The organism is Parasphingopyxis sp. CP4 (assembly GCF_013378055.1).
Classification (GTDB): domain Bacteria; phylum Pseudomonadota; class Alphaproteobacteria; order Sphingomonadales; family Sphingomonadaceae; genus Parasphingopyxis.
In genome coordinates this window covers 2,668,090-2,725,760 of the sequence record NZ_CP051130.1, presented here as the reverse complement: position 1 = coordinate 2,725,760, position 57,671 = coordinate 2,668,090, and the positions used below count along the sequence as shown (strand labels likewise).

Here is a 57,671-nt window from a genome sequence, read left to right as displayed (position 1 = left end):
GAAGAAAGCTTGGGCCACTTCACTCTTCCGCGCCCCTGCAACACAGGCCAGCCAGTCGAGCAAATGCAAGCGCGCACGCTGCCTATCGCTTTCGCCGACGGGTCGCGCTAATCTTTCTGAAAGTTGCGTCAGAAGCGGTTCGCTCATACAGCCACCGCTCTGGCCTGAAGCCGCAAAGGGAAAATTTCTTGTCCGACGCCGCTGCAAAACCCCGTTACGTCCAGCTTGCCGATTCGCTGCGCGCAGCCATTTTGAGCGGCGATCTGAGCGAAGAGGGGCAGTTCCCGACCGAAACCGAATTGTGCCGCGAACATGGCGTGAGCCGGTATACGGTGCGCGAAGCGCTGCGTCGCTTGGTTGCCGAAGGGCTTATCCAGCGCAAACGCGGATCGGGCACAGTGATACAGCCAGCGGCCGCGCGTGGCGGCACGCTGCACCAGCCGCTCTCCAATGTTGGTGAGCTGCTGCAATATGCGCGGGATACCCAATATGATTTCAAACCGGTCGGACTGACGGCCCTGCCGCGACGGATTGCCGACCATGTCAGCGGCGACACCGAGGGTGACTGGTACCAGTTCCAAGGTGTGCGGACCCGGCTGGGCGATCCCAAACCGATCGCGATCACCGATGCCTATGTCCATGGTGATTATGCGGAAGCCGCGGCCGAGATCCGATCTTCCCAGGTCACAATCTTCCGCCAGCTGGAAGAACTGGCCGGTGTGCGCGTTGCCTATGTGACGCAGGATATCCAGGCGGTCGGCGCGAGTGCCGACATCGCCAAGGGCCTTGGCATTTCGCGGCGTGCGCCGACTTTGCGGATCCTGCGCGCCTATCGTGACGCGAAGAACCGGATCTTCGAGATTTCGGCCAGCCACCATCCCGGTGATCGCTTCGCCTATTCGATGCATATCGACGCCGAAGGCTAGAACCGCACTCATCCCTGCTCATCCAGATCGGGCGCCGCACCCAGCGGCCGCGATGATGCGTGTTTAAAGCGGATCGCGGGCGCGATTTGATGGCTGCCATCTACCTCGACCAACATTTCGCGTTCGGCGACAAGATCGCTCTGCAAAGCCTCACTGAAATCGAGCACCGGTGAGAAAGCGACATCCTTGTCAGCAAACCATGCAATCCATTCGTCGCGGGTCTTGGCAAGAAATGCCTCGGCCAAAAAGGCGCGCAATTCGGCCTGGGGCTCCCCAGCCTCCGCTTCGCCGAGCGGGATCAGGTCAGTTCGGTCAAGCGCCGTCAGCAGGTTGGTGACGAATTTCATTTCGCGCGCGCCGAGCGCGACATGGCGACCATCCTTGGTTGCATAAACGTTATAGAAGGCCGCACCACCCAGCGAACGTTGGGATTGGGAGCGCGGCGGCGCGCCACCAGCAATCGATCCGCCAGCAATATGCGCGCACCAGGGCAGCATCGCTTCGAACATCGTCGCGTCGATATAGTCGCCCTGCCCGCTCTTCTCCCGACCGATCAGCGCCATCAGGATGGCCGAAAGCGCGGTAAGCCCGGCCGCCATATCGGCAGACGGCACGCCGGGCACCACGGGCGTTCCATCCGCACCATCATTGACGGAGAGAAAGCCGGTCAATGCCTGGACGGCAAGATCATGCGCCGGATGATGGGCCATCGCGCCCTCCTGCCCAAAGGCGGAGATCGAACAATAGATGATGCGCGGGTTGATCGCCGAAACGGCTTCATAGTCAAAGCCCAGGCGCTGCATCACACCGGGGCGAAAGCCTTCGACGAACACGTCCGCCGTGGCGATCAATTCGCGCAGCCGGGCGGTGCCGTCGTCATTTTTGAGATCGAGCACGATGCTCTTTTTGCCGCGGTTGAGATTGCGGAACCAGACGGACTGTCCCGCCTCTTCGGGCGCCATCTGCCGCGCCGGATCGCCGGCAGCCGGTTCGATCTTGATAACCTCGGCGCCCTGATCGGCCATCATCATTGTCGCCATCGGGCCCGGCAGGAACAGCGACAGGTCGATCACCGTGATGCCGTCCAGCTGCCCCATGGATTAAACGATGCCGCTTTGTTTGAGCTCAGCTACCGCATCGGCGTCATAACCGAGTTCGGCCAGGATATCCGCGCTATCCGCGCCGAGTAGTGGCCCGGCTTCAACCGGAAGCCGATCGCCATCCACCTTGATCGGGCTGGTCAGCACCTTGATTTGGTCGCGATCGGGATGGTCGACATGATCGATCATACCGGTTTCCTCGAGGAACGGATTATCCATCGCCTCTTCGAGCGAGTTAACCGGAGCAACCGGCATCTTGCCTTTGAGCAGATCGACCCAATGGGCGGTCGGTTGGGCGGTGAATACGCCCTCAAGCTCCGCCGTCAGCGCCTCGCGATTGTCGCGGCGACTGGCGGGTGTGTCGAACCGCTCATCCGATGCCAGGTCGGGCCGGCCGATTTCCTCGACCAGGATCGACCAGAATTTGGGAAGCTGCGCCATGACAAACATCCAGCCATCGGCGGTGCGGAACATCTGGCTCGGCGTGGCCGTGGGATGCGCGCCAAAGGGTGCGCGCGGCGTCACGTCATTCTCGTTCATATACCAGAGGCCGGGATAGCTCATTTGATGGGCTGCAGCTGATAGCAGATCGACATCGATATCGCGGCCAAACCCGGAGCGCTCGGCATCGGTCAATGCGGCGAGCAGGCCCACCGCCATCATCGTGCCGGTCATGAAATCGACCATCGACAATCCGAAGCGCACCGGCGGTCCATCCGGCTCTCCGGTCAGCGACAGGAAGCCCGCTTCGGCCTGCATCAGATAATCATAGCCCGGCCATTTGGCGCGCTCATTGTCGCGGCCATAGGCGGAGAGATGGGCGCAGACGAGCGCCGGGTTCACATCCTTTAGCGCGTCATAGGTGAGCCCCAGCCGCTCCGGCAGATCGCCGCGCAGATTATTGGCGACCGCATGCGCGTTGGCAGCGAGCTTGCGCAGTATCTCGCGCCCTTCCTCGCTCTGGAGGTTCAAGGTCAGCGAGCGTTTATTATAGTTAAATGTCTGAAAATAGAGACTTTCCGCTTCGCGCAGGAAATGCGGCCCAACGGCGCGCGCCGTGTCCCCGCCCTTGGGTGGTTCGATCTTGATGACCTCCGCGCCCAGCTGGGCGAGGAACATCGTGCCATAGGGACCGGCGCCATATTGTTCGGCGCTGAGGATCCGGTAACCGGCAAGGGGAAGAGGTCGATCGCTCACACCGGGTTCCGTTTGACCCATTGTTTGGAGATGATCATGCGCTGCATTTCATTGGTCCCCTCACCGATGCACATCAGGATCGAGTCGCGATAATAGCGCTCAATGTCATATTCCTTGGAATAGCCGTAACCGCCATGGATGCGCAGCGATTCTTCGGAATTTTTCACGGCCGCTTCGGACGCGAAATATTTCGCCATGCCTGCTTCCATGTCGCAGCGTTCGCCGCGATCATAGGCGCCCGCCGCCTCGATGGTCAGCAGCCGCGCCGCCTGGGCCCGGGTGACCATCTCGCCGAGCTTGAGCTGGATCGCCTGATGCTCGGCAATCGGCTTGCCCATCGTTTCGCGCACCTGCGCATATTCGGTCGCCAGTCGGAGCGATCCTTCGGCAAGGCCCACGCCGCGCGCCGCGACATTGATCCGGCCGAGTTCAAGACCTCCCGTGGCCTGGAAAAAGCCATGGCCTTCCACGCCGCCGATCAGATTGTCAGCCGGAATCCGGTAATTGTCGAAGATCAGCTCGGCACTGTCGATCGCCTTATAGCCGAGCTTGTCAAACTTGTGCCCGGTGGTGAAGCCTTCGCCCTTGGGCGCGATCATCAGGCTGATGCCCTTGTAGCGGGGGTCAATCTTGGTGTCAGTCTTCACCAGCAGCGCGAAGCAGGATCCGTGAATACCGTTGGAAATCCAGGTCTTTGTGCCGTTGATGACATAATCATCGCCGTCACGGACTGCCGTCGCCTTGATCGCCTGGAGATCGGTACCGGCATTGGGCTCGGTCAGCGCGAGGCCGCCACGAATCTCGCCGGTCGCGAATTTGGGCAGCCATTTCGCTTTTTGCTCAGCCGTGCCGAACCGTTCGACGGCCGCCGCCATGATCAGGTGCGAATTGAAGATACCGGTAAGCGCCATCCAATAGGAGGAGATCAGCGCGACGATTTTTGCGTAGGTAGTCGCCGGCAGGCCAAGCCCGCCATATTCCTCTCCGATCGTTGCACCGAACAGACCCATCTCGGCCATCTGGTCGACCAGTTCTTCCGGCCAGATATCGCCATGGTCATGCTTCATCACGACCGGGCGGACTTCACGATCGATCCATTTCTGGATGGAATCGAGCAACGCCGTTTCTTCGGACGGATCCATTGGCGGGCGGCTGGTATCGGGGGCGGTGGCCATCTCTAACGTCTCCTAATCGTCGGCATTGCCAAAGCCGCGCTTCCAGATGAGCATTGTCCGCTCGAAAGTGCAGGCCACATCGCCATGCTGGTTCTTGCCGATCGTCTTGACGGTCACGATCCCCTGTTCCGGGCGCGAGCTGGACTCGCGCTTATCGAGCACCTCGCTCTCCGCGTAGAGCGTATCGCCGGGGAACAGTGGATGGGTCAGCTTGATCTTGTCCCAGCCAAGATTGGCAACCGCCTTCTGGCTGGTATCCGAAACACTCATGCCAACCATCAGCGCTACCGTCAGCGGCGAGCAGACCAGCGGCTTTTTGAATTCCGTTTTTGAGGCGAATTCATAGTCGAAATGCGCGGGATGGGTGTTCATCGTCAGCAAGGTGAAATGCACATTGTCCGTGTCCGTAATCGTGCGACCCGGACGGTGCTCATAGATATGGCCGACTTCGAAATCCTCGAAATAGCGACCGAATGTCTCCCGAAACCGGCCCGGTGAGACTTCGACAACTCCGTCACGCATTATCTTTCCCCTTGATACCTAGCATTGCCTCGAACCGCTTGATCACCGGCGCTTCGAGCATTTTTCCATTATGGCGAATAACTTTCCCACCCGCTTCGGCAAACGCGGCCAGCGCCTCGCGCGCTTCGGCAAGCTCCGCTTCGCTGGGGCGCATGATCCGATTGATCGCATCGACCTGTTTGGGATGGATCGCCGCCTTGGCCGCAAAACCGAGAGCCTTGGCCCGGAGAACTTCCTCTGCAAGGCCTGCATCATCGTCGAGCAGGATGAAAGGTACATCGATCGCCGGCACCCGGCCCGATGCCGATGACATGACGAACGCGCTGCGTGCCGCCAGCAAAGGCTCCCAGGCAAGATCGGTTCCAAGCTCGGCCGAAAAATCACCCCCGCCAAACATCATCGCCGCAACGCCGGGGCTTGCCGCAATCGCGTCGCCGGCGCGCAGGCCTTTGACGGTTTCTATCAGCGGGACAAGGCCAGGCGCCCGATCGCCCAGCACGGCAGCGGCAATTTCTACCTCGGTCGCGCTTTCGACCATCGGAATGAAAACCAGCTGTGGCAGGATGGCCGCATCGCGCAGCGCGAGCAAGTCCCGCAAACCATCGGCTGTCTTGAGCCCATTGATGCGAATCGCGACGCCAGCCGGGTCCAGCGTTTCAAGGGAAGCGATGGCCGCATCGCGGGCGGCGTCTTTGCCGTCGGGTGCAACGGCATCTTCAAGGTCGATACAGATCAGGTCTGCGGCCGTTTCAGCCGCCTTGGCGAACCGATCCGGTCGCGATCCGGGTACGAATAATATCGAACTCAATCCGCCCATGACCTGTCAGTTCACTCCCTATCACACTTCTTGCCGTACAATTTGTCCGGACAAATTTAAAGTCAAGCGCCGATTGACGCATTACGAAACTATTTGCTTAGAAAACCGGCTTTACCACGCCCAGATAGGATGTCGCGATCAGCAGCAGATAAACGATCCAGACCCATATGCGGGTGCGATCCATGGTTGCGCGCAGCGGCAGCTCGGTCTCGTCGCTGGATCCTTCTTCAAGCAGCTTGCCGAGCTGGGCTCCGACCGGCTTGAAGGCGACATCGATCATGATCGCGGCTGCGAAGATGGCGCCGAACAGCACCGCTTTCCAGGCAATCCAAGACTGATCGAGCGGTGCGCCCGTCACCAGCGACTGGATACCGAGCCAGAGATAGAAAGCCGTCAGGCCGTATTTGAGCCAGTTTTCAATCGCCCGGTCGCGCGCCGCGCGCGGCGTCTGATCATGATTATGCGCATCCCAGACCAGCCAGAGCCAGAAGGCTCCAACCACCCAGCTGGCAATCAGCAACCATCCCGGCACTGCCCACCAGTTACCTGCAGCGAGCACAGACAATGAGATCGGTACCATTAGCGCCCATGCGCTGCGCGGGGTCATATCGACAATGACGAGCATCTTGAGGAGCGCGAGTCGCTGCTCCAGCGTATAGTTTTCGCGTTTGCGAAAATGCTGTCCGAGCAGAAAAACACCAACATCCGCGCCAAGCCACAAGACGAAAAGCAGCAGATGGATGTAAACAAGCGTTGGATACGCCAAAGTATCGAGCGACATAGAAACTCCCCTTGCACTCCGCTATGACTCGGGCCATTGACAAAGTCAAAATTTGTCCGGACAAATTATGCACGGCTTACAGGACAGAATTTGACTAGGGGAGAGGTTCAATGGGTTTGAAGAAATTGACACTGGCATGCGCGACAATGGCGCTTGCAGGAATGGGAATGGCTGCCGAAGCGCGCACGCTCGATCCCAATGTCCCGGAAGACGCGGTAGAAATATCCAAGCGTCTGCAATGTGGTGAAGCCGATGGCGAGCCAGCCGTCTATTACTGGTCGGGCCGCGGCTATTCACGGGTTCGCGGTGAACGCGACCGGCACGTTTTCAACCTTGAAGGCATGAATATCCGCCAATGCGTTAGCGTTACGGATCCAGAGCGCGGCACCGGTTATCGCCAGGTCAGCCGTGAAATCATGCTCTATACCGATCCGGAAACCGGCGAAGTGCTCCGCGAATGGGAGAATCCCTGGACCGGTGAAACCGTACCCGTAATGCATGTTGCCAATGATCCGGTGAACATGCGCGCCCCGAATTTTCCGGTGGGACGTGATGGATCGCCCTATTCGATTTCCACCTATCGCCAGATTGGCGATTGGGTGCTGATCCCGTTCGAAGTCCCGCTGTTCTACACCAACCCGCTGGGCGGCGATTATCAAGAATATGTCGGCAACATGTATCAGGCGATGGAGATTTTCGATTTCGCCGCACGCGCTGACGATATTCTCGATACAGACAATGCGACCGCCTATCCGACGGTAAGTTGGGTTCGTGTAGCAGCCTGGCTTCCCTGGATGCGGATGCGCAGCCGCGAAGGCCAGATGATCTTCAACGCGGTCGGTTCCAAACTGCGCGGCGGTTATGACGAACTGCCTGAAGTGCTGCGCAATGAGATCGAGGCGAACTATCCGGAATATACCGCACCGCCTCCGGGTGACGATGCGCGACCCAATGCGACCACCTGGACGGTCTTCCGCCAGATGATCGACGAAATGCGCGCGGCCGAAGGCGAAGACTCCCCGGCAGCCGGACATAGCGAATAATGGCTAGCGCCGCAGGGGCCGAGAGCGACAGCGAACGGAATGAATTCAGCCTCGGCTGGAAGACTTTGCTCGCGGGGGTTCTCGGCGTTGCCTGCGGCGCCTCGCCTATTCCCTATAATATCATCGGCTTCACCGCCGCGCCATTGGCGGCCGAGTTCGGCTGGAGCCAGACGCAGGCGGTGTTACCGATTACGATTTTCGGAGTGATTGCATCCTTCCTGGCGCCTGTGTTCGGCGCCATGGCAGATCGGTTCGGTGTGCGTCCGGTGGCCCTTTGGTCACTATTCGCCTTTGCCCTCGCCTTTGCGGCGATATCGCTGACGCCAACCGCAAACGACCCGTCAACGCTCTATATCTATTACGGCTTTTGGGTTGTTGTCGGCTTCGTAGGCATCGGATCGACGCCGGTGACCTGGAGCCGCGCAATCAATCTGTGGTTCTTCAAGCATCGCGGGCTAGCGCTCGGAATCTTGCTGATGGGAACTAGCCTAGCCGCTATGGTCGTGCCGCAGGTCGCGGTCTGGGCGATCACGAATTTCGGCTGGCGAGAAATGTTCTTAATCATGGGAGCGTTTCCGATAGCCGCGCTGATCATTAGTTTCTTCTTGTTCCGCGAACCGCGACCCGATGAACGACCCAAGGCCATTGAGAGCGCAACCGGAAAGTTGACCGGTGTGACCCTCGGCATGGCACTCAGAGACTATCGGTTCTGGATCATCTGGCTGTCGATCGCGCTGATTGCCACATCGTTCGGCGGTGCTTTTATCAATATGCCGCGCATGCTCGGTTTGCGTGATATCGATACGCAGACCCAGGCAACGGTCATGGGGATACTTGGCATTGGCATCTTTGCCGGACGGCTGATTACAGGCGCGCTGCTCGATCGCTTCTGGCAAGGTTTTGTGGCCTTCCCGCTGCTCTGCCTGCCGGCCATTTCAGCCTGGATCTTGCTCGGTGAAAATATCACATTCCCGCTGGCCGCAGCTGCCGGTTTCCTGCTCGGCTTTGCCGCTGGCGCCGAAAGCGACCTGATCGCCTATCTCACCGGACGCTATTTCGGGATGGCGCATTATGGCAAGATATATGGCATGCTCTATATGCCGTTCGGTCTGTTCTCGGCTTCGTCGCCGCTGATATACGCCCAGGTGTTTGATCGCACGGGAAGCTTCGATCCGATTTTGACGGTTGCGATCGGAGGCTTTGTTGTCGGTGGTGGATTACTGCTCTTGCTCGGACGATACCCGACAGAATTTCCAGAACCCGAGCCCGAAAATGCGCAGGAGGCGCTCGCCTGATGGCTAGCCTGGCAGACAATGACAGTGGAGTGCTTGCCGATTTGGCGGCAAGCGGGGCGCAGATTCTCAGCGATGCCGAAAGCCTCGAATTCCATGCGCATGATCTGTACGCGCGCGGCGCGGATCTGCTGGCCGTTGTGGTGCCAAACAATAAGGACCAGCTGGCCGCCGCCGTTGCAGCCGCAACATCGCGCGATATAGCCGTCATCCCGCGCGGCGGCGGCATGAGCTATACCGGCGGCTATACGCCGACCCAAAGCGGCGCAGTGCTGTGTGATCTCAAAAAGATGGACCGGATCCTCGAGATCAATGCCGAGGATATGACGGTTACCGTCGAACCCGGTTGCACCTGGGCGGCACTGCATGAGGCCCTGCAACCGCAAGGCTTGCGCACCGCATTTTGGGGCACTCTATCCGGACTGAAAGCGACGGTTGGCGGCGGGATGAGCCAGAACGGCGTTTTCTGGGGCTCGGGCCGCTATGGCACGGCTGTCCAAAGCTGTGTCGCGTTGGAGGTCGTGTTGGCCGATGGCACAATCATGCGTACCGGCAGCGATTTTTCGCGGCCCTATGGCCCCGACCTGACAGGGCTGTTCCTCGCCGATACCGGCGCGCTCGGCATGAAGGCAGCGATCACCTTGCGGCTGGTGCGCGATGCCGAAGCCCATGGCTATGCGAGCTTCATCTTCGACACGCGCGAAGGTGTCCTCGGCGCGATGGCGGCGATCGAGCGGGCGGGCGTTGCGACCGAATGTTTTGGGTTCGATCCCAATCTCAATGCGATCCGCATGCAGCGCGACAGCATGACATCCGATGTCAAAGCGCTGGGCAATATGATGAAGAAGCAGGGCAGCGTGCTGAAAGCGCTGAAAGAGGGCGCCAAGGTGGTGACCGCCGGCCGGAACTTCCTGAAGGATGCAAAATTCTCGCTCCATATATTGAGCGAGGGCCGCATCCAGTCGGCCGCCGACGCCGATATCGAACAGGCGACCGCCCTGGCTGTCGAGCATGGTGGCCGCGAGACCGAAAACACGATTCCCAAGATCATCCGCGCCAATCCCTTTGGTCCGCTTAACTCCGTGCTTGGTCCGGGCGGCGAACGCTGGGCCCCGGTCCATGGCCTGGTCCCGCATTCCCGGGCGCAGGCCTGTTATGCCGCGATCGAAGCCTTGTTCGAAACGCATAGCGCGGAGATGGAACGGCTTGGCATTTTTACCGGGACGCTGATTGCCGCGGTGGGCGGAGCCGGGACGCTGATCGAGCCGTGCCTTTACTGGCCCGACGCGTCGAACCCGGCGCACGAATATACGATGGACGCCGATCATTTCGCGAAGCTGCCGGTGCTCGATGAGAATCCGGAGGCCTGGGAGCTCGCCAAGGCACTCAAGGCCGCGCTGGTCGATCTGTTCCATGACCATGGCGCGGTGCATTTCCAGATCGGCCGCACCTATCGCTATCGGGACAGCCTGGATCCGGCGGCCGAAGCGCTGCTGCTCGCGGTGAAAAAGCAGGTCGATCCGCGTGGTTTGATGAACCCGGGATCGCTCGGACTGGAATGATTGAGCATGTATTTGGACCGGCGGCAGATCATGGCAGCGATGCTCGCGAGCATGCTGCCCTTGCCCAATGCCGGCCTTATGGCGCAGGAAGACAGCATGGCTGATACACCGCTTTACTCCGCCCTCGGCCTGCAGCTCGCTGCCCGCTCGGTCGAGGCAGCGCCCGATCGCGAGACGGCACGCGCGCAGATGATGGCGATGATCGGCGAAATCGAAACCAAATTGCGCTCGGCCAGCATCTTTATCGAGCAATATGGCGGCCATCCGGTGCGGCTCGCCGTGCTCCCCGAATATGTGCTGACCAGCTATCCGGGCCGGATCTCGATCCCCGATTTTGCCGACAAGGCGGCGCTGGAAATTGGCGGGCCGGAATATGAAGCGCTGGGCGGTGTTGCCGAGCGGCTCAACATGTTCATCGCCGGCAATGCCTATGAAGCCGATGATCATTTCCCGGATTTCTACTTTCAGACCAGCTTTGTGATCGCGCCCTCGGGCGAGGTCGTGCTGCGCTATCGCCGGTTGAATTCGATGTTCGCGCCCACCCCGCATGATGTCTGGTCGCGCTATCTCGATATCTATGGCCTGGACGGCGTGTTCCCGGTGGCACGGACCGAGATCGGCAATCTCGCAGCGGTGGCCTCGGAAGAAATCCTCTATCCTGAAATCGCCCGCGCCCATGCCTTGCGCGGTGCGGAAGTCTTTGTGCATAGCTCCTCGGAAATCGGGTCACCGCTCGATACGCCCAAGGACATCGCCAAACAGGCGCGGGCTTTCGAAAATATGGCCTATGTTGTGTCCGCCAATACCGCGGGCATCGAAGGCAGCTCGCTGCCGCTTGCCTCGGCCGATGGCAATTCGCAGGTGGTGGACTGGAAGGGCCGGGTGGTGGCCGAATCCAATTCCGGCGAAACCTTCACCGCCTTCGCCACTGTCGATATCGAAGCGCTGCGCGAAGGTCGGCGCACGCCGAGCATGACCAACTTCCTCGCCCGCCAGCGCCTGGAGCTGTTTGCGCCCATTTATGGTGGCACGGAAATCCATGCTGCGAACGGCATGATGGACGGCGATACCCCGCAGGTTCCGGACCGGGATTACTTCCGGCGGACCCAGGAAGCAGTGATTGAAAGGATGATCGCAGCCGGCTTGATCTAGATCATGGTTTGGAAATTTGTCCGGACTAATTATACTGATCCAAGACTCACGATATCGGACCGCTTTGGAGAGACAGGATGAGCAAGATCGACGTCGCCCCGCCCTATACCGCCGTTGCCCGGCACGCCATGTTTCCCGAGCCGAAACATGATGAAGCCGCTCGGTTCGATTTTCTGGCAAATCTCAACAAGTTCCTTGCCGGATCGCTCGGCCCGGGCAACAAGCTTGCCTATGACAAGCGGGTGCTGCCCGCCTTTGTAAAGGAGCATGGCCGCGAGCCCAAGGACCGGTTCGAGATTCGCCACGCGATGAACGCCGATCCGTTTCACAGCTTCTGGTCCGCACTGAAACGCAATTCGATGGAGATGCGCCAGCAAAATGGCCGGGCGATGGTGCTGCGTCAGCTCGACGCACTCGACGCCAAGGCCGATGAGCTCAACGCGGACAAGGATACGCTCGAACTCCATCCGGAAATCGAAGTGCCGCGCTATCAGGCAGCGGTCGATATTCACTGCATGCCCGGCAGCTATCATGGCGAAGAACGCCCCGGCGATGTTTCGGCCGGTGCCAATTATGATTGCGGTCTCTTTGCCACGACCGGCGGTGCACTCGGCTCGCTCAGCGATGGCGGCGGCCAGGCAGTGGCCGAATGGGCGCAAAAGGAACGGCCCGGCTGGCAGCCGAAACGGATCCTCGATATCGGATCGACCATCGGCCACAACGCGCTGCCGATTGCGCTCGCCTATCCCGATGCCGAAGTGATTGCGATCGATACAGCCGCGCCATCCTTGCGCTATGGCCATGCCCGCGCCCAGGCGCTCGGCGTCACCAATATCCGCTTCATCCAGGCCAATGCCGAAGATCTTTCGCGCTGGGAGGATGGCCATTTCGATTGGGTGCAGACAACCATGTTCCTGCACGAGTTGAGCGGCAAGGCGCTGCCCAGGATCATCACGGAAGGCTATCGCGTTCTCGCCGATGACGGGCTGATGATGCATGTCGAACAGCCGCAATATTCCGATGATATGCCGCTTTATGAGCAATTTATCCGCGATTGGGATGCGTTCAACAACAACGAGCCCTTCTGGTCTGCGATGCATGCGCTTGATCTCAAGGCCGTGATGGAGACGGCTGGCTTTGACCGGGACGAACTGTTCACGATTGGCGTCCGCGCCGTCGTGGATAGCGATATCTTCCCCGAAGCGCCGACCGGCGAGGTCGAAGATCATGGCCGCGCTGCGGTGTGGAATGCCTATGGCGCCTGGAAAAATGCCGAAGCCATGCAGGAGGCCGCAGAATGACCGAAGACATGGACTGGATGACCCGGGCCAATCTCAAGGCCAAGGGCAAACGCCCCGATTTCCTCGGCGATGCCGAAGAAGAGAAAATGCTCTCCATGCTGATGGCGGTGATCGGCGAAGTATCCGTGCTGCGCGAGCGGCTCGATACGGTCGAGCGGCTATTGGATGCGAACGGCACGATCAGCCGCGCCGATATCGAAGCCTATGAGCCCGATCGCGAGGCTGGGCAGGAACGCGGCGAACTGATCCGCGAATATATCGCGCGCGTCATGCGCGGCCCGCACCAGGCGCTGCAAGCGCTTGAGGACTTTGAACCACCTGTACAGGATGTCGTGGACGAGCTACGCGACAGTTAATGGACCTCAACAATAAAAGCATATTGATCACCGGCTCTACCGACGGAATCGGACGGGAACTGGCGAACCAGCTGAAAGCAACCGGCGCGAATGTGATCATTTGCGGGCGGAGTGCAGAAAAATGCGCCGCGGCCGAACAGGATGGCTTTCGCACGATCCAATGTGATCTTGGCACAGCGGAGGGATGTGACGCGCTAGTTGCGAGCTATGGTGACGCGACACTCGACATCCTGATCAACAATGCCGGGACCCAAGTCGACGCGCAGATAGGGGCTGATGCGCCGCTCGACGCCCTCGAACAGGAAATGTTCCTCAATTATCATGTTCCGGTTCGCCTGATCGCTGGCTTCATGCCGAAGCTGGAAGCGGCTCGCGAAGCAATGATCGTCAATGTGACATCAGGCCTCGCTCTCGCGCCAAAGGCATCGTCTCCGGGTTATTGCGCGTCCAAGGCCGGCTTGCGGAGTTTCACGAAATCGCTCCGCTATCAGCTCGATGGCAAAGATATTCATGTCGTCGAAGCGCTGCCGCCGATGGTCGACACCGCGATGACAGCGGGCCGCGGAACCGCCCGCATGAAGATATCACCGCAAGACTGCGCTGCCGAAATCGTCTCAGGCATGCGCAGCAATCGGGCCAATATCTTTATCGGCAAGACCAAGCTTCTAAAGCGCGTTCAGCGCCTATCGCCGGGTCTCGCCGATCGCATCATGAGCAAGATGTAAGCAGCGCCCTAAAAGGGTTTGACCGCTCCCAGGAAACACACGCTCGCAATCGTGATCCAGTATATATAGGCCGAGATCCGCGCCTGGCCGATCTCACGGGCCAACGCCGCTTCTTCGGCTGCATCGGGACCTTCGGCAAGCTTGCGGAAGCGACTCGTCCAGCGGCGCATGACAAGCCGCAGGAACAAGCCGATGCACAGCGCAAAAGCGTAGAGCGCCATCTTGGCCGGATACCAGTGATTGCCGGCGCTGGTCTCGATCGGACCCGAACCGTCAAAGGCCATGAAGGACACGACAAACAATGCGCCTATCAGCGGATAGCGCAGCAGCTCTTCTGCCTTGGTTACCTTGATACCGATATCGGTCTCGCGCTTGAGGAAGGCCGTCCAGGTCATCGCCAGCCAAATCGCAAAGAACAGCCACATCCACCAGACACCCGCACCATCAAGCATCGGCACAAAGCCATAGATCTTGCCCATATGCAGGCCGAGCGGCAGCAGCAGCACAATGCCGGTGCGCGCAAGGATGTCGATGCGATAGGCGGTTTCCATATGCCGCCGCCGTTCTTCAAGGGACAGCGCCGGATTGGTGACATGATAGCTGGTCTGGAAGACCCCCCATTCACCGCCCAACCAATAGACCATGGCCAGGATATGCACCCAGCGCAGGATGCTCAGCTCATTGGCTATTAGAAATTCCATTACGCCCCTCCTATGATTGCTCCTAATTTGTCCGGACAAATTTCACTTGGCAAGTCCAAAATGCACGGGCATGGTCAAAAACGACCAAATAAGGGAGTCGTCATGCAGCATCGAACGGTCAGCGGGAAGATCAGCTACACCTCGACCAAACCGGAATGGGAAGGTCGCGAACGTGGCCGTGAATGGTTTACCTTCACCCATCATGGCGACGGCTCGACCATCATGCGCGCGCGCTGCGAAATCGAAGAACCCGAACCGACCGTATTGCGCGACATCATCTATCATCTCGACGCCGACAACCGACCGACGGACCTGCATGTCCATCTCACTCTGGGCGACGACTATCTCGGCTCCGGCTGGCTGCATGCCGACTGGGAAAATGAGGTCATTGATTGCGAGAGCTTCGGCCCGTCGATCGGCCGTCTCTCTCAGCGCATGCCGATGGGCGGTGCGATTGATGGCTTTGGTACGCATCCAGTGGTCGGCGATGGCTTCCTGACCCAGTGCATGGATCTCGCCAAAGGACCGCACAAGCGGATGATCCGCGTCTTTGTTCCCTCACCCGATCATCGCGGTGCGACGCCGCCGCTGATTTCGGAAGTGAATATCGGCATGGAATATGTCGGCGAAGAGACCGTAACCGTGGCCGCGGGCACCTTCGATTGTCGCCATTATCGCTATTATGACGATGGCCCCGGCATGGGCGGCACCCAACATCCTGATTTCGACATGTGGATCACCGCCGACGAGGATTCGCTGCTCGTGAAGGGCAGCATCGATGGCTATATGATGAATCGGTACGAGCTCGTAGAACTGGATCGTTTCTAGCCGCAGGTGCGCATTTGAAAATCCTCATCATCGGTGCCGGACTGGGCGGACTGACAGCGGCGATAGCCCTGTGTCAGCGCGGTTTCGGGGTCGAAGTGCATGAGGCAGCCTCGAAAATCGAACAAACCGGCGCCGGCCTGACCTTGGGCCTTGGCGCGCAACATGTGTTTCGCGCGCTCGACATTCAGGAGAAAGTGGCAGGACGCGCCTGCCCTGCCGGCACCCTGCCTTTCCTCCATTATCGGACCGCCCGGGTGCTGATGGGCGCACATGACCATGGCGATGGGAAGCCTGACGACGGGGTCGCCAATATCGTCCGCCACATCTATCGCGCCGACCTCCAGGACATATTGATCGCCAAAGCCGAAGCCCTGGGTGCAGAAATTGTAACCGATCATAGGCTGACGCGCTGTGAGCAAGATGACAATTCGGTCACCGCCTATTTTGCCAATGGCGATACGGCCGAGGGCGATGTGCTGGTGGGTTGCGATGGCGTCCGCTCTGCCGTGCGCGAACAATTATGGCCGGGCGACGAACCGCGTTTCACCGATCACGTCGCCTATCGCTTCCTCGTGCCAATGGCCCAGGCGGCGCCCTATATGGAGCTGGGTCGCAGCGCGATCTTCATCGGACCCAAACGCACTTTCAATCGCTACACCATGTCGGGAGGCGAGGTGGTGAACTGTGCCGGCCTTGCCGAAACTACAGAGCGGATTGAAGAAGGCTGGTCGATCGCGGCGACACAGGATGAAGTGCGCGCAAGCTTTGCCGACTGGCACCCGGATGTCATGGGGCTGATCGACCAGGCGACATCAATCATCAAATGGGGCCTGTATGATCGGGCACCCTTATCGCAATGGGCGCAGGGCCGTGTCACATTGATGGGTGATGCCGCGCACGCCATGTTGCCCTTTCTCGGCATGGGCGCGGCGATGGCCATCGAAGACGGCTATGCGCTCGCCAAAGCCTTTGAATTGGAAGACGAAATACCCGATGCGCTGGCGCGCTATGAGGCCGTCCGCAAGCCACGTACCGAGCTGCTCCACGACATGTCGATCCGCCAGGGCCAAATGACCCAGGCGATTGATCCCGACACGTTCAAGCCCGCCGGCGCGCCGGTGAACAATCGCGAGATGATGGATTATAATCCGGTGACCGCGGAAATGTGACGGGCCTATTCCGGCTCTGGTAGATGGCCGGTCTTCACATAGATGAGACAGCCTTCGTCTGAGAAGGGGTGATGTTCCGACAGGTGCGGATTGCGCAGCCAGGTCCCAGCTGGATAGTCGCCATGCTCATCCTGGAACACGCCTTCGAGCACGAGAATCTCCTCGCCGCCCCAATGGCGATGGCCAGAAAATCGCGTACCGGGTTCCCAACGGACCAGCGCCACCGACTCGGTGCCGAACTCATGGAGCGGCAAGACGGTGAGCCCCTTGGCGGGGCCGGACAGGAATTGCGCGGTGCGAGTATCGATGGAAAATTGAGCGCTGTCCTTGGCTGCGAATTGATGGAGCTTCACGAAGATTGTGCAGCCATCATCGCTGTGCGGCGTATGGCGCGAGCCGATCGGATTGCGAACATAGGTTCCCGCCGGATAGTCGCCCGTCTCATCGGAGAAGACACCATCGATGACGAAGAATTCTTCGCCGCCGCCATGTTCATGCTCCGAGAAATAGGATTGCGGCGCATAGCGGACGAGCGATGTCGCCCGCGCCACCTCTTCGCCGATCCGATCGAGCATCTGGCGCTCGACACCGGGCATGGGCGAAGCCACCCAGTCTATATCACCGGGCCTGACGACCGCGCGTTCGGTGAAATCGGCATTGATTCGCATGACAGTCCTTCCAGTTCTGCTGATAGCAGATATTATCGTTGCCACCCTACTAGTTGGCAGGCATGGTTAACAAATGATGGAATTTCAGGCGCAATCATCTGATCCGCGCCAATAAAAGGCTTAACGCATCGTCGAACAAAGTGACGTCTTTGGCGGCCCGGGCGACCAGCTGTCCGCCTTCCATCTGGGCAAGGCAGGCGGCCGCTTCACGGACCGGATCGCCAATGGATTCGATTGAAACATCGTCGCGGCCGAGCGCGAACAGCGTTTCGAGCCAGGCCAGGCTCTCGGCATGGAATTGACGGATTTCCAGGCCAACCGGGGCCGGGATACTGTCCGGCGCCACGCCAAATGCAACGCAGAGACAGGTTTTGTCGCCCTGCGACAGGGCGTCGCGATAAAGTTGCACATAGGCCCTCAAGCGATCGCCAGCGCGATCATAGCGCGTGCCGATATGGGCAAGCCGCTCAAAGAAATCGGCCCGGTAGCGCTGGATGAGCGCGAGTGCGAGATCGCCCTTGGTCGGGAAATGATGATGGATGCTGGCCTTGCGTATGCCGACCGCCTTGGCGAGATCTGCATAGCTGAACCCGTCAAACCCGCGGGCCCGGCCCACCTGTTCAGCCGCATCGAGAAGAGAAGTGCGCGTATCCATGCTCCCTACCTAGTGATAGGTAGCTTAGAGTCAAGGGTCGTCCGAAAATCCGGTCGGTACTTTTATTGGTCCGGTTCGCGGATCGGCGCGAAAACCCGATCGATAAAGGATTTGAGTTTCGCTTCGCGCGCATCGGGATCAACGTCCGTGCCCTCGAGCGCCATCAGCCGCTCTTCCTGCACCCACATCTCCTGGGCAAGGTTCATGACAACAGCGACAAAGCGATCCATGCCGGGTTCGGTAAAGAATCGCGGCTTGCCGTCCGGTCCGTAAATGCTGTCCGGCGCGTCTTCCGGTTTGATTGGCGGTGTCTTTGGATCCTCCGGCTGCGTGTCGCTCATCGTTTCCAGGCTCCAAAGCCAAACCACATCACGCCCTCGGCCAGTCGGCCAGTGGTTTCCTGGCCCACCGCTTCGCCCTCTTCGGCGGCGATCGTTTCGGCGACGGCCTGTTCGCCATAGATACCGATGCTCGGCACAACGAACTGGATATAGTCATCGGCGGCAAAGCCCGCGCGTTCGCATAGCTCCGGCGGACTCTCGTCGCGATAGCCTTTGTAGAATGGCTCGGAGTTATAATAGCTGTCCCAATCGAGATAGAAGCCATCAAACGCATCCATCTGGTCGTTCGGCGGCAGCTCCATATGCAGCAGCAATCCACCGGGACGCAGCACGCGATAGGCTTCTGCAAAGGCCTCCGCGCGGGTCTTCTTAGACAGCTCATGCAGGAACATGGATGACCAGACGAGATCGAAGCTCTCGTCCGGATAATCGAGCGCATCGGCGGACATCTGGGCGAAATGCACGTCCTGACCCTGCATCTTTGCGCGCGCCGAGGCATAGCGCAGGCCACCGGGCGCCGCGTCGATCGCATCGAGCCGGGCATCGGGATAGGCCTGTTTCCAGGGCAGGGTATTATGACCAATCGTGCAGCCCGTATCGAGGATCCGCTCGGGTTTGAAATCCGGATATTTGCCCTGGACATAGCGCGCCATGGACAGCCCGATATCGTCGAGATTGGCGCCCATCAGTCCCATCGAAAAGACCGCCAGCCCCTGGTCATAGACCGCACCAGCCTCAAGCGAATCGGCACCACGCGTATAGGATCCCGGCATCAGATGGACGTCGATCGCATCGACATTGCGCGGCACATCAAGCTCTGCATTGAGCGACAGCGAACCCGGCGCATCGGCAACCTTGGCGGCTTCTGCTTCCATCCGGTCGAGATCGCGATCGACGATATCGGCAACGCTGGCCCAGACCATTTTCTGCGCCTGGACCCGCATCGCGCTGTATATGTTGAACGCCGGATCGCCGCGCAGCGCGAGATGCGCTTCCCGGCTGGTCTCGGGTGAGCGGCCATGTTCGCGGCGGAAAGCCGGCTCGGCACGTTTGTCATAGCCGGCGCGCATATCGGCGGCGAGATCATTGAGGATGAGGCTGCGAATACCGGAAACGAACCGGCCGCGCGCGGCTTCCTCGACAGTCAGATCCGGTTTCATCGGATGTTGCAGGGTCGGGGTCATCAATTGTCCTCCTCATGAGCGTCCGGCGCAGCCGCTACGCTTGGGCAGGCCGGGTAGAATAATGCGTCCAGGGTCCGCGGGGTCCGGATCAGCCAGGTTGCGCCGGTGGTTGTCGTCGAGTCCGGCCCGCTGTGCAAGATGCCAGCGGGTCGATAGAAATAACCGCCAGGCTGATAGGCGAAATCGCGGCGGCCGCTCGGCAGGCATTCGGCAAGCCGATAATCGCCATTGAGCAGATAGCCCTCCTCGGCCGTCGTATGGATTTCCCAGGGCACCGACACCCCAGCAGCAAGCCGCACCAGATGGGTGCGCGCGCCGGTTTCAGGATCAGTGAACAGGCGCCGGATCATCAACGGTGCTTCGGCGCCCGCCTCGAGCGCTACGGTCCCGGTCGTCCATTCGGTATCGACGGCACGCACGATCAAGGGCTCTGGCTGCGGGCTCGCATCCGCGCCTTCGGGAAAGCGAAACATCAAAAGCCGCGTCCCCGCGTCGATCTCCACATCACCCAGCACATGGCCCGCCCCGATCCGCGCATAATCGCCGGTCGCGATCCGATCGCCGCTGAAATTCGTCCCGCCGCGAATGACATAGAATTCCGTGAGCGCGGGCGCTGCACCGATCGAGACCGTTCGCGCATCACCGGTGCTGATCCGCCAGGCCTCGCCGGTCTCCGCATCGCGGCGGAGCAAAGCCGCATCGGGCCAGCCGCTGCCAGGATCACCGCGTTCCGCCGTTTCCGCATCGCCGCCCAGAACAACGCCAGGCGGGTCATTATAGGTCACGCGCTCGGGAACATCCGCGCCTTCGAACCGTACCAGATAGTCTGCCTCACCCACCTTGCCGACCATGTCCGACCGGATCGGGATTTCAGGATAAACAGTGACGAAATAATCCCCGGCGCTCGGATTCTGGCGCAGCGGGAGAATATCATTTTGATAGACATCGCTGTTCCAGAACGCCTCGGCATTGGCGAGGCAGGGAAAGCGGACAATCAGTGTCGCATAGCCCACCGGCGCTTCACCCTCAAAAGTCGCAACCGCGCGCGGTGAGTTGATATAATAGCCGCCAAGCCGCTCATATATCTGCGATTCTGCAATCGCCTGACCATAGGCCATCATCCGTTCGCGATCATGGGTCGGCCCCGCCACCACCATATAGACCGGCGTGTCGCAAACCGGGCTAGCAGCCTGGAGCATCCCGGCCAGAAGGACGGCGGAGAAACCCATCAATCGACCGTTTCACCCTGTTCAAGACTGGCAGGGACTTCATCGCCCTCGCGCAGCAGCTGGTTGATCTCGATTGCATTGCCGTCCGGATCGAAGATGTTGCAACCGATCACGCGGATGGGCGGCGCACCATTGCGACCGGGATATTCCTGCAGCCGGGCAGGCGCAGTCATCGAAACGCCGGGCACCTCAAGCGCCGCCGCGCAACGCGCGATGGCATCATCGGTATTCATCACCATTACATGATCGCCGATAGCAAGCCGGGTGGGATAAGGCCCGGGATCGGGCAGCGCCGGATCGAGCCATTGCAGGAAGCCAACCCAGCCGATCCACGGATCGTTGGCGCTCGCCAACACCAGTCGCGCCCGTGCGCCCGGCTCACCCGCGGGGAGAGCAACACCCGACATATTCACTTCGGTATCGTAGTTGATCTGGAAACCAAACACGTCGCGATAGAGCGCGAGTGAGGTCTCGATATCGCGAACGATCAGGCTGACCCGCCGAAAATCCGTCGGCCGGGCTTCTTCCGGTGCTTCAACACCGGGCGATGCCTGTTGGGCGATCGCGGGCCCGGCAAAGGCCAGGCCGCAGGCCGCCATGGCCAGGCTCAATTTTGGCAATACACGCATCATATTCCTCCCTCGGAAAAATCGGCAATCGTGGCGGGGTCTGCATTCTGGCGGATCAGCGCCTGTTTGCGGAAAAAGCGGAGCAAGCCGCTCTCGCCCATGCGGGACGGACCCATGCCGGACAGTTTGAAGCTCGTATTTTCTGCGTCCCAGACCATTGAGGTCATTGATCCATCATTGATCGAAATCGCCCCGGCTTCGAGCTGGACACCCACGGCCTCTGCTTCTGCTGCGCTGCCGGCAAGCACCGCAGCCGACAGGCCATATTCGCTGTGATTTGCCGCCGCGATTGCATCTTCGACCGAATCAAAGGCCATGACCGGCAGCACCGGTCCGAAGGTTTCTTCGCGCACGACCGCCATATCGTCTGTCGCATCGGCAATGATCGTCGGGCGCAGATATTTCCCGCCGCCACGCGTTTCGATTTCCCCGCCAGTCAGGACGCGCGCGCCCGCATCGCGCGCCGCATTTATATGCTGCGCTACCTTGTCTGCCTGAGGCGGGAAGATGAACGGGCCGATCTGGCCAGACTCGATATCGGGATAGTTGAGTTCAACCGTTTCAGCTTCGCGAACCAGGGCCTCGAGAAACGGTTCGTAGATTTCACGGGCGACATAGATACGCTCAATCGACTGACAGGCCTGGCCAGTGGCCACCACGCTTGATCGCAGGGCCGTCTTCGCCGCGCGTTCCGGATCGGCGCTCGCCAGGATCAGCATCGGATCCTTGCCGCCAAGCTCAAGATTGGCCGGGATGAAGGCTTGGGCTGCGGCTTCCGCAACCTTGCGGCCCGTGGCCACCGAACCGGTGAAGCAGACATAATCGACATTGGCGATCAACGCCTTGCCGGTCTCCGCATCGCCTTCGATAAAGGCTAATACCGCCACAAGCTCCGGTACTTGGCCAATCGTCTCGCGAAGCGGTTCGATGAAGCGCGGCGTCACCTCAGACGGTTTAACAAGCGCCGCACAGCCGGCAGCAAGCGCGGGAATCGCATCAATTGTCGACAGCACGATCGGAAAATTCCAGGGCGCGATGGCGCCGAACAATGGAAAGGGAACGAGCCGGGTAGAGTTGGTTACGGTCGGATTGGCGCTTGGCACGTCAACCAGGCTGTGCTGGGCGATCAGATGTGGTGCGATCTCGGCCCAACGGCGCAAGGACCGGGGCAAGCCATCCACTTCAACCGCTGCGATCATCGACCGGCCTGTATCGGCCCGCAAGGCTTCAAACAGTGGTTGGCGATGCGCTTCGACGGCGTCGGCCCAACGGCACAAAATAACCCCACGCTCTTCAGGCGTCAGCGCCGCCCAGGCCGGTTGCGCCGCGCGCAACGCCTGTGCCCGTGCGGCGACGGCATCGGGGCCCAGCGGCGAAATTTCATAGTCATATTCGCCAGTTCGCGGATTACGGACCTTCACGCCTGTTCCTTCCACTGATCAAGAATTGCATCGCCGCGGGTGATCCAGGCGCCCGGCTGTTCGGCAAGCCAGCGGGCCAACGCGTCGAATGCGTGCATCCGATAGGGCAGGCCCATAATATAAGGCGTCAGATGCAGCGGCAGCATGCGGCCGCCATGGTCTGCGGCCTCGCGAGACAACCAGTCATAGGCATCGCGGATCTGCTGGACATAACTGTCCGCCGATTGCTGCTGCACATTGACGATCTGGCGATCGGAAAGCTCATGATTGAGCGGGATATTGACGATCTCACCGGCATCGGTGGCAAAATGATAGGGCAGTTCGTCATTCACCCAGTCGCACATATAATCGAGACCAGCCTCGGCAAGCAGCTTGGCGGTATTGAAGCTTTGCGACCGGGCAATCGATAGCCAACCGCGCGGGCGCGTGCCGCTGACGCGTTCTAAAGTTTCCACCGATTGCGCGATCAACGTCCGCTCTTCCTCCGCCGGCATTCCGCTGGCGATGGTGCCGTTCATATCGGTCGAATGGGCAATCAATTCGTGACCCCCGGCAACAATGGCTTCGATAATTTCCGGATAGCGTTCAGCAATCGCGCTGTTGGCGGCGACCGAGATTTTCGCACCTATGGCTTCAAATGCATCGAGGAGGCGATACAGGCCGACACGGCTGCCATATTCGCGCGACGTATAGTGGCGATAATCGGGATAGGCGGTCTGCATATGGCCGGGCGCGCGAAACGGATCGTCCTCTGGCGTAATCGGAAACCACTCCAGGCTGATCACCGGCCAGATCGCGACCGTTTTTCCATCCGGCCAGACGATCGGATCGCGCGTATCGAAACGGCTATAGGGATAATGGTCATGATCCATGCCGCGCCGGCGGCTGGGATATTCGAGATAGCTGGGATCGAGGGTCATGATGGGACTCCTCGACGGAACAGCTGAGAATTTGCAGTCGTCATTGCGAGGAGGCCCGAACTTGTTTCGGAGCGACGCGGCAATCCAGCGTGGCGCGAACGGCCCTGGATTGCTTCGCTACGCTCGCAAAGACGCGGTCTTGATTTTGAAACGCTAATCATCGCCCTGCTCCCGAAACGCATCGACTATTTCCCCGGCCCGGGCGATCCAGGCACGCCCGTCATTGGCGATATGTTTCAACACCTCTTCGAATGGCCCGATCCGGTGCGGCTGACCGATCAGATAGCTGTGCAACGGTATGCACATCACTGTGCCTGATTCCTCGCCTTCCGTGGCGAGCCTTTCAAACTGTCGGATCAACGTATCCGCATAGTCCCGCGGGCTCATATTATAGATGAAAAAGCCATAATGATCATTGACTTCAAGGCTGTAGGGGATGGCGGTCAGCTGCCCTTTGGCAACCGCAACATCGGTCGGCTGGTCATCATGATAAAGGTCGCAGGTATAATCGAGACCATATTCGGCAATCAGATCGAGCGTACGCGGCGTATGGGTGAGCGCCGGGGCAAGCCATCCGCGGATCTGCTGCCCGGTTGCGCGCTTTACCGTCTCGATTGAGTCCTCGATGATCGCGCGTTCTTGCGCCTCGTCCATGCCGTAGCTGTAGCGTGTGTTGTAAATCCCATGGCTGAAAAACTCCCAGCCGCGCGCATTGGCATCTTCGACGACCTCGGGGATGTGATCGCAGAGCGCGACTGACAGGCTGACCGAACCGGGAAAGCCATATTTGCTCATCACATCGGCCATCCGCCAATGCGAGACGCGATTGGCATGATCGCGATGGCTGTAGCCGACGACATCGGGATGCGGCTTGGGCCAGCTCTTGCGATGCGGATTGGCCGGCGGATCGAGTTCGTAAAATTCAAGATTGGGCGCGACCCAGACGGCACATGTCTTGCCTTCGGGCCAGCGAATCTTCGGTCGCCCGCGCCAGGCCTTGAACTCATACAGGCCGGGATCTGCTTCGCCCTCCCGCACTAGCGCGCCTCCAGCCAGTCGATCACCGCCTGAACCGGTTCGACATCCGCATATTTGAGCTGGAGATCGGTGAGGTTGGCGAAATGATAGCTTTCATGCTTGTCCGCACAGGTCTCTATCGGGACGATCGTGCGATAGCCATGCGACAGCGAATCGACAGCGGTTGCGCGGACACAACCAGAGGTCGACCCGCCGGTGACAACCACCGTGTCGATCTTGTGCCAGGTCAGATAGCTGGCGAGGGGTGTCTCAAAAAAGGCACTCGGCATGCGTTTGGTATAGGTCATGTCGTCGGAATCGATCTCGCAGCGCGGATCGAATTCATGCCGCTCGCTATCATATTTGATGTTCTGCAAACTGTCTTCGGTATCGGTTCGGGTTCCCCAGATGCCCGCATCGCCGGCGTCCGCCTTATAGGCCACACGCGACCAGATTACCGGCATGTCCTTGGCCCGGGCAAGCGCAGAAATCCGGTTCACATAGGCAATCTGGTCCGGATCCGTAACATAAGACGTCTTGAAACTTTCAAGGTCCGTATAGGCGCGCTGGATGTCGACATTGACGATCGCGAGCTTCTCGCCAAAGCCGAATTTCTTGCGCGCAGGATTGGCCATCACCGCCTCGAAAATCTCGCGCGCCGTCTTGCCGTCGCTGACCATTTTGGTGCCCATCAGATCGGCCATCTCGTCTCCTTTTCTCCTCCGGCGTATAGTGCGCAGAAAGAAAAGACTTGTCGAGACAAATTTGTCCGGACAAATTAGGAGATGATGACCATCACTCGCCATTTCATTCGCATCGGCAATCGCACGGTGCATTATCGCAAGGCAGGATCCGGACCGATCCTGCTGATGATCCACCAATCTCCGCGCAGCTCGGCTGAATATGAGGCGCTCATGGAGACATGGTCGCCGCATTTCACCTGTATAGCGCCCGACACGCCAGGGTTTGGCCAGTCCGATCCGCTGCCGGGCAATCCAGACATCAATGATTTCGCGGCTGCCGTGCATGATCTGCTCGATGCGCTCGGGATTGATCACTGCGCCGCCTATGGGTTTCATTCGGGTGCGATCATCCTGATGACGGCGGTGAAGCAACAGCCCGATCGCTTCAGCCGGGTTGCCATGGGCGGTTATGCCGTCTGGACGCCAGCGGAAATGGAGCTGTTTGGCGATGCCTATCTCCCGCCCTTTCATCCGAGTGATTATGGCGAGCATCTGACCTGGCTATGGAACCGGATCCTCGAGCAAAGCTGGTTCTTCCCCTGGTTCGCGACCGATGAAGCGCATCGGCTATCGGTGGCTCATGCGGATCCGGTACGCGTTAACGCTGTCGTCCGCGAGATGCTCGACGCCGGGAACGCCTATCAGGCGGGCTATGGCGCGGTGCTCCGTGCGCCGCGGGATATTCCGCCGGCTGATGCAGCGATGCCGCCGTGCCTGATCACCGCCTATGATGGCGATCCGTTGCAGGAGCATATCGATCGGTTGGGCGAGATGCCGACAGGCTGGTCGGCCCGCAAGGTCGAGACGCCGGCCGATCACCAGCAAGCGAGCCTCGATCATTTGCGGAACGGCGATCATGCACCGGCACCCGAGTTGCCCGAAGCACCAGATCGCGGCTTTGTCGCGATTGCCCATGGCGGCTTTGACGGCCTGATACATTGGCGCGGCGATCCGGGTGCGGACGCGCTGATCCTGCATGCGCCGGGGCGGGCCAGTGCTGCACAAGCGGACAGCGGGACCCTGCATATCGATCTTCCGGGCCATGGCCTCTCTGATGACTGGACCGGCGATGCACCCACCGACTGGCAAAGGTGGCAGGCGGTGATCGGTGCGATCGCGGACTCGTTCAGCGCCGCAACCATTGATGGTCCCAGCGCCCCAACAGGCGATCCAGCCCAGCTCTATCCGGATCTGACGCCGGACCGGTTCGGCGCCTATCTGACGACCGCCTGGCAGGTCGTGCGCGCGCGGCATTTCTACGAGCCCTGGTACGCCGCCGATGCGGACCATGCGCGTGCCTTCGATCCTGGCGATCTGGCGCCTGAAAAGCTCGCCATCGAGCATCTTGAGCTGCTCCAGGCCCGCGCCGCACGCGCTTGGCATGAAGCTCTGCTCGATCGCCACAAGGGAGCAGCATCCTGAGCGCAGCGACCAGCCTTTTCGATAAATTATGGGACAGCCACGCGGTTGCCGACCTTCCGGGCGGCGCGCAGCTGATCGCGATCGACCGGGTCTTCCTGCACGAGCGGACCGGCCCTGCCGCGCTCAACGCGCTGGCCGAAGCCGGGCGGACCGTCGCGGACCCGGCCCGCGTCTTTGCGGTCGCCGATCATATTGTTGATACCCGTCCCGGCCGCGGCGACCAGACCCTGATGCCCGGCGGACAGATATTTATCACCGAGTTGCGTGCCGCTGCCGAGGCGGCCGGCATCACTCTGTTCGATGTAACGGATCCCGATCAGGGGATCGTTCATGTCATCTCGCCCGAGCTGGGCATCGTCCTGCCCGGGTGCACGTTGATCGCGCCAGACAGCCATACCTGCACCCAGGGGGCCTTTGGCGCTCTCGCCTGGGGCATCGGATCGTCCGAAGCCGAGCATGCAATGGCGACCGGCACATTACGTCTCGACAAGCCCAAATCGATGCGCGTGACATTTGATGGCGCGCTGCCGCCAGGGGTGACGCCCAAGGATATGATCCTCGCGCTGATCGCGGTCCATGGCGCGGCCGGCGGCAAGGGCCATGCGGTAGAATTTGCCGGCGAAGCGGTACGCGCCCTGTCGATGGAAGGCCGGATGACGCTGTGCAACATGGTGACCGAATTTTCCGCGATGAGCGGCTTCATCGCCCCCGATGAGAAGACCTATGCCTGGCTGGAGGATCGCCGATATGCGCCGACCGGCAAACAATGGGATACGGCACTCACACATTGGCAGGCTCTCGCAAGCGACCCCGGCGCGCATTTCGATGCGGAAATCCGGATCGATGCCGCAATGATCGCACCGATGGTCAGCTGGGGCACCAGCCCGGAAGCGAGCGTCACCATCGATGGCCAAGTTCCCGACGATGCCGAGCCGCGTCCACTGTCTTATATGGCCCTGAAACCCGGCCAGCCGCTGAAGGGCCTTGCAATCGATGCCGCCTTTATCGGCAGTTGCACCAATAGCCGCCTCTCCGACCTCCGCCGCGCCTCGGCGATGCTCAAGGGCAAACATATTGCCGAGGGAATCACGGCAATCTGCGTGCCCGGCTCGAGCCATGTCAAACGCGCCGCGGAGGCCGAGGGCATTGACCGGCTGTTCACCGACGCCGGCTTTGAGTGGCGCGAGAGCGGCTGTTCAATGTGCTTCTATTCCGGCGGCGAAAGCTTTGGCGAGGGCGCGCGCGTCATCTCCTCGACCAATCGCAATTTCGAAAGCCGCCAAGGGCCCAATGTCAAAACCCATATTGCCAGCCCCGAAACCGTGGTGGCCAGCGCATTGGCAGGCGCCATTGCCGACCCAAGGGAGGCACAGTGATGCACGGCATTACAATGAATCCGTTCGCCCTGAGCCTGTCGAAGGGCTGTACTTCTTCAAAGCGGTCAGCAGAAGAAACTGCAGGGCTTCGACAGGCTCAGCCCAAACGGTTTCTTGAGCGGAAAGACTCCCATGGCTGAACCGCTCACCATATTCACCGCCCTGCCCGCACCGTTTCTCCGCGACAATGTGGATACAGACCAGATCATTCCGTCGCGCGAGATGAAGAGCACAGGCAAGACCGGCCTCGCCGACGGCCTGTTTGCCGGACATCGCTACACAAAGATTGGCGGACGCGATCCGGATCCTGATTTTGTCCTCAATAAACCCGCTTATTCCGGCAGCCAGGTCTTGCTGTCGGGTCGCAATTTCGGTTGCGGATCGAGCCGTGAACATGCGGTTTGGGCCCTCGCCGAATATGGCATTCGAGCGATTATCGCGGAGAGCTTTGCGCCCATTTTCGCCGGCAATGCCGTGCGGAACGGCGTGTTGCCGCTCGCGCTCGACCGTGCCGCCATAGATGAGATCGCCGCTGCCAACTCGCCCGTTACCATCGACCTGCCCGCCCAGACCGTGATGCTGGATGATGATCACCGCTGGGATTTCACCATTGCCGAGGAAGCCAGGGCGATGCTGACCGAGGGGCTGGACGCCATCGACCTGACACTCAAAAACACCGATAGCATTGCCGCGTGGCAACAGGCGGACCGCCAGGCGCGACCCTGGATATATTTGGGAGACCCCACATGACCGGCCATATCCATATCTCAGAAGTCGGCCCGCGAGACGGGCTCCAAAGCATCGATCGGGTCATGCCGCTCGACGCCAAGAAAGCCTGGATCGAAGCCGAAGCCGCAGCAGGCGTGTCCGAGATTGAGGTGGGCAGTTTCGTGCCGCCATCATTGCTGCCGCAAATGGCGGATACCGCCGAACTGGTCGCCTTTGCCAAGACACTCCCGAACCTCGATGTCGTTGCCCTGATCCCCAATCTCAAAGGCGCAGAACGGGCGATCGAAGCCGGCGTCGACAAAATGTCGATCCCCTTCTCGATGTCCGAAACACACAGCATCAACAATGTGCGCAAGGATCACCCGGCCATGCTGGCCGAGATCCGCGCAATTGCAGAGCTTGTCGCAGCCCAGCCGGACGGCGCGCGCCCGCATTTTGAAGTCGGTCTGTCGACGGCCTTTGGCTGCACCATCGAGGGCCCCGTGGCCGAAGACCAGGTCGTGCGCCTTGCCGAAGCGTCCATGGAAGCAGGGGTCGCCGAAGTCGGCCTTTCCGACACGACCGGCTATGCCAATCCCGAACAGGTGCGACGCCTTGTTCGCAAGGTGAAAGATGCGGTTGGCGCGGACAAGCTCAACACACTCCACCTGCACAATACCCGCGGTCTTGGCCTCGCCAATGTGGTGGCCGGGCTTGAGGAAGGGATCACGACATTCGATGCCTCGCTCGGCGGATTGGGCGGTTGCCCATTCGCGCCGGGCGCGTCTGGCAATATCGTGACCGAAGATCTTGTCTTCATGCTCGAAGCGATGGATCTCGAAACCGGGATCGACCTTCCCAAGCTGCTCACGGTGCGCGAGATCGTCGCCGCCGCCTTACCAGGCGAACCTCTCTACGGATTTACACCGGATGCGGGATTACCGCTTGGCTTTGAGGAGGCGGCATAATGGGTGATGGACCGCTTTCGGGCCTCAAGGTCGTTGAATTCACGCATATGGTGATGGGACCGGCAGCCGGCGCAATGCTCGCCGAACTCGGCGCGGAGGTTGTTCGCGTCGAACCGATCGGAGGCGATAGGACCCGGCGCCTGCTCGGGTCAGGCGGCGGCTATTTCCCCATGTATAATCGCCACAAGCAAAGCCTGTGCCTCAATCTCAAGGACCCGCAGGGGCTCGAGGCCGCGCAAAAGCTGGTCGAGAGCGCTGATATCCTGATCGAGAATTACCGTCCCGGAGCAATGGAAAAACTGGGCCTTGGCTATGACGCGCTCGCCGAAACCAATCCGCGCCTCATTTACTGCTCGGAAAAAGGCTTTCTGCCCGGCCCCTATGAAAACCGCACCGCACTGGACGAAGTTGCCCAGATGATGGGCGGGCTTGCTTATATGACCGGCCCGCCCGGCAAGCCGTTGCGCGCCGGAGCCAGCGTGATCGATGTAACCGGCGGCATGTTTGGCGTTATCGCGATCCTCGCCGCGGTTGAAGAACGCCATCGGTCTGGGCGCGGCCAGAAAGTGCAGGCGTCCTTGTTCGAGACGACAGTTTATCTGGTCGGCCAGCATATGGCGCAAAAGGCGGTGACCGGCCAGGCGGCTGCGCCCATGCCCGCACGGGTGTCCGCCTGGGCCATCTATGATGTGTTCGAAACGGCCGATGAGCCGGTTTTTGTCGGCGTGGTGACCGACGCGCTGTGGGAGAAATTCTGCGCGCTGTTTGGATTGGACGATCTGTGGGCGCGCGAGGAACTGCGTGAGAATAATTCCCGTGTCGAAGCCCGAGACGAGATCATGCCCGAGATCCGAGCACTGATGAAGACATTTACCAGCGCCGAGCTGATCGCAAAGCTCGACGGCACCGGCCTCCCCTTTGCGCCCATCGGCAAGCCGGAGGAATTGTTCGACGATCCGCATCTGGCCGCCAGTGGCGGGTTGCAGGATGTCACACTGACCGATGGTCGCACGGTCCAGCTACCGGTCTTGCCGATCGACATGAACGGCTCGCGCACTGGCGGGCCTGACCAGCTTCCCGAACCGGGCGACCAAAGCGATCAGGTTTTGTCCGGCCTGGGCTATTCGGAAAGCGACATCGCGGCGCTGAAAGAAGCCGGCGCCGTCGCCTGATCTCCACTATAACGGCACGGCGGTATCGAATTTGATGCGCTCCATCGCAAAGCTGGCGCTCACATCGCTCATTGGCGCGGTGGCGATGAGCTTGCGGTAGACGCGATCATAATCGCCGACGTCGCGGACCAGCAGCTTGACGAAATAGTCGACATCGCCGGCCATACGATACAGCTCGACGACTTCGGGTAGAGCCCGGGCGGCCTTGGCGAAGGATTCAAGCCAGCCTTCGCTGTGATCATTGGTCTTGATCGCGACGAACACCGTGACATTAAGCCCGACTGCCTCCGGATCGACCAGCGCCACCCGGCGGGCGATCACGCCATCGCCTTCCAACCGCTTCACGCGCCGCCAGACATTATTGACCGATAACGACAAATGCTCGGCAATCGTCTCAAGCGAGCGCGTTGCATCCTCTTGCAACAGGCCCAGTATCTGGCGATCGGTATCATCAATATTTTTCATATTAGTGGCTATTATCAGAATATTTTGCACCATATAAGCCCAAAAAGCTGAAATTTTGGCGATGATTTCTCAGTTTCGACTGTTTAGCTTTGACAGTCCGTAGGAGAGATATTCGTGCTTACTGAACCCGTGTTGGCGCATCGTCAGCCACACGCATCCTCGACGATGCAACCGTGCTGCGCGCCATTGCGAGAGCTGGTTGGCCAGACCCCATTGATCGCCATTCATTTGCGCTTTCGCGGCGATCAGGCGACCGTCTATGCCAAGGCCGAGTTTCTCAATCTGACCGGATCGATCAAGGATAGGATGGCGCATGGCATCCTGTCGCGCGCGAAGGAACGCGGCGAATTGCAGCCTGGCCAGCCGATTGTCGAAGCAACCAGCGGCAATGCCGGTATTGCCCTTGCGGCCCTGGGTCGAGCGCTCGGCCATCCGGTCACAATCTTCATGCCGGACTGGATGAGCGCCGAGCGACGCGCGCTGCTTGCCGGGCATGGCGCGGAACTGAAACTGGTTTCGAAGGACGAAGGCGGCTTTCTCGGTGCGATCGCCCGGGCCGAAGCCATGGCAAAGCGCGAGGGCGCCTTCTTGTCGCGACAGTTTGAGAATGACGATAACTGGCGCGCGCATGCCGATGGCACCATGCCAGAGCTATACGCGCAGATGGCGAGTATTGGCGTGAACCCCGCCGCTTTTGTTGCCGGCGTGGGCACGGGTGGAACCGTGATGGGCGCCGCGCGCTATTGTGCGACCAACGGCCATGACATTGCCGTCCACCCTGTGGAGCCGGCTGAATCGCCGACCCTGTCGACCGGTCACAAGGTCGGTCATCATCGCATTCAGGGTGTCTCCGACGAGTTCATCCCCGATATTGTGAAGCTGGACGAGCTTGCGCCGGTGCTTGCCGTTGCGGATGGCGATGCAATACTGATGGCCCAGCAATTGGCCAATCGGCTTGGCCTTGGCGTCGGGATATCGAGTGGGGCCAATCTGCTCGCTGCACTGCAGGTGATTGCCGAACGCGGTGCGGATTGCCCGGTTGCGACCATATTGTGCGACAATAATGCGCGCTATCTGTCGACAGATCTTGCTCGGAACGAACCGGTCCGTTCCGATTATCTCACGCCAGATACCGAACTGCTCGGAATCGACGTAATCCGGTGTCCAGCGGGTTTCGCTGACCACAACCAAGCCTAACATTACCACAACAGATGCGTTGCACTTGCGCCACAGTTTGAGATTTCACTGTATCAAAATTAAAATTTGTCTGGACAAATTTACTGTAGACTTGGACTGATCAGTCCGGGAGTTTTGGGAGGGAATAATGATTTCACGTAACAAGGGTTTTTTGCTGGCCACAACGGCCGGCATTGCCGCAATCGCTTTGCCGGGCGCGGCCAGCGCGCAGACAAGCGGCGACGCACTCGCTTCGTCCTCCGGCAATGCGCCGATCATCGTGACTGCACGGCGGCGCAATGAAGCGCTGCAGAACGCGCCGGTTTCGGTTGCTGTGGCGACAGCGGAGACGATCGAGCAGCTCAACCTGCAGGATCTGACCGACATCGCCAATACGACGGCCGGTCTGAGCTTCGACAACGAGTTCGGGCGCGATTCCAACCGTCCGGTCATTCGCGGCCAAGCCAATATCCTTGGCGATTCCGGCGTCGCGACCTTTATCGACGGCATCTACATCACCGGTTCGATCTCCGACTATAATGTCGACGATATCGAACGGCTCGAAGTCGTCAAAGGCCCGCAATCAGCGCTCTATGGACGCAACACCTATTCGGGGGCGATCAACATCGTCACCCGCTCGCCGAGCGATGAGTTCGGCGGCCGTATCAGCTTCGATGCGTCCGAAGATGATCGCTATGAGCTGACCGCAAACATCGAAGGCGGCCTTGCCGACGGCCTGACCGCTGGGGCGCAGGTCCGCTGGTATGATTTCGGCGGCGAGCATCGCAATCCGGTCACCGGCGTCACCTTCGGCCAGGAAGAATCGCTCACCTTCTCCGGCGTCATTGCCTATGAGCCGACCGGCAGCCCGGTACGGGTGCGCCTGCGTGGCTATTATTCGGAAGTCGATGACGGCCAGGCCGCACTCTTCTCGCAAGATGCCACCCAGAATAACTGCATCTTCGATAATGGTACGCTCTATGGCGGTGCAGGCCGCTATTTCTGCGGCACGCTGCAACCCGGCGTGATCACCGCGGATCCGAGCATCCAATTTGCTGCCGGCAATCGGGCAGGCACCTTTATCGATACGCTCAATCTCTCGGCCCGGATCGAAATCGATCTGAGCGAAGAGATGACTCTGACATCGCTCACCGGCTTTAACGATCGCGACACATTGTTCCGTTCGGATGCCGATTACGCAGCGGGCGCATTCCAGACAGCAGTCTTCACGCCCGGTGGTTTCCCGTTTGCGGGCTTCCCCTTCCCCCCATTCCAATATGGCTATGTCGGGGCAACGGTGGACTTCAGCTTTGAAGGCCTGACCGATACGACAGATATCAGCCAGGAATTGCGGCTCGCTTATGAAGGCGATGGCTTCCGCTTCCTGCTTGGTGGTTATTATTTCGATCAGAGCGAAGACACGCAGGATGTTCGCCAGGTCCCGGCCAATGCCGGTGCTCAGGCTGGAGCCAGTTTCGGCGCAGCCTTTGGACAACAGCTTGCTCTATGTGCGGCAAATCCAATCTGCGGGAGCATTGTTCCGTTCTTTGGTCCGTCGACCCCCAACTCACGGGACATGACGGAAACCGATATCCGCAACCTCGCCATTTTCGGTTCGGTCGGCATCGACATCACCGACAATCTCGAGCTGACGGTCGAAGGTCGCTACGCGTCTGAGCGGATCAACTTCAGCGCCGTAGAACAGGATGAAGGCGGACCGATCCTTAATCAGTCCATGGCGCGGGCTACTTTTGACAGCTTCGATCCGCGGATCACCCTGAGCTATCAGATGACGCCGGACAATCTCTTCTACGCCGTGTTCGCCACGGGTACGAAGCCGGGCGGTTTCAATGGCATCACCGCCATTGCCGCTGGTGTTCCAACCTATGAGCAGGAAGATGCTGTTTCGTATGAAATCGGTTCAAAGAACCAGTTCGGTGATCTCACGCTGAACTTTGCCGCCTTCTTGAACGAGATAGACGGTTATCAGCTGACCCAGAATGTACAGGCGGCCAACAATACGGTCTCGGCCATCACCAATGCCGGTGATGCGCGGATCATGGGCTTTGAAATTGAAGCGCAGGTTCGTCCGAACCCGAACTGGACCTTCACGGCCAACTATACGTTGCTTGATCCGGAATTCACGAGCGGGTTTGATCAGAATGAAGGTCTGCTCAACGATATCCGCGATGATGGTCTGAACAATTGCTCGACGGGATTGCAGTTCATCACCCAGCCTTGCGGCTCGGGCAACGCGCTCTTCGGATCGATTGCCGGACGGCAGATTCCGCGTACCTCACGCCACACGATGTTTGCCGATATTGATTATCGTACGGACATTGGCAGCGGCGGTTGGGAATTCTTCGCTGGTGCGAATATCAGCCATCGCAGCCGCGTCTTCTCTCAGGTGCATAACCTGATCAACAATGGAGACACGACATTGGTGAATGCCCGGATCGGCGTTCAGAACGACAATTATCGGGTCCACTTCTACGTCAACAACCTGACGAACGAAGACAGCTCACCGCTGGTTCTGCGCTATGCAGATGCCGATAACAGCTTCCGTCGGAGCTTTGTTGGTTCGCTGCGCCGCAGCCGTCACTTCGGTGTTGCGGTAAGCGCCGGCTTCTAAAGCCAAGCGAACAATTTCGTCACGCAGTTACGGCGGCCTCCAAAAGGAGTGCCGCCGTTTCTCGTGGTGCGGTGATCATCGCATCATGCCCAGTCGCGAGTGCCCGATAGTGCCAGGTTGGATCCGCTTCGGTTTCCGCGGCATGCCACGGAAAGCTGCTATTTGGCAGAACCGGATCGGTGCAGTGAATATAGCTACGCGCCAACCCGTCCGATCCTCCATTTTCGAGCGCGATGGGGTCGAGCCAGGTCTTGAGCGGATGAGGTGTCAGCCGTTCTGCGACCCAGCCATAGCTGGGGTGATCAGCCGGAATTCCCAACAGCTCTGGCGGGAACGCGTTCATTGCGGCCCCGTCAGGCGCCAGCCTGCGCAGCGCCGCTTCGGTTTGCTCGATCACGGCGACGGGCCGGTCCGGCCCCTGCGTGATCATCGATTGACCGTGCGTCGGCCGCGCAGCGTCGAGATAGACGATATGCGAAATGCGATCGCGCATGGCATCGACAACACCGGTGATCACCATGCCGCCATAGCTATGGCCGACCAGCACAAAATTCGACAAATCCTCGAACCGGATCACCGCGAGGATATCTTCGATATGGGTCGCCAGACCGATTTCCGGCGACATGAGATGCGCCCGTTCGCCAAGCCCGGACAATGTGGGTGTAATAACCCGGTGGCCCGCACCCTCAAGAACGGCGCGGACGTCGCGCCAACACCACCCGCCGTGCCAAGCGCCATGGACCAACAGAAATGTCGTCCGCGGCTCTCTTGCGCTCGCGACCTGATCCTGCCCAAGCGCTTGTACCGAAATACCCAGCGCGGATGTAGCGGCCGCTGCACCAAGCACCTTACGACGCGAGAGTGATAATCGATCATGCATGGACATCTGTGCTGCCCCTCGTTCTCAGCTGCTCCTAATTGCGTGCCGATACCTCCCGCACCGCGCGTTCGGCAGATTCAAGTGCGCCCTCAATACCCCGCGCGCGGACGGCAGTATGCTCGCCTGCAAAGGTCAGTCGGCCATGCGGCTGCGACACGGCATCGGCGAAAGCGCTAATCTGACCGGGAGCCCAACAGGCATAGGCACCACCGGCATAAGGATCATTGCCCCAGCTGACATAGGCAACGGGTCGCAATGCTCCGCGCGCTGCCGGCCGTACGTGTTCAATTTCGGCCTGGATCAGCGCCATAGCATCGGATTGCGGCATGCGATCCAGAAGTTCGGCCGCGCGACCCGTGATGAAGCTTTGCATCATCGTGATTTCCGTTCCGCCGCCACCCCGCAGCGCGAAGATTCGGCCGGCATAGCTGTCACTCCAGATCGAGGGCGGTAGGCCATCCTCCTCCCAATAACGCCGCTCCGGCACGAAATAGGCACGTACAACCCGATTATACGGTAAACTGCGAATGCCGCGCTGCTGCAATCGCGGCGGGGCCGGGTCGATATCAACCGTTCGCAACGCACTCGTTGGTAGAGTGATCACGCAATCGCGCCCGCGATAGGTGGATCCGTCCATTGTCCTCACAACGACACCGTCCGCATCGCTCTCGATATGGCGAGCGGCCCTGCCGTAACGCACCCTGTCTCCCAACGCTGCAGCCATCGCATTGGGAACTCTCTGATTGCCGCCATCTACCGTCAGGAGCCGACCGCCGGGCGCGGCAATAGCTTTCATGATCTGAAACCACATCAACGTCGACTGGCTATAGGCCGAGGCACCATATCCAGGATTGATCCCGAAACCGAGACGTAGCTGTTCGCTCGTCCAGCCAAGATGTTCGGAGACGGGCTTATCCCATTCGGCAAAGTCGGGATCGCGCCAGCTGGCGATTTCGGGCAGCGGATTATCGCGGCCCATTGCCGCAAATGGCAGGGCCCATGGCGGCAAGTTGGCAAGCGGGCCATCAAAGGGATTGAGCGGGTGACCGGCCCATTGATCCGGCAATACGGACTGGCCGCGCATGGCGACATATAACTCGGGCGCGCCATCCCGCTGCATTGGGGAATCTTCCATCAACGGAATCTCAAACCGCTCGGCCAAACCCACAAACCGGCGATAGTTGGAGCTCAATTGGGTGCCGCCGGCTTCGGGAATGCCTGGCAGATCGAACAAGGTTTGCACCCGACCACCAGCACGCTCCTTGGCCTCAAGCACGATCACAGATGCACCCGCATCAGCCAGCTGCAGCGCGGCATGAAGACCCGCGAGACCGGCGCCAAGGACTATCACATCGGCAGCTTCATTCGCTCGTGCATGCGATGTGTTAAGCAGCAGCGCGGTGGCTCCGCTGGCTTTCAGAAAACCCCGTCGCGATAATCCAACCATGGCTTTGCTCCCACTGCCTGATTGCGTATGGGAGAGGATAGCCGCAGAAATTTGTCCGGACAACTCTTATGCCCAGAAACCCAGACACAGCGGGCTCACATAGGGAACCGACATAAGAGAAGGGACAGCCGCGCCACGGGAAAACGGCGCTGCCATCCCTTCAATATAATTCGCTCCCCGAAGGAAACGGACCTAGAAGTCGTAGCGGGCCCGAACCATCCAAGTACCTGGCGCATTGTAGTAAGTCGTATTGGCCAGGGTTGAGGAGTTATAATCTTCGCTGAAGCAATTGGTGCAAGTCAGCGAAACTTGCAGTCCCTCTTCAACTTCGGCCAGCGTAATTCCGGCATTCACCACAACATAGCCGTCATTATACGAACCAATCACATATTGGCCGTTGCCCGTCGTGTTGAACATGCCCGGACCTGATTGGTAAATCGTCACATTGCTGGTGCCGGATTCATAGGATGAGCGGAAGGCCGCATTCACCGTTGGTGTCAGTGTCCAATTGTCACCCAGCGGCATTTCATAGCTGATGCCGCCGGCAATGGACCAGTCCGGTGTACGCACTGGATCGGCAATGCTTCCGTCCGGTGTGACGATACCGGCGCCGCATGCTGGCGAGGTCATGCCACCTGCCAGTGCCGCAAGACACGTCGCTTGCTGGGACGCCACCGAGCTCACACCGAACTGATCGACAGCCGGCGCGTTGCGATCAATACTATACTGATCGTCCTGCCAACCAAGGCTTGCAAAGATGTTGAGTCCATCCGCTGGTGCCAGCGTCAGTTCCGCTTCGATGCCGTAATTCTCATAATCGGCAAAGTTACGCGTGATGAAGGCGATTGTGCCATTTCCGCGGACAAAGGCAGACGGCGTCTGCAATCCGCTCGTATCGGCATAGTAGGCCGTCACGTTCAGGCGAGCCATATTGTCCCAAAACTCACTGCGAACGCCCGCTTCATAGCTCCAGGTCGTCTCCGGACCGAAAGGCAACAGTTCCGAGCCTGACGTACCGCGAGCATTCCAGCCGCCCGACTTGAACCCGCGGGTCGCCGAGATGAAGAACAACAGATCGTCATTTGGTTCATAGCTCAACGCAAAACGCGGGGTGAAGATGCTCACCGATTGCTCATCGGGAATCGTTGCGCCGTTAGTCGCGACCAGGTTGAAGTTACTGAGACAGCCGGGAGCCGCCTGGTCGCCATTACACACCGGGCGATTATCGCGGATCTGGAAGGTCTTTTCCTCATCCGTCCAGCGGAGACCGGCGGTGAAGGTGAACTCATCGGTGAAGTTCACGTCAGCCTGTGCGTAGAGCGCAAAGGCTTCCGCATCATTGTCGATCACACGATCGGCGAGCAGGAACGGGAAGCCGACGGCACCGAACAGATCGGCAAAGTCAGTGCGGGTTTCCTCATAGAAATAATAGCCGCCCGCCACATAGTCGACCAAGCCATCGCCAAATGACCCGTTGAAGCGCACTTCCTGGGTAATCTGCGTGTTTTCCTGATCATTGAAGATATTGAAACCACCGAAGGGCGAGCCGATCACCGCTGGGAATGGATTGCCCGCGTTCGGCCCGAACCGACCATCGAAAAAGTCGAGATTGAACTGCTGGACCAGGCTCTGATAGCCGGTGATGAACGCAACCGAGAGGTTATCACCAAGCTCGAGCTCAAGGTTTGACGTAACCAAATCCATATCCGAGCGACTGCCCAGGCCGTAATTTGCCTTGCGTCCCGATATACCGGGAACCGGGCCGGCGCTGGTTTCAGATGCCCCGGTTGTTGCAAAACGCGTGCTGCAACTTGCCGGTGTTGCTGGATCAATAGAACGACACGGGAAATTCAGCATATTTTCGCCGTCATTGTTGATCCGCGCATAGGCGATGTTCCATTCGGCAATGTCGGCCGCCAGGCGGAACGCAATGCGCGCGCCATAACCATCATTATCGTTCAACGTTTCGCCGGTCGTAATGTTCTGCACATAGCCATCATCGTCCTGATAATAGCCGCTGACCTTGAAACCTGCCGTGTCGCTGACCGGGATATCCATCGAGCCGCGGACCATGATCCGATCGAAGCGGCCATAACCGATTTCGGCAAAGCCACCGAACTCATCGCCCGGCTCACGCAATACGATGCTGATCGCACCACCGGTCGTGTTGCGGCCGAACAGGGTTCCCTGAGGCCCACGCAACACTTCGACACGCTCGACATCGAACAGGCTCAGATTGTTGCCGTTCTGACGCGCCATATAAACCTGGTCGACATAGGTGCCGATCGGCGGATCGAAGGTAGCGATCGACTCGGTGTTGCCGATACCGCGCAGGAAGTAGGCATTGGCTGCGCCAAGCCCGGTATTGTTCTGCGCAATCAGGTTGGGAATGAACTCACCCAGCTCAAGCGTGTTTCCAATACCGCGCGATGCGAGTTCGTCTGGGGAAAAGGAGGAAATCGCGATCGGAATGTCCTGGACATTTTCCTCACGCCGCTGCGCGGTCACCACAATCGTGCCGAGGCCGCTTTGACCGGCGACCGGTGTGTCGCCTTCCGCTTGCGCATGGGCCGGAGCCGATGCGAGAGCCGCGGCAAGCGCCGCCCCTGACAATGTAAGTTTAAAACCCGTGCTAGTGGCGACCATTTTGTTTCTCCCTAAACCCAATCGCTATCTGACTATGACAATATCTCGACCCACTCAAGATTTGTCCGGACAAATTAATCATTATATAAATAGTGTGGCCAAGCAACCACGCATGGGCGCGTGATGGCCAACAACTCGTAAATTGCTTGCTACAACTGATGGTAGTCTATGCTGCTGCCTTCGCGATCCCGGGCCGCAAACTATCGGTAACCTCCAACAGATCATGAATCAGGGCCTGCGCAGCTGGCTGCAGGGCCGAGCTCCGCCGGGTGACCAGCATACCGATGCGTTCGGAAGGAAATTCTGTGCGGTGGAGCGTATGGAACTGGCCAGCCATGGTTTCGTTGATCACCAGTTCGCTAGACAATAGCGCAATACAATCACTCTGGGCGATCATCGCCTTGGCAATACCGACCGAATCCATATCGATCGTATTGGTCGGCGGTTCGACACCGGCTGCCAGAAAGGTCGAGCAGATCTTCCGCCACCGGCCACCCAACGTACCCGAGGTTGCCCAGGTCTGCTGAGACAGATCGGCAAGCGTTACATCGGAACGACCAGCAAGCGGATGATCATGGCGCATGACGATCAGATCCGCGTCGTGAAACAAGGGTTGGCTTTCCAGCAGAGGATCGATCTCAAAGTTCGGTAATGGGCAGCTGGACACGAATTCGACTTCGCCGTTCAACAAGCGCTCGAACAATATGTCGGACGATCCGGTCGACAGGCTAACCTTGATATTCGGACGGCGCCGGCGATAGCGGAGTAATGTCTGCGGCGCGATCCGCGAAACGAAGGACCAGCCGATCCCGGCCCGGACATAGCCGTCTTCCACCCCGCGAAGAGCGCTGAGCTCAGCCGCCGCCAGCCGTGCTTCGGAAAGAATAACCTTGGCGCGCCGCGCCAGGGAATGCGCGAAGATTGTTGGTGCCGGACCATAGGGTCCGCGCTCGAACAGCTCGACGCCAAGCTGTTCCTCTAGCTTTTTCACACTCTTCGAGATCGCCTGCTGCGTAACACCGTTATCCGTGGCGGCCCGGCCGAAATGACGCAAATCATAAACGGCCAGGAAATGCTGCAATTTTCGTGGATCCATCGATGGTTTGATAAATCGACTGCGAAGGTGACTGTCCTTCATATCTCTCTCCTGGCTGGGCGCCCTATACCATTGGTTGTTGGAATCGATCAATTTGGCTGTGGTAAATATGTGGTGATTCACACAAGGGAGACCCAATGGGCATTCCGAGCAACAATAAGGCGATCCTGGCCGATTCAATGCCTGCAATGGTCAAACATGCCGGTGTCTGGGAAGGCACCTATCGCCACGTAGACACCAACGGTACCGAGATTGATTACCATGATGCGCGGATAGTCTGCGAATTCCCGTCGTCCGGTGACATCGCCTATGTCCAGCACAACCTGTTCCGCTGGGCCGATGGCCAGGAGCAACGCGCCATGCTTCCCGGCGTCTATCGCGATGGGAAACTATGGTGGGACATGCCGACCTTCCATGGCTATGCCTGGGAAACGGAAGACGAAATCCTGATGCTCAACCTCACGCGCCGCGACGAACCCGGCGCCAATTTCGTCGAGATTATCGTAATGGGCGATATTGGCGATCGCCGCTCACGCACCTGGCATTGGTTCAAGAATGGCGCGCTCTACAAACGCACATTGTGTGAAGAGTCACGGGTGTCGACGGCTGTGCACCCAGATGACCCCGCCTTCACACCGGGAACCGGTTTGCACGCCTGAACGTGCCGCCTGGGTCAAAAATGACAGATTCCCGCTAATCCGCAGGACTAAATTTTCGAAATTTGCCCGAGATCAATGCATTCTGCGACTCGCCCGATATCGTGTGTCCATTGGTGATAGAAACTCATGAGACGGAGGTAATTATGCTCAATTTTCTTCCCAGCGATGATACGGTGATTGCCGTGCAAGTCAGTGGCCATGTCTCCCACAAGGAGATGAATGCGCTAATGGAAAAGCTCGAATATGCAGTCGAGAATAACGACGAGACGCATTTCTATTGCGAGATCGCCGATTATGAAGGCTTCGAGACGGACGGCTTTACGCTGATCATGTCGCGCGGCTGGCAATTGGTTGGCAAGCGCGAGAAGCTCGGTCGGATTGCTGTGGTGACCGATACGAGTTGGCTCCGCTGGGCCGCCCGTATCGAAAGTGCTCTGCTGCCCGGCATTTCATACGAAACCTTCACGATGGACGAGCGCGACCAGGCGCTCGCCTGGGCCAAGGGCGAGACGGAGCTGCCGCATCGCGCTGCCTTCAGCATCATCGAAACCAATAATCCCGACGTGCTGGGATTTGAGCTCAGTGGCAAGATATCGGCGGCTGAAATGGACGCCCTATCCGAGCATTTCAACGAGATGCTGGAAAATGACCAACCCAAGCGGCTTTTGGGACGGTTCAAAAATTATGCTGGCTTCTCTCCTGCCGGAATCGTCGACGAGGATTTTTGGGCGATGAAGCGGGGCATGATCCGCACGCTCAACCGCTATGCCGTCGTCGGTGCGCCGCCTTGGATGGCGACGATGATCGAAGCGCTCGATCCACTGTTCCGGGTCGAGATTCGTGCCTTTGATGCGGACAAGGAAGCTGAAGCCTGGGAATGGTTGGAAGCCGAACCCGCTGCGGAGCATGGCCTGGCGGCATAAAGCAATATTGGTGATCGGCCGCCTCTCGTCTAAGACCTGCCCATGGCAGACAAAGATGACAGCGCGGCCGCACTGATTGAGCGTGCCCGCAAAGCAGCAACCAGGGCCTATGCGCCCTATTCCGGTTTTTCCGTTGGCTGTGCGATCGAAGCCGAGGATGGCAGCATCGCCACTGGCAGCAATATGGAAAATGCCTGCTATCGGCTCGGAACCTGTGCGGAGATTTCCGCGCTGACTTCCGCGCAACAGGCATTTGGGCTTAGCAAGATCCGCCGCATCGCCGTGGCCGGTGGCCATCTGGGTGACGATGGAATGCTAGTCGGCGCCCAGGCCGTGACACCCTGTGGTGGCTGTCGCCAGGCAATTGCCGAGGCCAGTGATCTCGCTGATCATGATATCCAAGTGATCAGTGCATCAGGCGATGGTGAGACGGTTTCAACCACGACGATCGCAGCGCTTCTGCCCGCCAGCTTTGGACCGAAAAATCTTAAAGATGCAGACGGCTAGCGCCGGCTAGACCAGATTGATCTCGCGCAGGCGTTCCAGCAGATAATCATGCGAGCTGAGCGGCTCGGGATAGCGATTGGGCTTGCCCTCGCCAATGCAGCTCGGCAGCGTTTCAATCATGTAATCAGGCTTGAAATGCAGAAAAAACGGCATGGAGTAGCGCGAAAAGCGGCGCCTTTCGGGTGCCGGGTTGACCACCCGATGCGTTGTCGAAGGCAGCACATGATTGGTCAGCCGCTGCAACATATCGCCGATATTGACCGCCAACTCGCCCTCGCGCGGTTTAACGGGCAACCATTCACCATTGGCATCAAGCAGTTCGAGACCTGCTTCTTCGGCGCCCAGCAATAATGTGATGGTGTTGATGTCCTCATGGGCTGCAGCACGGACACCCGGCGCATCGGCCGGCACAGGCGGATAGTGAATGAGCCGCATCACCGAGTTGCCATCTTCCACAGTATCGTCGAAGAAATCCGGGGCGAGGCCTAGATAGGTGGCGATCGCGGTCAGGATCCGCATGCCCGCACCTTCCAGTGCATCATACAGCGCGGCGAAGGTTTCGTGAAAGCCCTCTACCTCTTCGGGCCAAATATTGGGCGGCATCAAATCCGCAAAGCGATGGCCCTCGGGCAATGAGCGCCCGACATGCCAGAATTCCTTCAGGTCGTGTTCGGTCGCATCCTTGGCGACTTCAATGCCGAACGGCGTATAGCCGCGCGCGCCGCCACCACCTTCAATAAAATATCTCCGCTTCACCTCTTCCGGCAGCGCGAAAAATTCGCGCAGCTTCGCATCAGCCTCGGCGATCAGATCGCTGGATATGCCGTGATCGGATACGATCGCGAAACCATAGGTTTTGAAGGAATTGCCGATCTCGTCCGCAAAGGCGGCCGCATCCCGGTCCGAATCCTGGAGAGAAACCGAAGCAATCGTATCAGGCACAATGAATTCCTATGAACGCTAATGACTCAATATTGCGCCGACTTTACACGCTCAGCATCAATCCCGCGAGGGCTGCACTCATCAAATTTGCAAGCGAACCGGCGGCCAGTGCTTTCAAGCCCAGCCGCGCGATAACCGGGCGCTGGTTGGGCGCGAGCCCGCCTGTTACGGCCATCTGGATCGCAATCGACAGGATGTTCGCGAACCCGCATAGCGCAAAGGTAACGATCGCTACGCTACGCTCCGACAATCCACCCTCACCCGCTCCCAGTGCGATAAAGGCGACAAATTCATTGAGCACGATCTTGGTGCCGAACAGGCCGCCGGCGGCCAGTGATTCATCCCAGGGAATACCGATCAAATACATGATCGGGGCAAAGATATAGCCGACAAGCTGCTGGAAGCTGAGCTCGGGATAGCCAAACCAGCTACCTGCCCCTGCGAGCAACCCATTGGCGAGCGCGACCAGCGCGACAAAGGACAGCACCATCGCACCGACCATCACGGCGATTTTCACGCCGGTTTGTGCGCCCATCGACGCGGCCATGATGACATTGGCCGGCTTTTCTTCTTCATATTGGACATCGACCGGGGTCGCCGGTTCGGCTGCCAGATCTTCGGGCCGATCGGGCATGATGATCTTTGCCATCAGTATCCCACCGGGCGCTGACATGAAGGCGGCCGCGAGCAGATAATCAATCTGGATCCCCATCGCCGCATAGGCGGCCAGGATGGTCCCGGCGACGCCGGCCATGCCAACGCTCATCACGGTGAACAGCTGCGCGGGTGTAAGGGTAGCCAGATAGGGCCGGATCACCAGCGGCGATTCCGATTGGCCAACAAAGATGTTCGCCGCCGCACATAGCGACTCAACCTTGGTGATGCCGGTCACCTTCTGGATTCCGCCGCCGACCCATTTGATGATGAACTGCATGATGCCGAGATAATAGAGAATCGAGACGAGCGAGGCGAAAAAGATGATCACCGGAAGCGCGGCAATCGCAAAGCTGTTGCCGCCAATTTCCGGAGTGGCGAGCGGGCCGAAGATGAAGTTCGTCCCTTCCTGCGCATAGCCCAGCAGGTTCGATACACCGCGCGCCATGCCGGCAATCGCGGCCCGGCCCCAATCGGAATAAAGCACGAGTACGGCGATACCCGCCTGCAAACCGAACGCAGCGCTGACGACGCGCAACCGGATGGCCTTGCGATTGGAGGAGAGCAACAAAGCGAGCCCAAGGATCAAGGCCATACCCGCCAGGCTCATCAAAATGCTGGTGATATCCATATTACCAGGTCATCCCTTGTTTGGCGCCGTTGGCAGCGTGCGCAAGTTGCTCGATCGCATCGCCAATCTGGGTCGCGACCAGCATTTGCTCGCGTCGCGCCTCTGAAATAAAGCCATTGGCCACCACATGATCGACAAAGCTGATCATGGAATCCCAGAACCCACCGGTATTGAGCAGCAGAAAAGGCTTGGCGTGATAGCCGAGCGCATTCCAGGACCAGGCTTCGAACAATTCATCGAGCGTCCCGATGCCGCCAGGCATTGCGATGAAGCCGTCGCACAGATCGGTCATCTTGGCTTTGCGCTCATGCATAGACGTAACGATATGCAATTCGGTCAGCCCCTGATGCGCGACTTCGAGATCAACTAAAGCTTCAGGAATGACGCCATGAACTTCGCCATTACCGGCGAGCACGGAATCGGCAATGATTCCCATAAGCCCCAGCTTACCACCGCCATAGACAAGGCCGATATCGCGCTTGGCCATTTCGGCGCCAAGCTGCTCGGCTGTATCGGCAAAGAGCGGGTCCGCGCCGCTGTTCGCCCCGCAATATACCGCCAATCTCTTCATTCAATTGCCCCCGGCATTAATTTCCGTGTGGGAAGACCTGCTGGGCATGCAGTCCGATCCCGCGCTTGTAAACGGTCAATCATCGACGAGATGGGAGAGTTTTCCGAGCGGGCGGGCGCCGTAATCGGCAATCACCTCGGCCGCTGTGCGGGCGCCGAGCATCAGGCTTGTCTCCAGCGGGCGGCCACGCGCATGGCTGGCGAGGAAGCCAGCGGCGAATAGGTCGCCAGCCCCGGTCGTATCGACGATGGCGCGCGGGCGGACCGCCGAAACGGTAATCGTTGCGCCGCCCTGCGCTGCCAATGCGCCATGCTCCCCGCGTGTAATGACGCACAGATCGACATGCTCGCCAAGTTCGGCAACCGCTTCGTCCAGATCCGTTCGTCCCGCCAGCGCGCGCGCTTCTTCTTCGTTTCCGAACAGGATATCGACGCGCCCGCTTTCGAGCAGTGCGCGAAAATCCGGGCGATGGCGATCGATGCACGCTATGTCCGATAGGGTGAAGGCCACCGGCCGACCTGCTTTATGCGCAAGATCCGCCGCATGTTTCATTGCAGCGCGCGGCGGTGCGTGATCCCAGAGATAGGCTTCGAGATAAACGATTGTCGCACGGGCAATCTGGTCGGCATCGACACCATCGACGGACAGATGTTCCGACGCTCCACGATAGGTATTCATCGTGCGTTGGGCGTCCGGCGTGACTAGAATCAGGCAGCGGCCGGTTGTAATATCCTCGGTGAGCGCCGGGGTATCAAAGGCCACGCCCTGGGCACGAATGTCATGCGCGAAGATCGTGCCCAGCTGGTCGGAACCGATCTGGCCAATAAAGGCCGCGCGTCCGCCAAGCGCAGCGATACCCGCCATGCTGTTGGCGGCCGATCCGCCGCTCGTTTCCTGAGCCGGGCCCATCCGCGCATATAGTTGCTGCGCTTCCTCCCAGTCGATCGTCCGCATCGATCCCTTGGGCACACCCACTTCGGCCAGCAGCGCTTCATCCGCCGGCGCGATCACATCGACCACGGCATCGCCAATCGCCAGCACGTCAAAATCGGTATCGGTCAATCGGCTCTCACTTTGTTGCGTGTCCTTGAGCGGTTCTTGTTGACCGCCCCTCTTTTGTCGAAGCCAAGAACAGGATAGGGAATTGCGATGTCAACTGCACCCGCACCGCTATCGCGCTCACTCTTCGTTTTTTCAATCCTCTATGGCGGGATGACCTGCATAGCCGGGGTTCTTGCCTTTAAACAGGTTGCGCTGGGACCGCTTGCGGTGGAAGCCGGAATCTTCGCATTTTTGATGCTGGTGGTCATCTCCAGCGCGATCGCGCAGATCCATGGCCAGGGCACAGCCAACCGCCTCGTGCTGTTCGGATTTATCCCGCTGGCCGTATCGGTACTGCTGATCGTGCTCGTCCTCTCGCTCCCGGCTTCGTCGGAAATGCCAGCAGGGAATCTCTCTTCTTTCGAGACAGTTATGGCGCAAACCCCACGCATCATGCTGGCTGGCCCGATCGCCTATGGCGTCTCGCTGCTGCTCAATGTGAAGATCTTCTCCGCCTTGCGCGGTGCCGCTGGCGATAGTGGTTTCGGGGTCATGGTTCGCGGTGCGATCGCCTCAGCGCTGAGCCAGTCCCTCGACACACTGATTTTCGTTACCGTGGCCTTTTACGGCGAATTCCCGATTGGTTCGCTGATCATGGGCCAGATGCTCGCCAAAATCGTCCTTTCGGCCGTGCTCGTGCCGCCACTGATCATCCTGATCGTAAAGCTGGCCAAGCGCCTGGATGAATCGCCGATGAGCTAAGCGGCCAGCAGATGACATTTCGCACGGGGACTGAAACGCAATGACAGACTATCTGCTGCTGATCTTCATGTTCCTGATCGCCGGGGTCATTGCCGTGCCGCTCGCCACCCGCTTCGGGCTTGGGTCGGTGCTCGGATATCTGATCGCCGGCATGGTGCTGAGCCCGTCGCTCACCCTGTTTGGCGTCGACATCGTCTCGGTCCAGCATTTCGCAGAATTCGGCGTCGTGATGATGCTGTTCCTCGTCGGCCTCGAGCTTGAACCACGCTTGCTCTGGGAAATGCGATCCAAGCTCCTGGGGCTAGGCGGATTGCAAGTTACCGGGACCGCCGCCGCCGTCACCGGTGTCGCTCTATTGCTTGGCCAGCCCTGGACGATCGCGCTCGCCATCGGACTGGTTCTCGCCCTCTCCTCAACCGCGATCGTGCTCCAGACCCTCAACGAGAAGGGCCTGATGCGCAGCGATGGCGGCCAATCGAGCTTCGCCGTCCTGCTGTTCCAGGATATTGCCGTCATTCCGATGCTGGCCCTGATCCCGCTGCTCGCTCTGCCGGAGCTTGTCGAAATCGTTTCGCATGGCTCCGGCGAAGATCATGGCAGCGGGCTGAGCCTCGTCGAAGGCCTCCCGGCCTGGCAGGCGGGCTTGGTGACATTGGGCGCGGTATTCGCGGTTGTTGCTGGCGGTGCTCTGCTCACGCGTCCAATCTTCCGCTTCGTCTCGATGGCAGGCTTGCGGGAGCTGTTCACGGCGACCGCGCTGATGATGGTCGTCGGCATCGCCTTGCTCATGTCACTGGTCGGGCTATCGCCAGCGCTCGGCACGTTCCTTGCCGGGGTGGTCCTCGCCAACAGTGAATATCGACACGAGCTGGAATCGAATATCGATCCGTTTCGCGGACTGCTGCTCGGCCTGTTCTTCATGACCGTCGGCGCCGGCATCAATTTCGACCTGCTCTCCGCCAATGCCGCCATGATCGTCGGTCTTACGCTCGGGCTGATCGCGCTAAAGATACTGATTTTGCTGCTGTTATCGCAATTCTTCTCGTTGCGCGGTGCCGATCGCTGGCTGTTTGCGCTGGGCTTGGCCCAGGCCGGCGAATTCGGCTTTGTACTTCTCTCGCTGACGGTTGCCAGCGGTGTCATCCCCTCCGCGATCGCCGACCAACTGCTGCTGATCGTCGCCTTGTCGATGATCCTGACCCCCTTGCTCTTCATTCTCTACGACAAGGTGATCGCGCCCCGTTTTGCCGATAGTGATGGCGGCGAGGCCGATACGATCCATGACCAGGAATCGATAATCATAGCCGGCCATGGCCGCTTTGGCGGGATCGTCAATCGGCTGGTGCGCGGTGCCGGCTTTGAGACAACCGTTGTCGACTATAGCTCGGCCCAGCTCGAGATGATCCGCACCTTTGGCATGAAGGCCTATTTCGGCGATGCGACCCGGCCCGATCTCTTGCATGCGGCCGGAATCAATGAAGCCAAGGTTCTGGTTATCGCCATCGATGGGAAGGAGCAGATCACGAACCTCACCCGCTATGTGATCCAGAACTATCCGCACATCCATGTCGTCGCGCGCGCCGTCGATCGGACCCATGTCTATGATCTCTATTCGATCGGCTGCCGGGATATTATCCGCGAATCCTATGATAGTTCGATCCGCGCCGGACGGTCTGTCCTTGAAGCGCTCGGGATCGATCGGCCGCACGCGGAACAGATGGCCGCGGCCTTTGAATCTCTCGATCGCAAGTCCATGGTGGAGGTCGCCACAGTGTATGACATCGATGTGCCGATCCACGAAAATGAGGCCTATGTCGCCAAGATCCATGCCATGCGCGAGGATTGGGAGGCCCAACTATCCGGGACAATGGCGGAACTGCGGGACGCCAAGACGGACGATAGCGCCTAGGCGTTTTCGCCCTTACTCTTCAGCGAGTTCCGTCTCGACGAGATCCGTCAGCTGCGCGACCACGCGATCAATGCCTTCTGCCGTCGGATGGATGCCGTCTGCCAGCATCAGCGATGGATCCTGGATCACGCCGTCGAGAAAGAAGGGATAGAGCGGCGCGTCATATTGCGCAGCCAGCTCGCCATAAATCGGGTTGAATGCTTCGGCATAATCCGCGCCAAGATTGGGCGCAGCGACCATGCCCGTGAGCATCGCATCGACATCGCGCGCCTCAAGCTCATCGAGAATGGCGGTGAGATTTTCCCGCGTCTGTTCCGGACTCAGTCCGCGCAGCATGTCATTGCCGCCAAGGCCGACGATCACGAGATCCGGCGCGCGATCGAGTCCGTCCAGCGTAAAGGCCAGCCGCTGGCGCCCGGCGGCGGTCGTATCGCCGGACACGCCTGCATTGAGGACGCGCACCGATCGGCCTCGCTCGGTAAGGGCGCGCTGTAGCTCCGGCGCAAATCCTTCATCCTGCGAAAGGCCGTATCCAGCGTAGAGGCTGTCACCAAAGGCAACGACCAGTTCGTCATATTCTTCGCGGCCGGCCGTTGCGGTTTCAGCTTCGCTTCCTACATTTCGATCAACTGCAGGCTCGCTACTGCCACCGTCATTTGCACAGCCAGCAAGCGGTTGGACAGCCAAGAGCAATGCGCCATAGATGCAGAGTTTCACGTTCAAGGATTTCCCTTTCCGATGTCAGATCCCGCCAGCGATGCCGCTATCGCAATCCGTGCCAGCAATGTCACCCTGTCCTTGGGCAGCGCTGGCGCGCAAGTCGATATCCTGCGCGGCATCGATCTCGATATAGGAGCTGGCGAGAGCCTTGCCATTCTTGGACCATCGGGATCCGGCAAATCGTCATTGATGGCGATCCTCTCCGGGCTCGAGCAGGCGAGCGGCGGTTCTGTCAGCGTCGCGGACGTCGATTTCACCTCGCTCGACGAAGATGGCCTGGCCCGTGCACGGCGCGGCAGGATCGGCATCGTCCTGCAATCCTTCCATCTGCTGCCAACCATGACGGCCCTGGAAAATGTGGCTGTGCCGCTGGAGCTTGCTGGCGCCGAAAACCCGTTCGAGATCGCCACCGCAGAACTTGAGGCCGTCGGTATTGGCCATCGTTTGAGCCATTATCCGACCCAGCTTTCAGGCGGCGAACAGCAGCGGGTGGCGATTGCGCGCGCCTTGGCACCGGGGCCCAAGATTGTCTTTGCCGACGAACCGACGGGTAATCTGGATGCCGCAACCGGTGGCTCAATCATCGACGTATTGTTTGAGCGCAAAGCAGCCGCCAATTCGACGCTCGTTATCATTACCCATGATGTAAGCCTCGCCGAACGCTGCGATCGTATCGTTGAAATGAAGGACGGCAAGATCGTCTCGGATCGCCGCCCATGAGCGGATCGTCTGCGAAGACATTGGACTGGCGCGCCAGTGCCAAGATCGCCTGGCGCGATCTATCCGGCGGTTTTCGCGGGCTGAGGCTATTGTTCATCTGCCTGTTCCTGGGCGTTGCGACTCTCGCCGCCATTGGCAGCATGACCGCCTCGATCACGGGCGAGCTTTCGGCGCGCGGGCAGACCATGTTGGGCGGCGATGTCGAAATCGCGATGACCCAGCGCGAGGCCAATGCCGAAGAACTGGCCGCGATGCGCGATGCTGGTGAGCTCAGCGAAACAATCCGCATGCGGGCCATGGCACAGCGCGCCGACACCGCTGAAGACGGCCCGCAGGCGGTGCTCAGCGAATTGAAGGGCGTCGACGCAATCTATCCGCTCTATGGCGATCTTGAGCTGCAATCCGGGATGCTGACCGCTGAACTGGCCGCTGACGAGATTGTCATCGGCCAGTCGCTCGCCGATCGCCTGCTGCTCTCGCCCGGCGATCCGCTGCGTTATGGCGAGGCCGAGTTCACGATCCGCGACATCATTGTCGACGAGCCGGACCGGGTTGGCGAAGGCTTCACCCTTGGCCCTGTCTCGATCACCTCGATAGACGGTCTGCGCCGCACCGGTCTGATCCAGCCGGGCAGCCTTTATGAAAGCAAATATCGCCTGCGCCTCGCGCCCGGCGTCGATCCCGCCGCCGCGGCCGATGCGCTGGAAGCGCAATTCCCCTCAGCCGGGTTCGAGTTCAAGGATCGCGACCGCGCGTCCCCTGGCGCATTTCGCTTTTTTGAGCGGATGGGGCAATTTCTCTCGCTCATCGGCCTGACTGCGCTGATTATCGCCGGTATCGGCGTCGGCAATGGTGTCGCCTCCTATCTCGGGCGCAAACGCCCAGGCATCGCAACCCTCAAGATTTTGGGTGCGACCTCGTCCGATATTGCCCGCATCTATGCCGTGCAGATCGGTATTGTCGCTGCCTTCGCGATCGTCATCGGACTTGCCGTCGGAGCGATTGCAACGCCGTTGATTGTGACAGCGATGGGCGATCTATTGCCTGTTGCACCGGGGATCTCTTTCCACCCGATACCCTTGTTGATCGCCGCGATTTACGGCGTGCTGATCGCGACCATGTTTGTATTACCGCCCCTCGCCCGCGCCCGGACCGAACCGGCCGCAGCGCTGTTTCGAGGCCTGGTAGAACGCCATAGCCGGATTGGTGCGCGGACCATGTTCCGCGTCGCTCTGGCGGGCGGCGCAATCATTGCCATTGCTCTGTTGAGCGCACGGGAAATGATGTTCTCGGCCACGGTGATTGGCGCCACCGGCGCAGTGCTGCTCTTGCTTTATGCGCTGGGCTATGGCGTGCGAACCGTCGCCAAACATATTCCACGTCCCCGCAATCCTATGCTGCGGCTCGCCATCACCAATATTCATCGTCCCGGCTCGCAATCGCCAGCGATCGTGATCGCGCTGGGCCTGGCACTGACGCTGTTTGTGACGCTGGCTGGCATCCAGACAAGCCTGACCTCGGAAATTCGCAACACGGTTCCCGAAACGGCGCCCGACTTCTTCATTCTCGATATTCCGGTCGCCGAAGAAGCGCGGTTCCGAGAGATTGTTGAAGAGGAAGCCGCCGGAACCGAGCTCAATCTTGTCCCGACCCTGCGCGGGACGATTGTTGAATTTGGCGGGCAGCGGGTGTCCGAGCTTGAGGAACTGCCCGAGGGCGCCTGGTTCCTGCGCGGTGAGCGTGGCGTCACCTATAGCGATATCCTGCCCGAAGGCAGCGACCTGACCGATGGCGAGTGGTGGCCGGCCGATTATGACGGCCCGCCGCTCGTATCGCTCGACCGCGAAGCGGCCAGCACCATGGGCGTTGAGATTGGCGATACACTCGTCGTCAGCGTTCTCGGGCGTGAAATCGAAACCGAAATCGCCTCCCTGCGCGAAGTGAATTGGGACACGATGGGCTTCAACTATATCATGGTGATGTCGCCCAACACCTTGCAGGACGCCCCGCATACGCTCGCCTCGACAATCGCGCTTGCGAGCGGCGACGAGGCCGAACTGTCGCGCGCCGTGCTGGCCGCCTTCCCGTCCGTTTCGATCATCGAAGTACGCGAGATTATCGGCCAGGTGACAACCCTGCTCGGCCAGATGGCCGCCGCGATCATTGCTGCGGCCACCGTCTCTATCATTGCTGGTATCGCCGTGCTGATCGGCGCGATCGCCGCCTCTAACCAGGTACGCAGCTATGACAGCGTCATCATGCGGACCCTTGGCGCAACGCGTCGGCAGATCCTCCTGACCCAGGCGATCGAATATGCGCTGTTGGCGGCGGTACTGGCGATCGTGGCGCTCGGGCTGGGATTGCTCGCCGGGTGGAGCGTGATTGTCCAGATTTTCGAATTCACATGGACTCCGGACTGGACCGTGGTGCTCGGCACTCTGGCTGCTGGAACTTTACTGACGCTGGGAATCGGATTGCTCAGCGCGATTCCGCTTATGTCCGTGCGGCCAGCGCGCGCTCTTCGCCAGCTCTGATCTGCACTTTTGCACCAGAAATCCGGTCCGATTTGCCCCCTGTACCCGATAACGGGTTGACTGCCCTGCCCTTGCCGCGTCAGTGAATAGGAAAGCCCGCAGCCAATGCGGCTGCGCAGAATAGGAGAGCGGTCCGATGAACCTGGAATTCAGCCCTGAAGAAATCGCCTTTCGTGACGAAGTACGTACTTTCATCGAGAGCAATTACCCCGAACATTTGCGCGAAACTGGCTTGCGTGAAGATTTGGGCCGGGACGACATGCTCGCCTGGCACAAGATACTGGGCAAAAAGGGTTGGTCGACCCCCGCTTGGCCGACTGAATATGGCGGCACGGGCTGGTCGCCGACGCAGCGCTATATCTGGTCGGAAGAAAATGCCCGGGTCAACGCGATCATGCCTCTCCCATTTGGCGTTTCGATGGTTGCGCCGGTTATCTACTCCTTCGGCAATGAAGAGCAGAAGGCGCAGCATCTACCAGGCATCCAGAGCGGTGAAGTCTGGTGGTGCCAGGGTTATTCCGAACCGGGCGCCGGTTCCGATCTTGCCTCGCTCAAGACCACTGCAGTGCGCGACGGCGATCATTATGTGATCAACGGCCAGAAAACCTGGACGACGCTGGCCCAGTATGCCGATTGGGGTTTCTTCCTGTGCCGGACCGATCCTGACGCCGCGAAACCGCAGGAAGGCATCAGCTTCATCCTGGTAGACATGAACACGCCGGGCATTGAAGTGCGCCCGATCAAGCTGATCGACGGCGGATATGAAGTGAATGAAACCTGGCTCACCGACGTCCGCGTGCCAGTCGAGAACCTGGTGGGTGAAGAGAATAAGGGTTGGACCTATGCCAAGTTCCTGCTCGCCCATGAACGCTCCGGCATTGCTGGCGTGGCACGCTCAAAGCGCGGCGTCGAAAATCTGCGGGACATCGCAAAATCCGAAACGCTTGACGGGCAACCGCTGATGACCGACCTGGATTTCGCCCGCAAGGTCAGCCAGCTCGAGATTGATCTCGCCGCGCTCGAAATCACCGAGTTGCGAACGCTGGCCGGCGAGCAAGCTGGTCGTGGTCCGGGACCGGAAAGCTCGATCCTCAAGGTAAAGGGCACCGAGATCCAGCAGCGCCTGACCGAGCTGACGCTTGAAGCTGTCGGCCATTATGGCACGCCCTATTACAGCAATATCGCCGATGCCGGTTCCAATGAGTATCCGGTTGGGCCCGACTATGCCCAACATGCGGCGTCGCTCTATTTCAACATGCGCAAAACCTCGATCTACGGTGGATCCAACGAGATCCAGCGCAATATCATCACAAAAATGATTCTCGGCCTTTAGGTCGAACACGGGAGAGTATCGTGGATTTTAACTTCACTGAAGAACAGGGCATGGTGCGCGACAGCCTCGCGCGAATGGTGCGCGAGCAATATGATTTCGACACGCGCCGCACGGTCGTCGAGAGCGACGCAGGCTGGCGCCCCGAAGTCTGGGCACAACTTGCCGAGCTCGGGCTGTTCGGCATGCCCTTCTCCGAAGCCGATGGCGGTTTTGGCGGGGGACCGGTCGACTCGCTGGTGGTCATGGAAGAATTTGGCAAAGGCCTGGTTGTCGAGCCCTATGTGCCAACCGTGGTCTGTGCAGGTGGGTTCCTTAAACATGCGGGGACTGACGCGCAGAAGGCCGATCACCTTGCCTCGATCATTGATGGCAGCCGGGTGTTCGCCTTTGCCTATGCTGAACCCAAAGGTCGCTATGACCTTGCGGATCTCGAAACGACCGCGAAACGCGATGGCGACAGTTATGTCCTAAACGGACACAAGGCAGTCGTGATCGGTGCGCCCTGGGCCTCCCATCTGATCGTTACGGCGCGCACCAGCGGAGACCGGCGTGATGCGAGCGGCGTATCCGTATTTGTCGTGGCCAAAGATGCCGATGGCGTCGTGGCGCGTGACTATCCGACCTATGACGGTCGCCGCGCTTCCGAAGTCTATTTCGAGAATGTCTCGATCCCGGCCGATGCGCTGATCGGCGAAGAGGGCAATGGCTTGCCGCTGGTCGAACGCGTTGTCGCAGAAGCGATCGCCGCACAATGCGCCGAGGCGTGCGGTGCAATGAAGGTCGCCCATGAAATGACGGTCGAATATTCTCGCCAGCGCAAGCAGTTTGGCGTCGCGATCGGCAGCTTCCAGGTGCTGCAGCACCGGATGGTCGATATGTTCATGGAATATGAGCAGTCCGTATCGATGACCTACCTCGCCACCTTGCGGCTCGACGATGATGATCGCCAACGCCAGCTGGCCAGCTCAAGCGCCAAGGTTCGGGTCGGACAAGCCGCGCATCATATCGGCCAGGAAGCGATCCAGATTCATGGCGGCATGGGCATGACCGACGAGCTCGCAATCGGCCATTATTTCCGCCGCCTGACGCTGTTCGACAGCGAATTTGGCAATGTCGATCATCATATGAAACGACATGTCGCGCTTTCGGCGGGATGAACAAGATTTCAAAATAATTGCCAAATTTTTCAAGGATTCAATAGCCTGTCTGGCGCGGCGACTGCGGCGGGAGCTGCATCCGATTTGGTATATGATCAATGGCGGAATGGATTCTTGCCTCTACAGAAGATATGGCCGTTCACCGACGGAGTTGGTGCTTCGGCAACGCAATGTTCTTGTTGCGAGTGCTACTGACCCAGTTGGGTGATGCGATCGAATGGATGATCCCTGGGGGGACAAATGGCCGATCAAGAAGAATTGCCAACACTGAGCGAGCATGAAGGCGCGCTGTTGGATGTCGTGCGCCGCCACGAACCCGTGACCGGATACCAGATCGCCCAGATATACGGGAAAAGCCCCGTTGCCTCCTTCAACAAGAGCAAGGGACAAATCTATCCCATGATCCGCCGCTTCAACAAAGCGGGGCTGATCGAAGGCAGCTTCGTCGAAGGAGATGGCCGGGGGACCGAAATCTGGCGCTGCACCAAGACTGGACTCGATGCGTTGCGTGTATGGTCGCGCCAGATTCTGGACGCCCATCTACTGCTCGATGATCCGCTGCGGACCCGCGTAATGGCATTTGACCTTCTCTCCGAGCAGGAGCGTCTCGAGTGGATTGTCGATGCCAAGGCAAAGATCGCGGAAAAGATTAAGCAGGTCGAAGATTTTCACACCGACCTCGACGTACCGTTCGAGAGCTTTGTCCGCGACAATTCGATGAGCGCTTTGCGGATGCGGATGGATTGGCTTGATCGAATGTTGTTTACCTATTCAGGCACGCTGGGGCGCGACGACCGGGGCTGAGACCGCCAAGTCCGCGCCGAAAATGAGTGCATCTTTACGAGATCAAATTTGAGTCCGCGCAAGAAAGCGAGACGAGCTTCGAATTCCGCAATAGCAAGCGCATCGGCATAGGCGTCAAATGCTGAATCGGATTTGGATTGTGCAGTCTTGATGTCGGCAATCTGCTCGATCGTCTGGGCTTCGAGCGCTGCCACACGTGCCGGACGTTCGTCGTGGGGCACCTGGCTCAGCCGCGCAATCATGTCGCGCATGGATCGCAGTGATTTTGCCATCATCTTCTGCCTGTTCGGAACGTCAGATTTCGATCTCCAAAAAAAATGGCGGGGGTAGGACTTCCAAAACCACCCCCGCCATCACACTAG

Annotated in this window: 56 protein-coding genes (1 of these 56 running past the window's edge); 27 read left to right on the top strand and 29 right to left on the bottom strand. The window is 59.5% G+C overall.

The features are described 5' to 3' along the window. On the bottom strand, positions 1-147 hold the start of the coding sequence (locus HFP51_RS13385; RefSeq protein ID WP_255454679.1) for an MmgE/PrpD family protein. The gene continues 1,098 nt to the left of window position 1, outside the view; the window shows 147 of its 1,245 coding nt (coding positions 1-147); it begins with the start codon at positions 145-147; its stop codon lies beyond the left edge, outside the window. A gap of 41 nt (positions 148-188) precedes the next feature. Here HFP51_RS13385 and HFP51_RS13380 point away from each other — a divergent pair, with 41 nt between their 5' ends. After that, positions 189-926, top strand: a complete 738-nt coding sequence (locus HFP51_RS13380; RefSeq protein WP_255454678.1) for a GntR family transcriptional regulator — start codon at positions 189-191, stop codon at positions 924-926. Between the two features lie 8 nt (positions 927-934). Here the strand turns inward: HFP51_RS13380 and HFP51_RS13375 are convergent, their stop codons facing one another. The 6 genes from HFP51_RS13375 to HFP51_RS13350 form a co-directional block, all read right to left on the bottom strand. After that, positions 935-2,023: a CaiB/BaiF CoA-transferase family protein gene (locus HFP51_RS13375; protein WP_176876207.1), complete on the bottom strand. Its 1,089-nt coding sequence runs from the start codon at positions 2,021-2,023 to the stop codon at positions 935-937. Positions 2,024-2,026: 3 nt separating this feature from the next. Next, positions 2,027-3,223, bottom strand: a complete 1,197-nt coding sequence (locus tag HFP51_RS13370; RefSeq protein ID WP_255454677.1) for a CaiB/BaiF CoA-transferase family protein — start codon at positions 3,221-3,223, stop codon at positions 2,027-2,029. Beyond that, entirely contained in the window at positions 3,220-4,398 is a 1,179-nt protein-coding gene (locus tag HFP51_RS13365) for an acyl-CoA dehydrogenase family protein (RefSeq protein WP_176876205.1), read from the bottom strand. Before HFP51_RS13365 ends, HFP51_RS13370 begins: the two co-directional genes overlap by 4 nt. A 12-nt stretch (positions 4,399-4,410) precedes the next feature. Continuing rightward, the gene (locus tag HFP51_RS13360) at positions 4,411-4,920 is read right to left on the bottom strand and encodes a MaoC family dehydratase (protein ID WP_176876204.1); all 510 of its coding nucleotides are present in this window, start codon (positions 4,918-4,920) and stop codon (positions 4,411-4,413) included. Beyond that, positions 4,913-5,737, bottom strand: a complete 825-nt coding sequence (locus HFP51_RS13355; protein WP_176876203.1) for a CoA ester lyase — start codon at positions 5,735-5,737, stop codon at positions 4,913-4,915. Before HFP51_RS13355 ends, HFP51_RS13360 begins: the two co-directional genes overlap by 8 nt. 97 nt (positions 5,738-5,834) lie before the next feature. After that, complete coding sequence (locus tag HFP51_RS13350; RefSeq protein WP_176876202.1) at positions 5,835-6,518, bottom strand: hypothetical protein; 684 nt, start codon at positions 6,516-6,518, stop codon at positions 5,835-5,837. A 110-nt stretch (positions 6,519-6,628) separates the two neighbouring features. On the opposite strand from HFP51_RS13350, the gene HFP51_RS13345 reads away from it, so the two are divergent. From HFP51_RS13345 to HFP51_RS13315, 7 genes are all read left to right on the top strand, one after another. Then, positions 6,629-7,561 carry a DUF1838 family protein gene (locus HFP51_RS13345; protein WP_176876201.1) on the top strand — a complete coding sequence of 311 codons (933 nt, stop codon included), beginning with the start codon at positions 6,629-6,631 and terminating at the stop codon, positions 7,559-7,561. After that, on the top strand, positions 7,561-8,856 hold the full coding sequence (locus HFP51_RS13340) for an MFS transporter (RefSeq protein WP_176876200.1): 1,296 nt from the start codon (positions 7,561-7,563) through the stop codon (positions 8,854-8,856). The genes HFP51_RS13345 and HFP51_RS13340 overlap by 1 nt, the downstream gene beginning before the upstream one ends. Next, complete coding sequence (locus HFP51_RS13335) at positions 8,856-10,415, top strand: FAD-binding oxidoreductase (RefSeq protein ID WP_176876199.1); 1,560 nt, start codon at positions 8,856-8,858, stop codon at positions 10,413-10,415. The genes HFP51_RS13340 and HFP51_RS13335 overlap by 1 nt, the downstream gene beginning before the upstream one ends. Positions 10,416-10,445: 30 nt before the next feature. After that, entirely contained in the window at positions 10,446-11,567 is a 1,122-nt protein-coding gene (locus tag HFP51_RS13330) for a nitrilase-related carbon-nitrogen hydrolase (protein ID WP_255454676.1), read from the top strand. Between the two features lie 77 nt (positions 11,568-11,644). Continuing rightward, positions 11,645-12,868, top strand: coding sequence for a class I SAM-dependent methyltransferase (locus tag HFP51_RS13325; protein WP_176876198.1), 1,224 nt, complete (start codon positions 11,645-11,647; stop codon positions 12,866-12,868). Beyond that, a complete protein-coding gene (locus HFP51_RS13320; RefSeq protein ID WP_176876197.1) occupies positions 12,865-13,224 on the top strand; it encodes a hypothetical protein in 360 nt (119 codons plus the stop codon). Before HFP51_RS13325 ends, HFP51_RS13320 begins: the two co-directional genes overlap by 4 nt. Continuing rightward, a complete protein-coding gene (locus HFP51_RS13315) occupies positions 13,224-13,949 on the top strand; it encodes an SDR family oxidoreductase (protein ID WP_176876196.1) in 726 nt (241 codons plus the stop codon). The genes HFP51_RS13320 and HFP51_RS13315 overlap by 1 nt, the downstream gene beginning before the upstream one ends. An 8-nt stretch (positions 13,950-13,957) precedes the next feature. Here HFP51_RS13315 and HFP51_RS13310 read toward each other — a convergent pair whose 3' ends face one another. Further along, positions 13,958-14,650: a hypothetical protein gene (locus HFP51_RS13310; RefSeq protein ID WP_176876195.1), complete on the bottom strand. Its 693-nt coding sequence runs from the start codon at positions 14,648-14,650 to the stop codon at positions 13,958-13,960. Between the two features lie 102 nt (positions 14,651-14,752). Between HFP51_RS13310 and HFP51_RS13305 the strand changes: the two genes are divergently transcribed. Beyond that, entirely contained in the window at positions 14,753-15,478 is a 726-nt protein-coding gene (locus tag HFP51_RS13305; protein ID WP_176876194.1) for a hypothetical protein, read from the top strand. Positions 15,479-15,492: 14 nt separating this feature from the next. Next, positions 15,493-16,647, top strand: a complete 1,155-nt coding sequence (locus tag HFP51_RS13300) for an FAD-dependent monooxygenase (RefSeq protein ID WP_176876193.1) — start codon at positions 15,493-15,495, stop codon at positions 16,645-16,647. Between the two features lie 5 nt (positions 16,648-16,652). On the opposite strand, the gene HFP51_RS13295 is transcribed toward HFP51_RS13300, so the two are convergent. The 10 genes from HFP51_RS13295 to HFP51_RS13250 all read right to left on the bottom strand — a co-directional run bounded on the left by HFP51_RS13295 (position 16,653) and on the right by HFP51_RS13250 (position 25,415). Beyond that, positions 16,653-17,315, bottom strand: a complete 663-nt coding sequence (locus tag HFP51_RS13295; protein ID WP_176876192.1) for a cupin domain-containing protein — start codon at positions 17,313-17,315, stop codon at positions 16,653-16,655. Between the two features lie 94 nt (positions 17,316-17,409). Beyond that, positions 17,410-17,970: a TetR/AcrR family transcriptional regulator gene (locus tag HFP51_RS13290; RefSeq protein ID WP_176876191.1), complete on the bottom strand. Its 561-nt coding sequence runs from the start codon at positions 17,968-17,970 to the stop codon at positions 17,410-17,412. A 62-nt stretch (positions 17,971-18,032) separates the two neighbouring features. Continuing rightward, positions 18,033-18,311: a hypothetical protein gene (locus tag HFP51_RS13285; protein WP_176876190.1), complete on the bottom strand. Its 279-nt coding sequence runs from the start codon at positions 18,309-18,311 to the stop codon at positions 18,033-18,035. After that, positions 18,308-19,495, bottom strand: coding sequence for a class I SAM-dependent methyltransferase (locus HFP51_RS13280; protein ID WP_176876189.1), 1,188 nt, complete (start codon positions 19,493-19,495; stop codon positions 18,308-18,310). Before HFP51_RS13280 ends, HFP51_RS13285 begins: the two co-directional genes overlap by 4 nt. Beyond that, positions 19,495-20,724, bottom strand: a complete 1,230-nt coding sequence (locus tag HFP51_RS13275) for a DUF1330 domain-containing protein (RefSeq protein WP_176876188.1) — start codon at positions 20,722-20,724, stop codon at positions 19,495-19,497. Before HFP51_RS13275 ends, HFP51_RS13280 begins: the two co-directional genes overlap by 1 nt. Further along, entirely contained in the window at positions 20,724-21,356 is a 633-nt protein-coding gene (locus HFP51_RS13270) for a VOC family protein (RefSeq protein WP_176876187.1), read from the bottom strand. Before HFP51_RS13270 ends, HFP51_RS13275 begins: the two co-directional genes overlap by 1 nt. Then, on the bottom strand, positions 21,353-22,789 hold the full coding sequence (locus HFP51_RS13265; protein WP_255454675.1) for an aldehyde dehydrogenase family protein: 1,437 nt from the start codon (positions 22,787-22,789) through the stop codon (positions 21,353-21,355). The genes HFP51_RS13270 and HFP51_RS13265 overlap by 4 nt, the downstream gene beginning before the upstream one ends. Beyond that, positions 22,771-23,694, bottom strand: coding sequence for a polysaccharide deacetylase family protein (locus HFP51_RS13260; RefSeq protein ID WP_176876186.1), 924 nt, complete (start codon positions 23,692-23,694; stop codon positions 22,771-22,773). The genes HFP51_RS13265 and HFP51_RS13260 overlap by 19 nt, the downstream gene beginning before the upstream one ends. Before the next feature lie 153 nt (positions 23,695-23,847). Continuing rightward, positions 23,848-24,732, bottom strand: coding sequence for a polysaccharide deacetylase family protein (locus HFP51_RS13255; protein WP_176876185.1), 885 nt, complete (start codon positions 24,730-24,732; stop codon positions 23,848-23,850). Continuing rightward, the gene (locus HFP51_RS13250) at positions 24,732-25,415 is read right to left on the bottom strand and encodes an isochorismatase family protein (RefSeq protein ID WP_218135308.1); all 684 of its coding nucleotides are present in this window, start codon (positions 25,413-25,415) and stop codon (positions 24,732-24,734) included. The genes HFP51_RS13255 and HFP51_RS13250 overlap by 1 nt, the downstream gene beginning before the upstream one ends. A gap of 81 nt (positions 25,416-25,496) precedes the next feature. Between HFP51_RS13250 and HFP51_RS13245 the strand changes: the two genes are divergently transcribed. From HFP51_RS13245 to HFP51_RS13225, 5 genes are all read left to right on the top strand, one after another. After that, on the top strand, positions 25,497-26,876 hold the full coding sequence (locus HFP51_RS13245) for an alpha/beta fold hydrolase (protein WP_255454674.1): 1,380 nt from the start codon (positions 25,497-25,499) through the stop codon (positions 26,874-26,876). Next, complete coding sequence (locus tag HFP51_RS13240; RefSeq protein ID WP_176876702.1) at positions 26,873-28,252, top strand: 3-isopropylmalate dehydratase large subunit; 1,380 nt, start codon at positions 26,873-26,875, stop codon at positions 28,250-28,252. The genes HFP51_RS13245 and HFP51_RS13240 overlap by 4 nt, the downstream gene beginning before the upstream one ends. 132 nt (positions 28,253-28,384) lie before the next feature. Beyond that, the gene (gene leuD / locus HFP51_RS13235; RefSeq protein ID WP_176876184.1) at positions 28,385-29,002 is read left to right on the top strand and encodes a 3-isopropylmalate dehydratase small subunit; all 618 of its coding nucleotides are present in this window, start codon (positions 28,385-28,387) and stop codon (positions 29,000-29,002) included. Next, positions 28,999-29,928 (top strand): hydroxymethylglutaryl-CoA lyase, encoded by a 930-nt coding sequence (locus HFP51_RS13230; RefSeq protein WP_176876183.1) that lies wholly within the window; start codon positions 28,999-29,001, stop codon positions 29,926-29,928. The genes leuD and HFP51_RS13230 overlap by 4 nt, the downstream gene beginning before the upstream one ends. Next, positions 29,928-31,100, top strand: a complete 1,173-nt coding sequence (locus HFP51_RS13225; RefSeq protein WP_176876182.1) for a CaiB/BaiF CoA-transferase family protein — start codon at positions 29,928-29,930, stop codon at positions 31,098-31,100. Before HFP51_RS13230 ends, HFP51_RS13225 begins: the two co-directional genes overlap by 1 nt. A gap of 6 nt (positions 31,101-31,106) precedes the next feature. Here the strand turns inward: HFP51_RS13225 and HFP51_RS13220 are convergent, their stop codons facing one another. After that, entirely contained in the window at positions 31,107-31,565 is a 459-nt protein-coding gene (locus HFP51_RS13220; protein ID WP_176876181.1) for an Lrp/AsnC family transcriptional regulator, read from the bottom strand. A 114-nt stretch (positions 31,566-31,679) separates the two neighbouring features. Here HFP51_RS13220 and HFP51_RS13215 point away from each other — a divergent pair, with 114 nt between their 5' ends. Both HFP51_RS13215 and HFP51_RS13210 read left to right on the top strand, forming a co-directional pair. Continuing rightward, a complete protein-coding gene (locus HFP51_RS13215; RefSeq protein ID WP_218135307.1) occupies positions 31,680-32,762 on the top strand; it encodes a PLP-dependent cysteine synthase family protein in 1,083 nt (360 codons plus the stop codon). 127 nt (positions 32,763-32,889) lie between these two features. Continuing rightward, positions 32,890-35,373, top strand: a complete 2,484-nt coding sequence (locus HFP51_RS13210) for a TonB-dependent receptor (RefSeq protein ID WP_176876180.1) — start codon at positions 32,890-32,892, stop codon at positions 35,371-35,373. A 19-nt stretch (positions 35,374-35,392) separates the two neighbouring features. On the opposite strand, the gene HFP51_RS13205 is transcribed toward HFP51_RS13210, so the two are convergent. The 4 genes from HFP51_RS13205 to HFP51_RS13190 form a co-directional block, all read right to left on the bottom strand. Further along, a complete protein-coding gene (locus HFP51_RS13205; protein ID WP_218135306.1) occupies positions 35,393-36,259 on the bottom strand; it encodes an alpha/beta fold hydrolase in 867 nt (288 codons plus the stop codon). A gap of 28 nt (positions 36,260-36,287) precedes the next feature. Continuing rightward, entirely contained in the window at positions 36,288-37,700 is a 1,413-nt protein-coding gene (locus HFP51_RS13200; protein ID WP_176876179.1) for an FAD-dependent oxidoreductase, read from the bottom strand. Positions 37,701-37,892: 192 nt separating this feature from the next. Further along, entirely contained in the window at positions 37,893-40,346 is a 2,454-nt protein-coding gene (locus HFP51_RS13195) for a TonB-dependent receptor (protein ID WP_176876178.1), read from the bottom strand. Positions 40,347-40,512: 166 nt separating this feature from the next. Continuing rightward, the gene (locus HFP51_RS13190; protein ID WP_176876177.1) at positions 40,513-41,484 is read right to left on the bottom strand and encodes a LysR family transcriptional regulator; all 972 of its coding nucleotides are present in this window, start codon (positions 41,482-41,484) and stop codon (positions 40,513-40,515) included. Positions 41,485-41,579: 95 nt separating this feature from the next. Here HFP51_RS13190 and HFP51_RS13185 point away from each other — a divergent pair, with 95 nt between their 5' ends. The 3 genes from HFP51_RS13185 to HFP51_RS13175 all read left to right on the top strand — a co-directional run bounded on the left by HFP51_RS13185 (position 41,580) and on the right by HFP51_RS13175 (position 43,531). Beyond that, entirely contained in the window at positions 41,580-42,101 is a 522-nt protein-coding gene (locus HFP51_RS13185) for a hypothetical protein (protein WP_255454673.1), read from the top strand. A 143-nt stretch (positions 42,102-42,244) separates the two neighbouring features. Then, positions 42,245-43,024: an STAS/SEC14 domain-containing protein gene (locus HFP51_RS13180; protein ID WP_176876176.1), complete on the top strand. Its 780-nt coding sequence runs from the start codon at positions 42,245-42,247 to the stop codon at positions 43,022-43,024. Between the two features lie 42 nt (positions 43,025-43,066). Next, a complete protein-coding gene (locus tag HFP51_RS13175; RefSeq protein WP_176876175.1) occupies positions 43,067-43,531 on the top strand; it encodes a cytidine deaminase in 465 nt (154 codons plus the stop codon). 6 nt (positions 43,532-43,537) lie between these two features. Here the strand turns inward: HFP51_RS13175 and HFP51_RS13170 are convergent, their stop codons facing one another. The 4 genes from HFP51_RS13170 to HFP51_RS13155 all read right to left on the bottom strand — a co-directional run bounded on the left by HFP51_RS13170 (position 43,538) and on the right by HFP51_RS13155 (position 47,391). Then, on the bottom strand, positions 43,538-44,473 hold the full coding sequence (locus HFP51_RS13170; RefSeq protein WP_176876174.1) for an isopenicillin N synthase family oxygenase: 936 nt from the start codon (positions 44,471-44,473) through the stop codon (positions 43,538-43,540). A 43-nt stretch (positions 44,474-44,516) separates the two neighbouring features. Then, positions 44,517-45,758 (bottom strand): NupC/NupG family nucleoside CNT transporter, encoded by a 1,242-nt coding sequence (locus tag HFP51_RS13165; protein ID WP_176876173.1) that lies wholly within the window; start codon positions 45,756-45,758, stop codon positions 44,517-44,519. A gap of 1 nt (position 45,759) precedes the next feature. Further along, the gene (locus tag HFP51_RS13160) at positions 45,760-46,329 is read right to left on the bottom strand and encodes a TIGR00730 family Rossman fold protein (protein WP_176876172.1); all 570 of its coding nucleotides are present in this window, start codon (positions 46,327-46,329) and stop codon (positions 45,760-45,762) included. A 75-nt stretch (positions 46,330-46,404) separates the two neighbouring features. After that, positions 46,405-47,391 (bottom strand): adenosine kinase, encoded by a 987-nt coding sequence (locus tag HFP51_RS13155; RefSeq protein ID WP_176876171.1) that lies wholly within the window; start codon positions 47,389-47,391, stop codon positions 46,405-46,407. A gap of 87 nt (positions 47,392-47,478) precedes the next feature. Here HFP51_RS13155 and HFP51_RS13150 point away from each other — a divergent pair, with 87 nt between their 5' ends. Further along, on the top strand, positions 47,479-48,132 hold the full coding sequence (locus HFP51_RS13150; RefSeq protein ID WP_176876170.1) for a queuosine precursor transporter: 654 nt from the start codon (positions 47,479-47,481) through the stop codon (positions 48,130-48,132). Between the two features lie 40 nt (positions 48,133-48,172). Next, positions 48,173-50,041: a cation:proton antiporter gene (locus HFP51_RS13145; protein WP_176876169.1), complete on the top strand. Its 1,869-nt coding sequence runs from the start codon at positions 48,173-48,175 to the stop codon at positions 50,039-50,041. A 12-nt stretch (positions 50,042-50,053) separates the two neighbouring features. Here HFP51_RS13145 and HFP51_RS13140 read toward each other — a convergent pair whose 3' ends face one another. Beyond that, complete coding sequence (locus HFP51_RS13140) at positions 50,054-50,764, bottom strand: arylesterase (RefSeq protein ID WP_176876168.1); 711 nt, start codon at positions 50,762-50,764, stop codon at positions 50,054-50,056. A gap of 15 nt (positions 50,765-50,779) precedes the next feature. Between HFP51_RS13140 and HFP51_RS13135 the strand changes: the two genes are divergently transcribed. The 5 genes from HFP51_RS13135 (at position 50,780) to HFP51_RS13115 (ending at position 57,309) form a co-directional block, all read left to right on the top strand. Then, entirely contained in the window at positions 50,780-51,481 is a 702-nt protein-coding gene (locus HFP51_RS13135; protein ID WP_176876167.1) for an ABC transporter ATP-binding protein, read from the top strand. Then, positions 51,478-54,015, top strand: coding sequence for an ABC transporter permease (locus tag HFP51_RS13130; RefSeq protein WP_176876166.1), 2,538 nt, complete (start codon positions 51,478-51,480; stop codon positions 54,013-54,015). The genes HFP51_RS13135 and HFP51_RS13130 overlap by 4 nt, the downstream gene beginning before the upstream one ends. A gap of 136 nt (positions 54,016-54,151) precedes the next feature. Continuing rightward, the gene (locus HFP51_RS13125; protein WP_176876165.1) at positions 54,152-55,348 is read left to right on the top strand and encodes an acyl-CoA dehydrogenase family protein; all 1,197 of its coding nucleotides are present in this window, start codon (positions 54,152-54,154) and stop codon (positions 55,346-55,348) included. 20 nt (positions 55,349-55,368) lie between these two features. After that, entirely contained in the window at positions 55,369-56,505 is a 1,137-nt protein-coding gene (locus HFP51_RS13120) for an acyl-CoA dehydrogenase family protein (protein ID WP_176876164.1), read from the top strand. 240 nt (positions 56,506-56,745) lie between these two features. Further along, positions 56,746-57,309, top strand: a complete 564-nt coding sequence (locus tag HFP51_RS13115) for a PadR family transcriptional regulator (protein WP_176876163.1) — start codon at positions 56,746-56,748, stop codon at positions 57,307-57,309. On the opposite strand, the gene HFP51_RS13110 is transcribed toward HFP51_RS13115, so the two are convergent. Continuing rightward, positions 57,273-57,584 (bottom strand): hypothetical protein, encoded by a 312-nt coding sequence (locus tag HFP51_RS13110; protein WP_176876162.1) that lies wholly within the window; start codon positions 57,582-57,584, stop codon positions 57,273-57,275. The genes HFP51_RS13115 and HFP51_RS13110 overlap by 37 nt on opposite strands. Positions 57,585-57,671 lie beyond the last annotated feature (87 nt).

Bases quoted from the DNA above. Each gene is read 5' to 3' on its own strand.
- HFP51_RS13375 (WP_176876207.1), bottom strand. From the start codon at position 2,023: ATGGGGCAGCTGGACGGCATCACGGTGATCGACCTGTCGCTGTTCCTG.
- HFP51_RS13365 (WP_176876205.1), bottom strand. From the start codon at position 4,398: ATGGCCACCGCCCCCGATACCAGCCGCCCGCCAATGGATCCGTCCGAA.
- HFP51_RS13360 (WP_176876204.1), bottom strand. From the start codon at position 4,920: ATGCGTGACGGAGTTGTCGAAGTCTCACCGGGCCGGTTTCGGGAGACA.
- HFP51_RS13355 (WP_176876203.1), bottom strand. From the start codon at position 5,737: ATGGGCGGATTGAGTTCGATATTATTCGTACCCGGATCGCGACCGGAT.
- HFP51_RS13350 (WP_176876202.1), bottom strand. From the start codon at position 6,518: ATGTCGCTCGATACTTTGGCGTATCCAACGCTTGTTTACATCCATCTG.
- HFP51_RS13345 (WP_176876201.1), top strand. From the start codon at position 6,629: ATGGGTTTGAAGAAATTGACACTGGCATGCGCGACAATGGCGCTTGCA.
- HFP51_RS13340 (WP_176876200.1), top strand. From the start codon at position 7,561: ATGGCTAGCGCCGCAGGGGCCGAGAGCGACAGCGAACGGAATGAATTC.
- HFP51_RS13335 (WP_176876199.1), top strand. From the start codon at position 8,856: ATGGCTAGCCTGGCAGACAATGACAGTGGAGTGCTTGCCGATTTGGCG.
- HFP51_RS13330 (WP_255454676.1), top strand. From the start codon at position 10,446: ATGGCAGCGATGCTCGCGAGCATGCTGCCCTTGCCCAATGCCGGCCTT.
- HFP51_RS13325 (WP_176876198.1), top strand. From the start codon at position 11,645: ATGAGCAAGATCGACGTCGCCCCGCCCTATACCGCCGTTGCCCGGCAC.
- HFP51_RS13320 (WP_176876197.1), top strand. From the start codon at position 12,865: ATGACCGAAGACATGGACTGGATGACCCGGGCCAATCTCAAGGCCAAG.
- HFP51_RS13315 (WP_176876196.1), top strand. From the start codon at position 13,224: ATGGACCTCAACAATAAAAGCATATTGATCACCGGCTCTACCGACGGA.
- HFP51_RS13310 (WP_176876195.1), bottom strand. From the start codon at position 14,650: ATGGAATTTCTAATAGCCAATGAGCTGAGCATCCTGCGCTGGGTGCAT.
- HFP51_RS13305 (WP_176876194.1), top strand. From the start codon at position 14,753: ATGCAGCATCGAACGGTCAGCGGGAAGATCAGCTACACCTCGACCAAA.
- HFP51_RS13295 (WP_176876192.1), bottom strand. From the start codon at position 17,315: ATGCGAATCAATGCCGATTTCACCGAACGCGCGGTCGTCAGGCCCGGT.
- HFP51_RS13290 (WP_176876191.1), bottom strand. From the start codon at position 17,970: ATGGATACGCGCACTTCTCTTCTCGATGCGGCTGAACAGGTGGGCCGG.
- HFP51_RS13285 (WP_176876190.1), bottom strand. From the start codon at position 18,311: ATGAGCGACACGCAGCCGGAGGATCCAAAGACACCGCCAATCAAACCG.
- HFP51_RS13280 (WP_176876189.1), bottom strand. From the start codon at position 19,495: ATGACCCCGACCCTGCAACATCCGATGAAACCGGATCTGACTGTCGAG.
- HFP51_RS13275 (WP_176876188.1), bottom strand. From the start codon at position 20,724: ATGGGTTTCTCCGCCGTCCTTCTGGCCGGGATGCTCCAGGCTGCTAGC.
- HFP51_RS13270 (WP_176876187.1), bottom strand. From the start codon at position 21,356: ATGATGCGTGTATTGCCAAAATTGAGCCTGGCCATGGCGGCCTGCGGC.
- HFP51_RS13260 (WP_176876186.1), bottom strand. From the start codon at position 23,694: ATGACCCTCGATCCCAGCTATCTCGAATATCCCAGCCGCCGGCGCGGC.
- HFP51_RS13250 (WP_218135308.1), bottom strand. From the start codon at position 25,415: ATGGCCGATCTGATGGGCACCAAAATGGTCAGCGACGGCAAGACGGCG.
- HFP51_RS13245 (WP_255454674.1), top strand. From the start codon at position 25,497: ATGATGACCATCACTCGCCATTTCATTCGCATCGGCAATCGCACGGTG.
- leuD (WP_176876184.1), top strand. From the start codon at position 28,385: ATGGCTGAACCGCTCACCATATTCACCGCCCTGCCCGCACCGTTTCTC.
- HFP51_RS13230 (WP_176876183.1), top strand. From the start codon at position 28,999: ATGACCGGCCATATCCATATCTCAGAAGTCGGCCCGCGAGACGGGCTC.
- HFP51_RS13225 (WP_176876182.1), top strand. From the start codon at position 29,928: ATGGGTGATGGACCGCTTTCGGGCCTCAAGGTCGTTGAATTCACGCAT.
- HFP51_RS13220 (WP_176876181.1), bottom strand. From the start codon at position 31,565: ATGAAAAATATTGATGATACCGATCGCCAGATACTGGGCCTGTTGCAA.
- HFP51_RS13210 (WP_176876180.1), top strand. From the start codon at position 32,890: ATGATTTCACGTAACAAGGGTTTTTTGCTGGCCACAACGGCCGGCATT.
- HFP51_RS13205 (WP_218135306.1), bottom strand. From the start codon at position 36,259: ATGTCCATGCATGATCGATTATCACTCTCGCGTCGTAAGGTGCTTGGT.
- HFP51_RS13200 (WP_176876179.1), bottom strand. From the start codon at position 37,700: ATGGTTGGATTATCGCGACGGGGTTTTCTGAAAGCCAGCGGAGCCACC.
- HFP51_RS13195 (WP_176876178.1), bottom strand. From the start codon at position 40,346: ATGGTCGCCACTAGCACGGGTTTTAAACTTACATTGTCAGGGGCGGCG.
- HFP51_RS13190 (WP_176876177.1), bottom strand. From the start codon at position 41,484: ATGAAGGACAGTCACCTTCGCAGTCGATTTATCAAACCATCGATGGAT.
- HFP51_RS13185 (WP_255454673.1), top strand. From the start codon at position 41,580: ATGGGCATTCCGAGCAACAATAAGGCGATCCTGGCCGATTCAATGCCT.
- HFP51_RS13180 (WP_176876176.1), top strand. From the start codon at position 42,245: ATGCTCAATTTTCTTCCCAGCGATGATACGGTGATTGCCGTGCAAGTC.
- HFP51_RS13175 (WP_176876175.1), top strand. From the start codon at position 43,067: ATGGCAGACAAAGATGACAGCGCGGCCGCACTGATTGAGCGTGCCCGC.
- HFP51_RS13165 (WP_176876173.1), bottom strand. From the start codon at position 45,758: ATGGATATCACCAGCATTTTGATGAGCCTGGCGGGTATGGCCTTGATC.
- HFP51_RS13160 (WP_176876172.1), bottom strand. From the start codon at position 46,329: ATGAAGAGATTGGCGGTATATTGCGGGGCGAACAGCGGCGCGGACCCG.
- HFP51_RS13150 (WP_176876170.1), top strand. From the start codon at position 47,479: ATGTCAACTGCACCCGCACCGCTATCGCGCTCACTCTTCGTTTTTTCA.
- HFP51_RS13145 (WP_176876169.1), top strand. From the start codon at position 48,173: ATGACAGACTATCTGCTGCTGATCTTCATGTTCCTGATCGCCGGGGTC.
- HFP51_RS13135 (WP_176876167.1), top strand. From the start codon at position 50,780: ATGTCAGATCCCGCCAGCGATGCCGCTATCGCAATCCGTGCCAGCAAT.
- HFP51_RS13130 (WP_176876166.1), top strand. From the start codon at position 51,478: ATGAGCGGATCGTCTGCGAAGACATTGGACTGGCGCGCCAGTGCCAAG.
- HFP51_RS13125 (WP_176876165.1), top strand. From the start codon at position 54,152: ATGAACCTGGAATTCAGCCCTGAAGAAATCGCCTTTCGTGACGAAGTA.
- HFP51_RS13115 (WP_176876163.1), top strand. From the start codon at position 56,746: ATGGCCGATCAAGAAGAATTGCCAACACTGAGCGAGCATGAAGGCGCG.
- HFP51_RS13110 (WP_176876162.1), bottom strand. From the start codon at position 57,584: ATGATGGCAAAATCACTGCGATCCATGCGCGACATGATTGCGCGGCTG.